53 protein-coding genes (1 of these 53 cut by a window edge) are annotated in these 57157 nt (G+C 59.7%); 26 read left to right on the top strand and 27 right to left on the bottom strand.

The features are described 5' to 3' along the window. Positions 1–584: the 3' portion of a D-amino-acid transaminase gene (locus tag ACR0K4_RS16430; protein WP_480854834.1), read on the top strand. It extends 277 nt beyond the left edge of the window; 584 of the gene's 861 nt are visible here — the last part of the coding sequence; its start codon lies off the left edge, out of view; it ends in the stop codon at positions 582–584. Positions 585–625: 41 nt separating this feature from the next. On the opposite strand, the gene ACR0K4_RS16425 is transcribed toward ACR0K4_RS16430, so the two are convergent. From ACR0K4_RS16425 to ACR0K4_RS16415, 3 genes are all read right to left on the bottom strand, one after another. After that, positions 626–940 (bottom strand): DUF1244 domain-containing protein, encoded by a 315-nt coding sequence (locus tag ACR0K4_RS16425; RefSeq protein WP_480521101.1) that lies wholly within the window; start codon positions 938–940, stop codon positions 626–628. Positions 941–1017: 77 nt separating this feature from the next. Continuing rightward, the gene (locus ACR0K4_RS16420; RefSeq protein WP_480854833.1) at positions 1018–1257 is read right to left on the bottom strand and encodes a DUF6868 family protein; all 240 of its coding nucleotides are present in this window, start codon (positions 1255–1257) and stop codon (positions 1018–1020) included. Between the two features lie 59 nt (positions 1258–1316). Beyond that, positions 1317–2054, bottom strand: coding sequence for an N-formylglutamate amidohydrolase (locus ACR0K4_RS16415; RefSeq protein WP_480854831.1), 738 nt, complete (start codon positions 2052–2054; stop codon positions 1317–1319). Between the two features lie 143 nt (positions 2055–2197). Between ACR0K4_RS16415 and pyk the strand changes: the two genes are divergently transcribed. The 5 genes from pyk to rplT all read left to right on the top strand — a co-directional run bounded on the left by pyk (position 2198) and on the right by rplT (position 6640). Then, positions 2198–3643 carry a pyruvate kinase gene (gene pyk / locus ACR0K4_RS16410; protein ID WP_480854830.1) on the top strand — a complete coding sequence of 482 codons (1446 nt, stop codon included), beginning with the start codon at positions 2198–2200 and terminating at the stop codon, positions 3641–3643. Between the two features lie 231 nt (positions 3644–3874). After that, positions 3875–4312 carry a universal stress protein gene (locus tag ACR0K4_RS16405; RefSeq protein ID WP_480521093.1) on the top strand — a complete coding sequence of 146 codons (438 nt, stop codon included), beginning with the start codon at positions 3875–3877 and terminating at the stop codon, positions 4310–4312. A gap of 14 nt (positions 4313–4326) precedes the next feature. Further along, positions 4327–5877, top strand: a complete 1551-nt coding sequence (locus tag ACR0K4_RS16400) for an alanine/glycine:cation symporter family protein (protein ID WP_480854829.1) — start codon at positions 4327–4329, stop codon at positions 5875–5877. A 182-nt stretch (positions 5878–6059) separates the two neighbouring features. Beyond that, positions 6060–6260 carry a 50S ribosomal protein L35 gene (gene rpmI / locus ACR0K4_RS16395; protein ID WP_010443552.1) on the top strand — a complete coding sequence of 67 codons (201 nt, stop codon included), beginning with the start codon at positions 6060–6062 and terminating at the stop codon, positions 6258–6260. Positions 6261–6274: 14 nt separating this feature from the next. Beyond that, positions 6275–6640, top strand: coding sequence for a 50S ribosomal protein L20 (gene rplT / locus ACR0K4_RS16390; RefSeq protein WP_170658380.1), 366 nt, complete (start codon positions 6275–6277; stop codon positions 6638–6640). Positions 6641–6732: 92 nt separating this feature from the next. On the opposite strand, the gene ACR0K4_RS16385 is transcribed toward rplT, so the two are convergent. From ACR0K4_RS16385 to ACR0K4_RS16365, 5 genes are all read right to left on the bottom strand, one after another. After that, positions 6733–7395, bottom strand: coding sequence for a DUF1194 domain-containing protein (locus ACR0K4_RS16385; RefSeq protein ID WP_480854828.1), 663 nt, complete (start codon positions 7393–7395; stop codon positions 6733–6735). 163 nt (positions 7396–7558) lie between these two features. Next, positions 7559–8020 (bottom strand): hypothetical protein, encoded by a 462-nt coding sequence (locus ACR0K4_RS16380; RefSeq protein WP_480854827.1) that lies wholly within the window; start codon positions 8018–8020, stop codon positions 7559–7561. An 81-nt stretch (positions 8021–8101) separates the two neighbouring features. Further along, positions 8102–8491, bottom strand: a complete 390-nt coding sequence (locus ACR0K4_RS16375; RefSeq protein ID WP_480854826.1) for a carboxymuconolactone decarboxylase family protein — start codon at positions 8489–8491, stop codon at positions 8102–8104. Next, positions 8488–9588: an aromatic ring-hydroxylating oxygenase subunit alpha gene (locus ACR0K4_RS16370; RefSeq protein WP_480854825.1), complete on the bottom strand. Its 1101-nt coding sequence runs from the start codon at positions 9586–9588 to the stop codon at positions 8488–8490. Before ACR0K4_RS16370 ends, ACR0K4_RS16375 begins: the two co-directional genes overlap by 4 nt. Continuing rightward, positions 9585–10472 (bottom strand): MurR/RpiR family transcriptional regulator, encoded by an 888-nt coding sequence (locus ACR0K4_RS16365; RefSeq protein ID WP_480854823.1) that lies wholly within the window; start codon positions 10470–10472, stop codon positions 9585–9587. Before ACR0K4_RS16365 ends, ACR0K4_RS16370 begins: the two co-directional genes overlap by 4 nt. A gap of 65 nt (positions 10473–10537) precedes the next feature. On the opposite strand from ACR0K4_RS16365, the gene ACR0K4_RS16360 reads away from it, so the two are divergent. From ACR0K4_RS16360 to ACR0K4_RS16340, 5 genes are all read left to right on the top strand, one after another. Then, a complete protein-coding gene (locus ACR0K4_RS16360) occupies positions 10538–12991 on the top strand; it encodes an FAD-dependent oxidoreductase (RefSeq protein ID WP_480854822.1) in 2454 nt (817 codons plus the stop codon). After that, the gene (locus tag ACR0K4_RS16355; protein ID WP_480854821.1) at positions 12988–14070 is read left to right on the top strand and encodes an alcohol dehydrogenase family protein; all 1083 of its coding nucleotides are present in this window, start codon (positions 12988–12990) and stop codon (positions 14068–14070) included. The genes ACR0K4_RS16360 and ACR0K4_RS16355 overlap by 4 nt, the downstream gene beginning before the upstream one ends. Next, complete coding sequence (locus ACR0K4_RS16350; RefSeq protein ID WP_480854820.1) at positions 14067–15170, top strand: mandelate racemase/muconate lactonizing enzyme family protein; 1104 nt, start codon at positions 14067–14069, stop codon at positions 15168–15170. Before ACR0K4_RS16355 ends, ACR0K4_RS16350 begins: the two co-directional genes overlap by 4 nt. A gap of 3 nt (positions 15171–15173) precedes the next feature. Then, a complete protein-coding gene (locus ACR0K4_RS16345; RefSeq protein ID WP_480854819.1) occupies positions 15174–16451 on the top strand; it encodes an aspartate aminotransferase family protein in 1278 nt (425 codons plus the stop codon). A 73-nt stretch (positions 16452–16524) separates the two neighbouring features. Further along, on the top strand, positions 16525–17643 hold the full coding sequence (locus ACR0K4_RS16340) for an aminotransferase (protein WP_480854818.1): 1119 nt from the start codon (positions 16525–16527) through the stop codon (positions 17641–17643). A 3-nt stretch (positions 17644–17646) separates the two neighbouring features. Here ACR0K4_RS16340 and ACR0K4_RS16335 read toward each other — a convergent pair whose 3' ends face one another. From ACR0K4_RS16335 to ACR0K4_RS16315, 5 genes are all read right to left on the bottom strand, one after another. After that, positions 17647–18729 carry an ABC transporter ATP-binding protein gene (locus tag ACR0K4_RS16335; protein ID WP_480854817.1) on the bottom strand — a complete coding sequence of 361 codons (1083 nt, stop codon included), beginning with the start codon at positions 18727–18729 and terminating at the stop codon, positions 17647–17649. A 3-nt stretch (positions 18730–18732) separates the two neighbouring features. Beyond that, positions 18733–20382, bottom strand: a complete 1650-nt coding sequence (locus ACR0K4_RS16330) for an alpha-glucosidase (protein WP_480854816.1) — start codon at positions 20380–20382, stop codon at positions 18733–18735. Positions 20383–20391: 9 nt separating this feature from the next. Next, positions 20392–21540: a carbohydrate ABC transporter permease gene (locus ACR0K4_RS16325; protein ID WP_480521065.1), complete on the bottom strand. Its 1149-nt coding sequence runs from the start codon at positions 21538–21540 to the stop codon at positions 20392–20394. Between the two features lie 4 nt (positions 21541–21544). Next, positions 21545–22552, bottom strand: a complete 1008-nt coding sequence (locus tag ACR0K4_RS16320; protein ID WP_170658398.1) for a carbohydrate ABC transporter permease — start codon at positions 22550–22552, stop codon at positions 21545–21547. Between the two features lie 66 nt (positions 22553–22618). Beyond that, positions 22619–23887: an ABC transporter substrate-binding protein gene (locus ACR0K4_RS16315; RefSeq protein WP_480854814.1), complete on the bottom strand. Its 1269-nt coding sequence runs from the start codon at positions 23885–23887 to the stop codon at positions 22619–22621. A gap of 214 nt (positions 23888–24101) precedes the next feature. Here ACR0K4_RS16315 and ACR0K4_RS16310 point away from each other — a divergent pair, with 214 nt between their 5' ends. Together ACR0K4_RS16310 and ACR0K4_RS16305 are read left to right on the top strand one after the other, a co-directional pair. Next, positions 24102–25133 carry a LacI family DNA-binding transcriptional regulator gene (locus tag ACR0K4_RS16310; protein WP_480854812.1) on the top strand — a complete coding sequence of 344 codons (1032 nt, stop codon included), beginning with the start codon at positions 24102–24104 and terminating at the stop codon, positions 25131–25133. Between the two features lies 1 nt (position 25134). Next, positions 25135–26442 (top strand): GH1 family beta-glucosidase, encoded by a 1308-nt coding sequence (locus ACR0K4_RS16305; RefSeq protein ID WP_480854937.1) that lies wholly within the window; start codon positions 25135–25137, stop codon positions 26440–26442. A 2-nt stretch (positions 26443–26444) separates the two neighbouring features. Here ACR0K4_RS16305 and ureG read toward each other — a convergent pair whose 3' ends face one another. The 9 genes from ureG to ACR0K4_RS16260 form a co-directional block, all read right to left on the bottom strand. Next, a complete protein-coding gene (ureG, locus tag ACR0K4_RS16300; RefSeq protein ID WP_480854811.1) occupies positions 26445–27092 on the bottom strand; it encodes an urease accessory protein UreG in 648 nt (215 codons plus the stop codon). Continuing rightward, a complete protein-coding gene (locus ACR0K4_RS16295) occupies positions 27089–27742 on the bottom strand; it encodes an urease accessory protein UreF (protein ID WP_480854810.1) in 654 nt (217 codons plus the stop codon). The genes ureG and ACR0K4_RS16295 overlap by 4 nt, the downstream gene beginning before the upstream one ends. Next, positions 27726–28178 carry an urease accessory protein UreE gene (locus ACR0K4_RS16290; protein WP_480854808.1) on the bottom strand — a complete coding sequence of 151 codons (453 nt, stop codon included), beginning with the start codon at positions 28176–28178 and terminating at the stop codon, positions 27726–27728. The genes ACR0K4_RS16295 and ACR0K4_RS16290 overlap by 17 nt, the downstream gene beginning before the upstream one ends. Positions 28179–28206: 28 nt before the next feature. After that, a complete protein-coding gene (locus tag ACR0K4_RS16285; protein WP_480854807.1) occupies positions 28207–28431 on the bottom strand; it encodes a hypothetical protein in 225 nt (74 codons plus the stop codon). Between the two features lie 122 nt (positions 28432–28553). After that, entirely contained in the window at positions 28554–30314 is a 1761-nt protein-coding gene (gene ureC, locus ACR0K4_RS16280; RefSeq protein WP_480854806.1) for an urease subunit alpha, read from the bottom strand. Further along, on the bottom strand, positions 30314–30619 hold the full coding sequence (locus ACR0K4_RS16275; RefSeq protein ID WP_480521048.1) for an urease subunit beta: 306 nt from the start codon (positions 30617–30619) through the stop codon (positions 30314–30316). Before ACR0K4_RS16275 ends, ureC begins: the two co-directional genes overlap by 1 nt. After that, entirely contained in the window at positions 30616–30777 is a 162-nt protein-coding gene (locus tag ACR0K4_RS16270) for a hypothetical protein (RefSeq protein WP_480521046.1), read from the bottom strand. Before ACR0K4_RS16270 ends, ACR0K4_RS16275 begins: the two co-directional genes overlap by 4 nt. Positions 30778–30792: 15 nt before the next feature. Then, the gene (locus tag ACR0K4_RS16265; protein ID WP_480521044.1) at positions 30793–31095 is read right to left on the bottom strand and encodes an urease subunit gamma; all 303 of its coding nucleotides are present in this window, start codon (positions 31093–31095) and stop codon (positions 30793–30795) included. A gap of 1 nt (position 31096) precedes the next feature. Next, positions 31097–31975, bottom strand: coding sequence for an urease accessory protein UreD (locus tag ACR0K4_RS16260; protein WP_480854805.1), 879 nt, complete (start codon positions 31973–31975; stop codon positions 31097–31099). Positions 31976–32312: 337 nt separating this feature from the next. Between ACR0K4_RS16260 and urtA the strand changes: the two genes are divergently transcribed. Genes urtA through urtE form a run of 5 tightly spaced genes read left to right on the top strand, consistent with a single transcriptional unit; the run spans position 32313 to position 38275 of the window. Further along, positions 32313–33593: an urea ABC transporter substrate-binding protein gene (gene urtA / locus ACR0K4_RS16255; protein ID WP_480854804.1), complete on the top strand. Its 1281-nt coding sequence runs from the start codon at positions 32313–32315 to the stop codon at positions 33591–33593. A gap of 60 nt (positions 33594–33653) precedes the next feature. Next, positions 33654–35606 (top strand): urea ABC transporter permease subunit UrtB, encoded by a 1953-nt coding sequence (gene urtB / locus ACR0K4_RS16250; RefSeq protein ID WP_480854803.1) that lies wholly within the window; start codon positions 33654–33656, stop codon positions 35604–35606. Between the two features lie 3 nt (positions 35607–35609). Continuing rightward, on the top strand, positions 35610–36839 hold the full coding sequence (gene urtC, locus ACR0K4_RS16245; protein WP_480854802.1) for an urea ABC transporter permease subunit UrtC: 1230 nt from the start codon (positions 35610–35612) through the stop codon (positions 36837–36839). Beyond that, a complete protein-coding gene (gene urtD / locus ACR0K4_RS16240; RefSeq protein ID WP_480854801.1) occupies positions 36836–37576 on the top strand; it encodes an urea ABC transporter ATP-binding protein UrtD in 741 nt (246 codons plus the stop codon). Before urtC ends, urtD begins: the two co-directional genes overlap by 4 nt. Positions 37577–37579: 3 nt before the next feature. Next, a complete protein-coding gene (urtE, locus tag ACR0K4_RS16235) occupies positions 37580–38275 on the top strand; it encodes an urea ABC transporter ATP-binding subunit UrtE (protein WP_480521034.1) in 696 nt (231 codons plus the stop codon). A gap of 56 nt (positions 38276–38331) precedes the next feature. Here the strand turns inward: urtE and ACR0K4_RS16230 are convergent, their stop codons facing one another. The 5 genes from ACR0K4_RS16230 to ACR0K4_RS16210 all read right to left on the bottom strand — a co-directional run bounded on the left by ACR0K4_RS16230 (position 38332) and on the right by ACR0K4_RS16210 (position 47909). Next, positions 38332–39702: an HlyD family type I secretion periplasmic adaptor subunit gene (locus ACR0K4_RS16230; RefSeq protein ID WP_480521032.1), complete on the bottom strand. Its 1371-nt coding sequence runs from the start codon at positions 39700–39702 to the stop codon at positions 38332–38334. Next, positions 39699–41444, bottom strand: a complete 1746-nt coding sequence (locus tag ACR0K4_RS16225; protein ID WP_480854800.1) for a type I secretion system permease/ATPase — start codon at positions 41442–41444, stop codon at positions 39699–39701. The genes ACR0K4_RS16230 and ACR0K4_RS16225 overlap by 4 nt, the downstream gene beginning before the upstream one ends. Positions 41445–41507: 63 nt before the next feature. Then, positions 41508–45836 carry a CHRD domain-containing protein gene (locus ACR0K4_RS16220; RefSeq protein WP_480854799.1) on the bottom strand — a complete coding sequence of 1443 codons (4329 nt, stop codon included), beginning with the start codon at positions 45834–45836 and terminating at the stop codon, positions 41508–41510. Between the two features lie 312 nt (positions 45837–46148). Then, a complete protein-coding gene (locus ACR0K4_RS16215; RefSeq protein WP_480521026.1) occupies positions 46149–47123 on the bottom strand; it encodes a LysR family transcriptional regulator in 975 nt (324 codons plus the stop codon). A 240-nt stretch (positions 47124–47363) separates the two neighbouring features. Next, positions 47364–47909: a ZrgA family zinc uptake protein gene (locus ACR0K4_RS16210; RefSeq protein ID WP_480854798.1), complete on the bottom strand. Its 546-nt coding sequence runs from the start codon at positions 47907–47909 to the stop codon at positions 47364–47366. A gap of 233 nt (positions 47910–48142) precedes the next feature. Between ACR0K4_RS16210 and ACR0K4_RS16205 the strand changes: the two genes are divergently transcribed. The 8 genes from ACR0K4_RS16205 to ACR0K4_RS16170 all read left to right on the top strand — a co-directional run bounded on the left by ACR0K4_RS16205 (position 48143) and on the right by ACR0K4_RS16170 (position 57088). Beyond that, positions 48143–49411, top strand: a complete 1269-nt coding sequence (locus tag ACR0K4_RS16205) for an imelysin family protein (RefSeq protein WP_480854797.1) — start codon at positions 48143–48145, stop codon at positions 49409–49411. A gap of 131 nt (positions 49412–49542) precedes the next feature. Then, positions 49543–49836 (top strand): (2Fe-2S)-binding protein, encoded by a 294-nt coding sequence (locus tag ACR0K4_RS16200; protein ID WP_480854936.1) that lies wholly within the window; start codon positions 49543–49545, stop codon positions 49834–49836. Continuing rightward, entirely contained in the window at positions 49784–50269 is a 486-nt protein-coding gene (bfr, locus tag ACR0K4_RS16195; RefSeq protein ID WP_480521020.1) for a bacterioferritin, read from the top strand. Before ACR0K4_RS16200 ends, bfr begins: the two co-directional genes overlap by 53 nt. Further along, positions 50229–51776, top strand: a complete 1548-nt coding sequence (locus ACR0K4_RS16190; RefSeq protein WP_480854796.1) for a di-heme oxidoreductase family protein — start codon at positions 50229–50231, stop codon at positions 51774–51776. Before bfr ends, ACR0K4_RS16190 begins: the two co-directional genes overlap by 41 nt. Next, entirely contained in the window at positions 51776–52783 is a 1008-nt protein-coding gene (locus ACR0K4_RS16185) for an imelysin family protein (protein WP_480521016.1), read from the top strand. Before ACR0K4_RS16190 ends, ACR0K4_RS16185 begins: the two co-directional genes overlap by 1 nt. Positions 52784–52786: 3 nt before the next feature. Then, positions 52787–53872, top strand: a complete 1086-nt coding sequence (locus ACR0K4_RS16180) for a DUF1513 domain-containing protein (protein WP_480854935.1) — start codon at positions 52787–52789, stop codon at positions 53870–53872. Positions 53873–53972: 100 nt separating this feature from the next. After that, positions 53973–55862 carry a biosynthetic arginine decarboxylase gene (gene speA / locus ACR0K4_RS16175; protein WP_480854795.1) on the top strand — a complete coding sequence of 630 codons (1890 nt, stop codon included), beginning with the start codon at positions 53973–53975 and terminating at the stop codon, positions 55860–55862. A 14-nt stretch (positions 55863–55876) separates the two neighbouring features. Continuing rightward, the gene (locus ACR0K4_RS16170; protein WP_480854794.1) at positions 55877–57088 is read left to right on the top strand and encodes a saccharopine dehydrogenase family protein; all 1212 of its coding nucleotides are present in this window, start codon (positions 55877–55879) and stop codon (positions 57086–57088) included. Positions 57089–57157: the final 69 nt, after the last annotated feature.

Genomic DNA, 57157 nt, shown 5'->3' with positions numbered 1-57157 from the left:
TCTCGCGCGGTAGTGATGGAGATCGGGATTTTGTGTTCCCATCCGCTGACACCAAACCAACGCTTGTTCTGTTTACCCAGAACAAGCCGGGGCTGGCGGACAGTCCCGCCGCGAAGACCGGGGCAAAGATCATCTCCATCGATGATATCCGCTGGGGACGCAGGGACATCAAGACGGTTCAGCTGCTCTATCCGTCAATGGGCAAGATGATGGCCAAGACCGCAGGGTGCGATGACGCCTGGATGGTGGAAGACGGCTATGTGACCGAGGGCACGAGCAACAACGCCTATTTTGTCAAAGGCGGAAAAATCGTCACACGTCCGCTGTCCAACGACATCCTGCACGGGATCACCCGCAAGGCGGTGTTGCGCATGGCTGCCGAGGCGCAGATGGTTGTCGAGGAGCGTCTTTTCACCATCGCAGAAGCACAGGCGGCGGATGAAGCATTTACCACTTCGGCCAGCGCGTTTGTGATGCCGGTGGTCGAGATCGACGGCGTTGCACTGGGTGATGGCACTCCGGGGCCTATCGCAACGCGGTTGCGCGAAATTTATATCGACGAAAGCCGCAAGGCCGCAGTTTAAGGCAAAAGGCCCGTCAAACTGGCGGGCCTTTCCTTTTCGGGTCAGCCCTTTTTGCCAACATTTTCTTCAAAAGCGACCTCGAACGCGGCTTGCTTTTCCGGGCTGGCCTCGGTCTGGTAGTTCGCTTTCCATTCCTCCATGGTCATGCCGTAGAAGATCTGACGCGCCTCGTCCTTGCCCATTTCGATACCCTTTTCGTTGGCCGCTTCCTGATACCAACGAGACAGGCAGTTCCGGCAGAACCCGGCCAGGTTCATCATGTCGATGTTCTGAACGTCAGTGCGGTCCTGCATCAGGTGCTGCTGCAGGCGGCGGAATGCGGCGGCTTGAAGTTCGATTTCGGTTTGAGTGTCCATGGTCAGGCTCCGAATGACAGAATTGCGTGCTGTATCTGACCTAGCGGTCCGATGGCGATGTTTCAACAAACGGCGCGTCAAGTCAGCTTCAAGGCCAGCCACGGGATGATGCAAAAGATCAGCGTCAGTATCTTGTAATTGGCCAGATACCGGAAATATGCCCGCTTCACATCCGAATGCGCCATCTGGAACATCGTGCTGTGGATACCTGCGATCCGGTCCTGCAACACGAAAACCATCGCTGTGGTGAACAGCAAGACGGCGATGTTCAACACAGCCATCCAGCCAAAGACGTCCGTCAGAAATTCCTGAGTCATCATCGCCTCCTTTCCCCGAATATATGGGGATCAGGGCCAGTGCTCACAATAATGTGTGCTCAAAGGTCGCTGGCGTCCAGCGCATCATGCAAAACGGTGGCCAGACGCTCGGCCCAAGCCCGTTGACCCGCGTGATCCCCGATCAGGTCATTGCGCAGCTCGATCAGTGCATTGGGACGGCCAAAGGTGGTGCAGTGTTTATCAATCGCATCTCCGGGCAGCACGCCTGTATAAGGCTCGTTCACCCCGACGCACAGGTCGCCTTCTGCCTCAAGCCGGTCAATCAGCGGCCGCGAGAACCTTTCGTCTGGCGTGTGCAGCACCCCTATATGCCAGGGGCGCGGATCACGTCCGCGCAGCTGGCGCGTAAAGGAATGCATCGATACGATGACCGCGTGCGGCAGTGCCGCCAGGTCCGCCAGCGCCTTGTGATAGGGGCGATAGCACATGTTCAGACGTCGCTCGCGCTCCACCGTGTCGGCGTGGCGATTCCCGGGAATGATGGAGCCATCATAAAGCTTCATCAACAGGGTCGGATCATCCTCACCCCGGTTCGGATCAATCACAAGACGCGAGAAGTTGGCAGCAATGACTGGCGCGTTCAGAATCTCGCCCAGGTGCTTTGACACCTCGTAGGCGCCAACATCATAGGCAATGTGGCGCTCCATATCCTCACGGGGCAGGCCAAGATCGCCTCCGTTCACCTCGGGCGGTACCATGTTGGTTGCGTGGTCACATGTGATCAGCCAGCGCGATGGCCGATCCGCGCCGTGGATAAAAAACGGAGAATACGTCATAAGCCTGTCATCTTGTTCATCGCAGGTGTAGGGCAGTTGCTTCGGAAAGGGAATTGCGCAATAAGCAGCGTGACCGATGTTTGCGGTAACATCTTTATCGGATGACCGACAAAGCCAACGAAGACGTGAAGGGGGCAAGATCAATGCGACGCCTGAGAAATGTAAAAATCGTGGCGACGCTGGGACCGGCGTCAAATGACTATGACATGATCCGCGCGCTGCACGAGGCCGGAGCGGATGTGTTCCGCCTGAATATGAGCCACGGTAGCCATGATGAGATTCGCGAACGGCACCGGATCATTAGGCAGGTTGAGAAGGATCTGGAAAGCCCCATTGCCATTCTGGCCGACCTTCAGGGTCCGAAACTGCGTGTCGGCGTATTCGCCAACGAAGCCGAAGAGCTGGAAGAAGGCGCTGCGTTTCGGTTGGATCTTGATCCGGCGGCCGGTGACATCAACCGCGTCTGCCTGCCCCACCCCGAGATTTTTGCCGCGCTGGAACCGGGCGCGCGTCTTCTGGTCAATGACGGGAAAATTCGCCTGATCGTGCAGGATTGCGGTCAAGACTATGCCAACTGTTCGGTTGAGGTCGGGGGGACGATCTCGAACCGTAAGGGCGTCAACGTGCCCGACGTGGTGCTGCCGCTGGCGGCTTTGTCCGCCAAAGACCGGGACGATCTGGAATTTGTCTGCCAACTGGGTGTCGACTGGCTGGCGCTGAGTTTTGTGCAACGCGCCAAGGACGTATTCGAGGCCCGCGCGCTAGCGGATGGGCGCGCCTCGATCCTCTCCAAGATCGAAAAGCCTGCGGCCGTCGAAGCGTTTGACGATATCCTCGATGCATCCGATGGCATCATGGTTGCCCGGGGCGATCTGGGTGTTGAATTGCCGGTTTCTGCCGTACCGCCGATCCAGAAACGGCTGGTTCGCAAATGTCGGACCGCGGCAAAACCCGTGATCGTCGCCACCCAGATGCTGGAAAGCATGATCGAAAGCCCGATGCCGACCCGCGCCGAAGTCTCGGACGTGGCCACGGCGATCTACGAGGGTACGGATGCCATCATGCTTAGCGCGGAATCGGCTGCCGGGTCGTATCCGGTTGAGGCGGTGCAGACCATGAACAAGGTCGCTATCGAGGTCGAGGCCGATCCGACCTACACTCAGATCATTGCCGCCTCGCGCACCGCCAAGGGCACAACGATCGCCGACGGTATCGTCGCTGCGGCGCGTGAGATTGCGGAAAAGACCGATATCAAGGCAATATGCTGTTTTACCCAAAGCGGCACCACCGCACTCCTGACCGCGCGTGAACGTCCCGGCGTGCCGATCATCGCCATGACGCCCGCGACCGGAACCGCGCGCCGGCTGTGCCTCAGCTGGGGGTGCCACTGCGTGATGACCCCGGAACTCGAGCGATTCAAAGGCGCAGTCGTCAACGCAGCCCGCGCCGCGCGTGCCGGAGGGTTCGCATCGGAAAGCGATCAGATCGTCGTCACTGCCGGTGTTCCGTTCAACGTGCCCGGCACGACGAACATCTTGCGCATCGCGCCTTGTGATGAGCGTCTGATCTACAACACTGATCCTGGCTAAGTCTGTTCGGGCAACCTGCCCAATCAAGTTTTGCTCGAAAATTAGGCATAAAAACTACTATTAGAACAAATAGTTACGGCATTATTGGGTGAAAAACTCAGTTTCCCCTCTGTTTTTCCGTGTTTTTCCCCGATACTGATCGGCAGGGGCAGTCATCTATTTTAGTTCCAAGTTCCGGCTGCCCTGCCGGGGGCACGGGCCCCGGTACAATCACAATAACGGAGGAACGTCATGACAACGAAAATTGTCATTGGGCTGGACGGGACAGAAACCGGCGAGCGTGCGATCGCCTTTGCCAGGGATTTGGCCGAGAGGATCGGTACGTGCGAATTGTTGGTGGTTTACGTCATCGAATGGTCCCCTTTCACTTTCCAGACACCTGAGGAAAACGCACTGCGTCACAAACGGCGTGAGGAAGAGGTTGAACTGGCCACCACGCGCATCATCGCGCCTGCGGTCGAGGCGCTGAAAGCCGCCGGATTCCAGGCGCATGGCATCGTGCGTCATGGAGACGTGGCGGAAACGCTGAATAAGATCACCGTTGAAAATGGCGGATCGCAGATCGTTGTTGGTCGAGCCTCGGCGGACGGGTTCAAGAAACGCCTGTTCGGCAGTTCGACCCAGAATCTGGTCATGCACGCCGATGTGCCGGTCACTGTCGTGAACTGAGGGGAGGGACAAGAATGAGAATGCTCAAACAATTTGGCGCTACAGCCGCTGCGGCCTTTGCCGCGGGCCCTGCTCTTGCGCAAGAGGCTCCGGGTCTTGACGAAAAGATCAACCAGGCCTTCGCCGATTTCACCGGGCCTTTCGTCAGCTTTATCTTCGCGCCGTTTCCGGGAACCGGGTTCCCATGGATCGTGGGGTGGCTGGTGATCGCGGCCACCGTGTTTACGCTGTATTTTGCCTTCGTGCAGCTGCGGTTCTTCAGCCATGCGATAAGCCTTGTCAAAGGTGACTATTCCGACCCCAACGACGCGGGTGAGGTCAGCCACTTTCAAGCGCTGGCCACGGCGCTGTCGGGCACGGTTGGTCTTGGAAACATCGCCGGTGTCGCGGTGGCCGTCGGCATCGGAGGACCGGGCGCAACCTTCTGGATGATCGTCGCGGGCCTTCTGGGCATGGCGTCAAAATTCACCGAATGTACGCTGGGCGTGAAATACCGCAATGAATACGAAGACGGCACCGTTTCCGGTGGCCCGATGTATTATATGTCCAAAGGGTTCAACGAGCTGGGCCTGCCGGGCGGTAAGATTCTGGCTGTTCTGTTCTCGATCTTCTGTATCCTTGGCGCGCTGGGCGGGGGCAACATGTTCCAGGCCAATCAGGCGCATCAGCAGATCGCGGGCATCGTCGGAGATTATCCGGGCTGGATCACGGGTCTGGTCTTTGCGGGCATCGTCTTCGCAGTGATCGTGGGCGGCCTGAAATCCATCGCCAGCGTGACCGAGAAAGTCGTGCCGTTCATGGGTGTGATGTATGTGCTGGCCGCGTTGGTCATCATTATCATGCACGCAGACCAGATCGGCTGGGCCTTTGGCCAGATCTTCGCAGGTGCCTTCACCGGCCTCGGCGTTGCTGGTGGCATGGTCGGGGCGCTGATCCAGGGCTTCCGTCGTGCGGCGTTCTCGAACGAAGCGGGCGTGGGTTCGGCGGCGATTGCACACTCGGCCGTGCGGACCAAAGAGCCGATCACCGAAGGCTTTGTCTCGCTGCTTGAGCCGTTCATTGATACGGTCGTGATCTGTACCATGACCGCGCTGGTAATCATTATCACCCAGCAGCTGATCATCGACCCCGAGACCGGCAAGTACATGCTGAACGAAGCGGGTAATGCGATTGCAACCGTTGACGGCAATTCGGGCGTCAGCCTGACCTCGGCGGCCTTCGCAAGCGCCTTTAGCTGGTTCCCCTACGTTCTGGCCATCGCGGTGGTGCTGTTCGCCTTCTCGACCATGATCAGCTGGTCTTACTACGGCCTCAAGGCCTGGACCTACCTGTTCGGTGAAGGCCACACCAAGGAACTGGTGTTCAAGATCATCTTCTGCGTCTTCGTCGTCATCGGTGCGGCGGCCAATCTCGGCCCGGTCATCGACTTCTCGGATGCGGCGATCTTTGCCATGGCTGTTGTGAACGTCTTCGCGCTCTACTTCCTGATGAAAGTGGTGCGTCAGGAGCTGGCATCCTACGCCGAGCGTCTGAAGAGCGGCGAGATCCGCAAATTCGAACACTAAACCAATTCACCGGGGCGGCCCGCAGCTGCCCCGGTGCCTGACCTGTGCGGATTCCGCAGATTCTGGTCGAAACCCCCTTGCCAGTATGATCGAACTTGCGTAAACGGCGCATCTGTTGCGTGACCGGCCGAGATGGCATGCCGAGTCGCGTCTGAAACCGAACCCGAGAACAGGAGACGGAAATGCCTAAGATGAAGACCAAGTCGAGCGCCAAGAAGCGCTTTAAGGTGACTGCGACCGGTAAGGTCCTTGCTGGCCAGGCCGGCAAACGGCACGGCATGATCAAGCGGACCAAAAAGTTCATCCGCGACGCCCGTGGCAACACCACCCTGTCCGCCCCCGACGCCAAGATCGTCAAGGGCTACATGCCCTACGACCGCTAAGAGGAGATACCGATATGTCCCGCGTTAAAGGTGGAACCGTAACTCACGCCCGTCACAAGAAGATCATCAAGGCCGCAAAAGGCTATTATGGTCGTCGCAAGAGCAACTTCAAAGTTGCCACCCAGGCCGTTGACAAGGCCAACCAGTACGCAACCCGTGACCGCAAGAACCGCAAGCGCAACTTCCGCGCGCTGTGGATCCAGCGCATCAACGCGGCTGTGCGTAGCCATGACGAGGCTCTGACCTATTCCCGCTTCATCAACGGCCTGAACCTGGCCGGTATCGAAGTGGACCGCAAAGTTCTGGCCGACCTGGCCGTGCACGAACCGGAAGCGTTCGGCGCGATCGTCGCCAAAGCTCAGGCCGCTCTGACAGCCTGATCCTCTGATACAGAGACAGTGAATGAAAAGGCCGTCCCTTGTGGGCGGCTTTTTTAGTCGGGTCAGCTTTACCTGCCCCTCAGAAATCACGATTATCGGCTGGCAACCGGGGCGGGGATTTCTCGGAGCAGTTTGCGCCGCAGGGCCGCTGCGTAATCCTCGTAGTCAGAGGCGATTTCCATGAAAGCCCCGCTGCCTGAAATGACATGGGTGGCATAGTACTCAAGCACTTCAGACTCGGCTCCGGCGATCACCAGCGCGTTGACGGTGACGCCCTGCATCGCTGGCATTTCCCGCGCAACATGCGGACGAAACCCATTGTCGTGTTTGCCATCCCCTGACACGTCGATCACACGGCGTCTGCAATTTGTACCGTAATCGATCATCAGGGCACCGAAGGCGACGGCGGGCCCTATCCCGGTCGCGCCCGTTGCGCTTCGGGGCGCGGCAAGAATGTCCGCGGCCATCGCTTGCAACCCGACCGACCCTTTGACCAACCGCCAAGCGGCGATTTGTGTTTGCTGTCGCGAGTCAGCCCATTCATACGCCATAAGCGCCACCCCGCCGGGCTGTGCTGAAATCGCAGTGACAACATCTGGATCGAGCAAGGCCGTGGCCAACCCTTCGCGTTGAAGCCGGAACTCGGCGTCATCGACGCTTCCGGAAACGTCCAATGCGAGGGCCAACGCCAGTTCACACGACCACGCCTTACCCATAGAAAGAAACAAGCTTGAGAAGATGATAAACGCAGCCATCCGCATGGCCAGAACTTGGCCCCACACAGGCGCGTATTGTCAACACAACTTTTGGTCGGTTCGCGCCCGTCTATTCAGCTTTTCCAGAACGTTTCGATCAATTTTGTACGCCAATTGCGAGCACATTCAGAATGCGGCAATCGAAGCGAACTTGCACGCCGGGCTACTTTCCATCGTCCTTCTTTACCAACTGCGCGGCAAAGGCCACGCCTGTGCCTGGCCCGGCATAGGTGACCATCAGGACGTCATCCAGATACACGCCGTTGAAGACGCCTGATGAGACGTCCTCACCCGAAGTCCCCGCCTCGGCCAGAACAAAGCGGGTGGGGTCGTCGAGTGCGAAGGTGCCCATGGTCTCTTCGACGATCCAGTCGGTGTCGCCGATCCGCCGCCAGCGGTTCGTGGCCGTGATCAGGTTGCCGTCGAGCTTCGTGATCTCAAGCTCCATCTCGGTTTTCAGCAGGCCCTTTTCATGGTTGGGGTTCGATTTGGCGAAGGCCACCAGATAGGTGCCATGCCAGGTGCCAGTGATCTGAGGGAAACCGCCGCCTTCGTCTGCGGATACGGCGGCGGGGATGGTCAGGCTCAGAATGATGGCCAGTGATCGGGCAATAGTACGGAACATTGTGAAATCTCCTGTGACACGAGGGGGTGATCTCACGCTAACGTTCCTGAGGGATTTCACAAGCGCGCGGCCCGACGGTGGTCAGGAACCGACTTGTTCTTCGATCACCCTACGCGCCACGCGGAAGCATTCCAGCGCCTGTGGAACGCCGCAATAGATGCCGATCACGTGGATGATGGCGCGGATTTCCTCGGTGGAGACGCCGTTGTTGATCGCACCTCGGCAGTGGATCTCCCATTCGTGCATCTTACCCAGCGCGCCGATCATCGACAGGTTCATCATCGACCGTGTCTTCGCGTCGATCACGTCATCTCCCCAGCCGAAGCCCCAGCACCACGCCGTCATCGCCTCTTGAAACGGGCGGGTGAAATCGTCGGCGGCGGCCAGGCTCTTTTCGACATATTCTGCGCCCAGCGTCGCCTTGCGCTGCTCCAGACCTTTCAGGAACAGGTCTTCGTCAAATGTGCTCATGATCCGGTCCTCTGAGGCTGTTCGTCGATGGCGTCGCGCATCCATTTCTGCAGATGCATGACGGGGTGTTCCGAGTTTACGCCGCCCTTGGGGTCAATCACCAGCGGGCCGGGGCGATAACCGCGCGAATGCAGGCCGCGCTGTACGGATTCGACCAGCCGGATATCTTCTTCCACCGTGGTCGCGCGATCCTGCGCCGCGAGTTGGCGTATCTTTGGATCGTCCACGCCACCCACCGAATACCAGCCGCGCCAGACCACCACGTGGTCGGCATCCACAGCACGCCAGTGATAGGTGTTCAGCACATTCCCCGGATAAACCTGAAACGAGAACATCGGCCAGAGGAACCAACTGGAATATTCGTCGAAATGCTTAAAGCCTGATTGTATGTCGTAAGTCATGTTCTCAAGGCTCTGACACTCGGTCGTGTGACGCAGGCACATGCCCTGAGGTTGGATGTCATAGGTCTCAGGCCGAACCACTCCGTTCGCAAAGGTCGGGTGGTTGAGCGAGCAGTGGTAGCATTCCGAATAATTCTCGACCGAGACCTTCCAGTTGCAAAGCTCCGGTATTTCGACCCATTCCAGCGGCTTCAGATCAGCCCAGTTGGGCACCCATTCCTCAAGCTCGGCGCGCGCGTTCGGGAACCAATCGTCCATCGGCGCGGCATCGGGGTCGAGATTGACGAAAACAAAACCCAGAAACTCTTCGCTGCGCACCTCGTTCAGGCAGACCGAGGATTTGTCGAACCCTTCAACCGCCTTCAGGTTCGGCCCGGCCCGTAGCTCTCCTGTCAACTCATAGGTCCAGGCGTGGTAGGGGCAGACGACGACGCGCGTCGTCCCGGTGCCTTCGACCAGTTGGTGCGCGCGGTGTTGGCAGACATTGTAGAACACACGGATCTTGTCATCGCGGCTTCGGATGGCGAACAGGTCTTGCCCGGCGACTTGAAACGCCACGTATGCGCCCGGCTCGGCCAGTTCCGAGGCGTGGCAACCGAATTGCCATGTACGGGCCAGCAACCCCTCGGTTTCCATGCGGAACACGGCGGGATCAGTGTAGTACCGGGCTGCGAGGGATTGGATGGGGGCTGTCACGTGTCCTCCGCGTGGTAAAGGCCAAGCTGATGGCGGCGTTTGTGAAAGGTCTCGACCCGTTCGACGATCTCATCGCTGGCAACGGCGATCACGAAGGACAGCAGCGTTTCCAGCAAGGCAACCGTGCTGACCGAAGACGGGAAGAATTGCGGCGTGTCTGCCGAGATGACAAAGCCATGATCCGCCGCACGTAGGATCGGGCTGGCCGGGCTGTCGGATAGGCCGACGATCTTCAAACCCTGCTCGCGCGCGACCTGCACCGCCTCGACCACTTCGTTGCGGTACGGCTTGCAGGTCATGGCAATCAGAACGTCGCGCTTGTCTGCCCAGGCCAGATCATCGATCGGGTTTGATCCGGGGCGCGGGATGGCGTGGAACTGCACCATTCCAGTTGATGCCAGATAGACAAAGTTCCGCGCGTTCGAGTTGTTCACGCCCACGCCCAGCACAAACACATTGCGCGAGTTCCAGATGTCTTCAGCCGCTGCTTTCAACTGTTCGGACGAGATATTGGCAAAGGTTTCCTCGACATTGCGCAGGGCGTCCTGAACCATATCAGCGTAAAGCCCGCCCATATTGCCAGACTTGCGAATGTCCTGCAGCCAACGGGCGCGGTCGGGAAAATCGGCCTGCCCGCGCCGGATCGCCTCGCGGAAGGGCACACGGAAATCCTCGTACCCTTCAAACCCCACCTGCCGCGCCATGCGGACGATGGTGTTGGGTTTCACATTTGCGGCCTCGGCGATTTCGCGCACCGTCGAAACCCCCACGTCGCGGGGGTTTTCCAGCACATAAGTGGCGGCTTTGCGCGCCTCGGGCGTCAGCTCGGACAGTTCATCCGCCAACCGTTCGAGAATCGTATTTGATACATTTGTCCCATTCATGATTGACGATGGTACTTTTGTTTGCTTACGCTGTCGAGACAAAATCGACTCAGAGGAGTGATCCGATGGCATCTGATTTCCCGGCCCACGCGCGCGTGGTTATTGTGGGTGGCGGAGTGATGGGCGTGGGCCTTGCCTACCACCTTGGGCACGAGGGCTGGGGCGCAGAGACCGTGCTGCTGGAAAAGGCCGAACTGACCAGCGGCAGCACCTGGCACGCGGCGGGGCAGATCACCCATTCGACCTCTAGCTTCGGCTTGGGCAAATGCGTCGATTACAATATCGGGCTCTATTCCGGTGCGTTGGAGGCCGAGACCGGGCAGGCGGTCACATGGCATGGCTGTGGTTCGTTCCGGCTCGCCTATTCCGAAGACGAGATGGACTGGCTGCGCCATACCCTGTCCGTGGGTCGTTCGCTGGGCTTCAACATAGATCTGGTCGGCCCGGACCGGGTGGCCGAGTTGCATCCGTTCTACAATCTGGATGGTGTGCTGGGCGCTTTGCACACCCCTGACGACGGCCATGTGGATCCGACCAATGTGACCATGGCGATGGCTGCGGGCGCGCGTCAGAAAGGCGTCCGGATCATTCGGCGTTGTCAGGCGACCAACATTACGCAGGCCGAGAATGGCGAATGGGTAGTCGAGACGCCAAAGGGTACGATCACCTGCGAGCATGTGGTCAACGCGGGCGGCACCTATGCGCGGCAGATGGGCGAATGGTCGGGCCTGCAACTGCCAATGACCTCGATGAAGCATCATTACTTCGTGACCGAACCCGTGCCGGAGTTCGAAACGCTGGAACAGGAACTGCCGGTGATCCGCGACGACAAGAAAGTGTCCGGCTATATCCGGATGGAGCAAAAGCGCGGCCTGATCGGGATTTACGAGAAGGAAAACCCCAATTCAGTCTGGCACGATCATTGCCCGTGGGACTATGAGAACTGGCTGTTCGATGCGGATTACGACCGGGTGATGCCATGGCTTGAGGAAAGCCTGAACCGGATGCCGATCTTTGCGGAGCTGGGCATTCAGCGCGAGGTACACGGCGCGATCAGCCATCCGCCGGATGGCAACCCGCTGATCGGACCTGCGCCGGGCGTACAGAACTACTGGTGCTGCTGCGGCACGCAGATCGGGATCGGCTGGGGGCCGGGCCTGACACGCGAGTTGGCGCGTTGGATGGTGCATGGGGCCGCCGATATTTCGATGCGCGAATATGACCCGCGCCGCTTCGGCCGCTACGCCACGAAAAACTGGCAAGTGATCAAGGCCGAGGAAGATTATTGCCTGCGCCACGAAATCCCCTTCCCGCATTTCAACCGGCTGGCGGGCCGTCCGATCAAACCGTCGCCGCTGCATGAGGTGCTGAAATCGAAGGGCGCTGTGCATGAAGAGGTCTATGGCTTTGAACGCCCGCGCTGGTTCGCCCGCGAAGGGGTGGCACAGCAGGATCACTATTCCTTCCGCCGAACGCCAGCCGACGACATGGTCGCGCAAGAGGTCAAAGCAGTACGCGAACGGGTCGGCGTCATGGACGTCACCGCCTTTACCAAGGTCGAAGTTTCAGGCCCCGATGCCTATGATCTTCTGGATCGTCTGACCGCGAACCGGATGCCGCAGAAGGATGGCTCGATCACCCTGACCCATATGCTGAACCGCCGGGGGCGGATCGAGTTGGAGACCACCATCGTCCGCATGACGCAGGATCGATATTATCTCGTCTGTGCGGCGTTCTTCGAACAACGCCTGCTAGATCATCTGGTGCAACAGCGTAACGAAGACGATGTCACGATCACCAAGCTTTCAGCCGATTGGTCGGCCTTGTCGCTGAACGGGCCGAGGTCGCGCGACGTGTTGGGCGCTTGCACCGATGCTGATCTTAGCAATGCCGGTTTTCGCTGGCTTTCAGCACAGCAGATCAAGATCGCGGGCCACGACGTTTGGGCCTTCCGCATGTCCTATGCCGGAGAGCTTGGCTGGGAACTGCACATGCCCAATGCCGCCTGTCTGGACGTCTACAATGCGCTCTGGGCGGCAGGAGTAACCCATGGGATCACCGACTACGGCAGCTTCGCGATGAATGTGATGCGGATGGAGAAAGGTTTCAAAGGGGCCGGAGAATTGACCAACGAGGTCACACTCGCCGAGGCCGACGTGCTGCGCTTTGCCCGCACAGACAAAGACTATCTGGGCAAGGACAAAACCCTGAACACCGACCTGCCGTGGATCTGCGCCTATCTCGAAATCGAACCGGGCGGAGAGATCGACGGACATGGCGGCGAAGCCGTGCTACTGGAGGGCCGTGTCGTGGGCTCGACCGCTTCCGTGGCCTATGGGCACACGGTCGGTAAAATCCTCGCCTTTGCTTACATCAAACCCGAAGCCGCCGCGGCAGGCACCGAACTGCAGGTCATCATCCATGGCACGCCGCGCGCCGCCCGGGTTTTGTCCGAGCCGGCCTATGACCCGCAAAGCCTGCTGCCTCGCACCGATGCTGCGCTGGAGGCTGCGCAATGACGCAGCCAGCCACCATGCAGGCTATGGTGACCATGGGCCACGGCGATCTGGATCAGATGGTCTGGCATGAAGACTGGCCCTGCCCCACCCCCGCCCCCGGCGAAGTACTGATCCGGGTCGGGGCCTGCGGGCTGAACAATACCGACGTGAACACGCGATCCGGCTGGTACTCGAAAACCGTCAGCGATGCCACGACCGGAGGCGCGTTCGAGAATGTCGGCAACGACGACCCGACATGGGGCGGCGCGCCTCTGGCCTTCCCGCGCATCCAGGGCGCAGATGTGTGCGGCCAGATCGTCGCGGTTGGCGAAGGCGTTGACCCGCGCCGGATCGGCGAGAGGGTGATCACCGATTGCTGGCTACGCGATCCGGCGGAACCCACAAACAAGGACAAGGCCGGGTATTTCGGATCAGAACGGGATGGTGGCTTTGCACAATTCACGACCATTCCCGCACGGAATGCCATTGCGATCCGGTCTCCGTTGTCCGATGCCGAACTGGCAACATTCTCCTGCTCATACTCCACCGCCGAAGGAATGCTGACCAGCGCAAATGTCTCGGAACGTGACACGGTTCTGGTGCCTGGCGCGTCGGGCGGCGTGGGCGGTGCATTGGTGCAGCTGGCCAAACGACGCGGCGCGCGGGTGATCGCCCTGGCCACCGAGGCCAAACACGCCGACGTCGCCAAACTTGGCCCCGACCGTATTTTGCCTCGCGCGCCCGAAGAGCTGCGCGCAGCACTTGGGGCGGAAAAGATCACCGTTGTTGCCGATGTCGTGGGTGGCCCGTACTGGCCGACGCTGATCGACATTCTGGAGCGCGGTGGGCGATACACCTGCTCGGGTGCGATCGCTGGGCCGATGGTCGCGCTCGACCTGCGTACCTTCTATCTACGCGACCTGACCTTTACCGGCTCGACCGTAATCGACCCAAAGGTCATGCAAAATCTAGTGCAATACATCGAAGCAGGTGAGGTGAAACCCGCCCTCGCCGCGACCTATCCTCTGCGGGACCTGCACGCTGCGCAAACGGCTTTCATTACCAAGCAACACACCGGCAATATCGTGGTCATACCATGAAGATCACAAAACTCTCTCTCTGGTCCATCGACCTGACCAGTCACGATACCTACTACATGGCTGATGGCAAAACCTGTGCCACGGTTGAAACCCATGTGCTGTGTCTGAAAACCGATACCGGCCTGCAAGGCTGGGGCGAGGTCTGCCCGATCCCGCATTACCTGCCTGCCTTTGCCAAAGGCGTGCCCAGCGCAGTGGCCGAGATGGCGCCCGAAATCCTCGGCATGTCTCCGTTTGGCGTCGATGCGCCAATGCGCAAACTGGATGGCTTTCTGCAAGGTCATGCCCACGCCAAGTCGATTGTCGATATCGCTTTGTGGGACCTGTTCGGAAAGGCGACAGCACAGCCGGTCTACGCCCTTTTGGGCGGGCGGACGCGCAAGGACATGCCGCTTTATCACTCCATCACCTGCGTCGCCCCGGATGAGATGATGCGGATCGCCCAGGCCGCCTATCAAACCGGTATCCGACAGTTTCAGGTCAAGCTGGGGGTCGAGGGCGACTGGCAGGCGGATGCTGAACGGCTGACCAAAGTGCGCGAGGCTGTGGGCAATGGCCCTCTGGTCTATGGCGACTGGAACTGCGGGGCCTCGCGCCTGCAGGCCACCCGCACCGGGCGCGCTGTGGCGCATCTGGACGTCATGCTGGAACAACCCTGCAAAACGCTGGAGGATTGCGCTGCCGTGCGGCAGGCCACCGGCCTGCCGATGAAAATCGACGAAAACGCGCATGATCTGGCTTCGTTGCTGCGCGCCTCGGAACTGGGCTGCATGGACGCGGTTGCACTGAAACTGTCAAAGTTCGGTGGCCTGTCGGCCATGCGCCGCGCCCGCGATCTGACCGTGCATCTGGGGGCCGAGATTTGTGCCGAATGCACCTGGGGTTCGGACATTGTGACCGCCGCGTCGTTGCATTTTGCCGCCTCCACGCCGCAAGGTTCGTTGATGAACACCTGCGATCTGTCCTCTTACGTGTCGCCGCGTCTGTGCCCGGATGCGCCAGTGCGTGAAGATGGACGGATTGCGCCGCCCGACGGACCGGGGCTGGGCGTGACGCCCGATCTGGGCCTCCTTGGAACCCCGATTTTGGAAATGGCCTGACAGATGCTGAAACTTCACACTCAATCCGAATGGATCGCCCGCGCCGAACAGGTCTTGCCCGCCGGAGGGTTTGGCAATTTCGACCCCGGCATCCTGATCGCGCGCGGCGAGGGCAGCCGCGTCTGGGACGAGGATGGCAAGGAATATGTCGATTACCTGATCGGCTCCGGCCCGATGCTGCTGGGCCATGGCCACCCCGAGGTGATGGAGGCCGTGCTGGAGCAACTGCCCAAGGGCATGACCTTTTTCGCCAACAACAGCAAAGGCGTGGAACTGGCCGAGGCCATCGTGAACGCCGTTCCGTGTTGTGAACAGGTGCGCTTTGTCGCCTCGGGCGGCGAGGCGGATATGTACGCGATCCGGCTGGCGCGCGCCTATACGGGCAAGGACAAGATCCTGAAATTCGAAGGCGGCTATCACGGCATGAGCGCCGAGGCGCAGATGAGCCTCGCCCCCGCGAAACGGGTGAACTTCCCCCAAGCGGTGCCCGACAGCGCCGGTATCCCGCAAGGCGTCGCCGACCAGATGTTGATTGCCCCGTTCAACGATCTGGAGGCTGTGGCGGCTTTGCTGGCGGAACATGACGACGTGGCCGCGATCATCGCGGAACCGTTGCAACGGATTATCCCACCCGAACCCGGCTATCTGCAGGGGCTGCGCGATCTGTGCGACAAACACAATGTGCTGTTGATCTTTGACGAGATCGTCACCGGCTTTCGCCTTGCCTATGGCGGTGCACAGGAACGCTATGGTGTGACGCCCGATATCTGCACCTTGGGCAAGATCATCGGCGGAGGGTTCCCTCTGGCGGCCCTTGGTGCCAGCGCCGAGATCATGCAGCATTTCGACAAGGACAAAGTCGGCGCAGACAAATGGCTGATGCAGTTGGGGACGCTGTCAGGCAATCCCGTTGCCGCAGCGGCAGGCCTGAAAACGATGGAGGTTCTGGCCCGTGACGGGGCCTATGATCGCCTGCGCCAGACAGGACGCGCCTTGCAAGACATGCAAAGCAAGGCACTGGATGCGGCAGGTATCCCCCATCGGATCTGCGGGGATGAAACCCTGTTCGATATCTTTTTCACGGAAACACCCTGCCGGGATTACCGCAGCGCCGCGCATGACGACCCGGGCCGGAACGCGCACTATAACGCGGTGTTGCGGGCGCATGGCGTGTTCAAGGCCCCGGGCAAGCTTTACCCGTCGATGGCCGTCACACAGGCCGATCTGCACCTGACACAAGAGGCAGTCACTGCCGCAGTTGCGGCTATTCAGTCTGGCTGAAGGTTGACGTTGCGCGCGGCGCGTGGGAACGATGTCACCACAGCGTCAGCCCATCAGCACATAGGATCAAGCAATGAAGATCGAGCCGTTCGGTGTCGAAATCTGGATGAACGAATGGGAAACCAAATGCGCGTTCAATCTGGCCGAAACCTGTGTCGAAAGCCTGACCATCGCCGAGCTTTTGCAGATCGCCGGGCGCAACTCGGACGATCTGTCAGACTTGCTGGGCATGAAGATGACCTATGGGGCCATCGAAGGCTCGGACCGGCTGCGCGACGCGATTTGTGGGCTTTATGAATCCCAGAAACGCGGCAACATCATTGTCACCCACGGCACGATCGGCGCCAATATGCTGGTTCACAAAACGCTCGTGGAACGGGGCGATCACGTCGTGGCTGTGGTGCCGACCTATCAGCAACATTACTCGATCCCCGCCAGCATCTGGGCCGAGGTGTCGCAGGTGCATCTTCGGGCCGAAAATGGCTATCTGCCCGATCTGGACGAGCTGCGTGCCGCCGCAAAACCCGGCACCAAACTGATCGCCATCAACAACCCGAACAATCCGACGGGCGCGCTGATGGATCGTGACTATCTTCTGCAGATTGTCGACATTGCCCGCGACATCGACGCATGGTTACTGTGCGACGAGGTGTATCGCGGAACAGCGCAAGATGGCACGGGCATGACCTCGTCTGTGGCTGATCTTTACGAAAAGGGCATCTCGACCGCCGGTATGTCCAAGGCCTTTTCACTGGCCGGGTTGCGTCTGGGATGGATTGCGGGATCAACCGACCTGATCGAGGCGGTGTCGATCCACCGGGATTATGACACGATATCGGTCGGCATGATCGACGATCACTTTGCGGCCATCGCGCTGGAAAACCACGAAAAGGTTCTGGCCCGCAGCCACGCGATCACGCGCGGCAATCTGGCCATGCTCAGCGACTGGGTGGACAGCGAATCGCTTATCTCATGGGTCAAACCCAAGGCGGGCACGACCGCCCTGCTGCACTATGACCTGCCCCTTTCCTCACATGAGCTTTGCGTGCGCCTGCTGCAAGACACCGGCGTGATGTTCACGCCCGGATCAGCGCTGGGGCTGGAAGGATGCGTGCGCATCGGTTATGCGAACACGCCTGCGATCCTGCGTGACGGGCTGGCGAGAGTGTCCGATTTCCTCGCCCGCCAATAGGCGTCACTTTCGCATCGACTTCCCATCGTGAAACAGATGCACCTTGTCGGGCGACGCGGTCACGGCCACCGTCTGCCCGCGCATGTTGCGTTGAACGCCGGGCAGTTTGGCGATGTTGGCATCCGCCCCTTCTGGTGCGGCGAAATACAGCAAGGTCACCTCGCCCAGCGCTTCGGTGAAATCGACAACGCCTGAAAAGATCGGCGTATCCTCGGTGACGACAAAATCTTCGGGGCGGACGCCGATATTGACCTTCTTGCCCTCATCCGATGCTTCGGTTGCAATTGCCGACACGGCAACGCCGCCATCGTCCAACGTCACCGTTGTTGTCTCACCCGTGCCGGTGATCGTACCCGGCAGAAGGTTCATCGCGGGTGAGCCGATGAACTGCGCGACAAATTCATTGTCCGGCGTTTCGTACAGCTCAAGCGGTGTGCCGACCTGCGCAATCCCCTTGTTGGCCAGAACCACGATGCGGCTGGCCAGCGTCATCGCCTCGACCTGATCGTGGGTTACATAGATCATCGTGCTGTCGGGCATCGCCTCTTTCAGGCGCGCAATCTCAATCCGGGTCGCCACACGCAGTGCAGCGTCGAGATTCGAGAGTGGTTCGTCGAACAGATAGACCTTGGGGTCCCGCACAATGGCCCGCCCGATGGCGACCCGCTGACGCTGCCCACCTGAAAGCGCCTTGGGCAGGCGGTCCAGAAACGGTTCAAGCTGCAGGATACGGGCGGCGCGTTCGACGGCGGCATCGACCTCGGCTACGGGCATTTTGGCGATCTTCAGTGCAAAGGCCATGTTCTCGCGCACGGTCATGTGCGGATACAGAGCATAGCTTTGGAACACCATCGCGATGCCGCGTTGTGCCGGGGGCACCTCGTTCATCACCTGCCCTTCGATCTCAAGCGTCCCGCCCGAGATTTTCTCCAGCCCTGCAATCATCCGCAGCAGGGTGGATTTGCCGCAGCCCGAAGGGCCCACAAAAACGATCAGCTCGCCCGTTTCGATGTCCAGATTGATGTTTCGCAAAACATCGACCGTGCCATAGGTCTTGGCCACATCCGTGAGATTGAGTTCCGACATGGCTTATCCCTTCCCTCTGATCATCAAACAGAATTGAGCAGCGTCCAGAGATACACTCCCTGTCCCCGCGACGCTGCCCAACCCCTCCCCGATTGCGCGCCAGTTGCCCTCGGGCAATCTGGCCTCAGCCGTCTCCGACCCTAGGTTGAATGCACAGAACACCTGCTCGGTGGCATCCTCACGCAGGAATGTCAAAACCGAGCCGTTCTGGGTCATGTCTTTTTGCGAACCAGACATCAGCGCGGAATGCACGTGGCGCAGCGCAATTGCCGCGCGATAATGGTGCAGCATGGAATTGGGGTCCTGCTCTAATCGGTCCACAGCGCGTTCAGCCTGAGGCGAACTGACTGGCAACCAGGGCCGCCCGGTGCTGAAGCCCGATTGTTCATCCTGGGCTGCCCAAACCATCGGCGTGCGGCATCCGTCGCGGCCTTTGAATTCCGGCCAGAATTCGATGCCATACGGGTCCTGCAGATCTTCGAACGCCACATCGGCTTCGGGCAGGCCCAGTTCCTCGCCCTGATAGAGGCAGGCAGACCCGCGCAGGCACATCATCAGCACCGCATGCTGCCGGATGGCCGCATCGTCCAGACCCCAGCGCGAGGCATGGCGCTGCACATCATGGTTCGAAAACGCCCAGCAAGGCCAAGCGTCGCCTGCCTTGGCCTCAAGCTGGTCAAACACTTGTTTGGCGTACGACGCCGTGAGGCGGCGTTTCTCAAGGAATTCAAATGCATAACACATATGCATCCGCTTATCGCCGGTGGTGTATTCGCCCATGATCTCCAACCCGCGCTGCGCGTCTCCGACCTCACCAAGACAAGCGCGGCCTTCGTATTCGTCAGTCAAAGCACGCAGACGTTCCAGGAAGGCGACATTCTCTGGCTGGCTTTTTGAATAAAGGTGATCCTGATGGTTATAGGGATTCACCATCGGCGCGATTGAGGCGTTGCGCTGATCCATCGGCAGGCCGGGATTGTCGCGCAGCTGTGCATCGTGGAAATAGAAGTTGATGGTGTCCAGACGGAACCCATCAACACCCAGATCCAGCCAGAACCGGGCCACATCCAGCAGCGCATCCTGCACTTCGGTACAGTGAAAATTCAGATCGGGCTGCGAGGTCAGGAAGTTGTGCAGATAGTACTGCAAACGACGTGAATCCCATTGCCAAGCCGAACCTCCAAAGATCGACAGCCAGTTGTTCGGCGGTGTCCCGTCGGGTTTGGGATCGGCCCAGACATACCAGTCCGACTTCGGATTGTCCCGGCTGGCGCGGCTTTCGATGAACCACGGGTGCTGATCCGAGGTATGGGACAGCACGAGGTCAATCATCACCTTCAGCCCAAGCCCATGCGCTTGATCCAGCAGGTCCTTGAAGTCCGACATCGTGCCGAACATTGGATCGACATCGCGGTAATCGCTGACGTCATAGCCGAAATCCTTCATCGGAGATTTGAAGAACGGTGAAATCCAAATCGCATCCACGCCCAGCGAGGCGATATAGCCCAGCCTTTGAGTGATCCCCTTCAGGTCGCCGATCCCATCGCCATTGCTGTCCTGAAAGCTGCGCGGATAGATCTGATAGATCACCCCTCCGCGCCGCCAGTCGGACTTTGCTTCTGTTGCTTTGAATGCTGTGGTTTGCACGTTCATCAGACGCCTCTATTTGACGGACCCGGCCAGCAGCCCGCGGACCAGGTATTTTTGCATTGCGAAGAAGACGATCAGCGGCACGGCTATCGAGACGAAGGCCGCTGTCGCCAGAATTTCCCAGTTGCCGCCACGCGTTCCCAAAAGCTCGACAATCCTGTTGGTCATGACCGTGGTCTGACCGGACGCATCAATCAGGAACACCTTGGCGACCAGCAGATCGTTCCAAGTCCACAGGAACTGGAAGATCGCGAACGAGGCCAAAGCCGGAAAGCTGAGCGGCAGGATCAGTTTGGTGAAGATCTGGAACTCGGTCGCGCCATCGACCCGCGCGTTCTCGATCAGGTCACGGGGCAGCCCGGCCATGTAATTGCGCAGCAGATAGATCGCCAGCGGCATCCCAAAGCCGGTATGGGCCATCCAGACGCCCAGATACCCTTTGCCGATCCCGATATTCAGATGGAATTTCAGCAACGGTATCAGCGCCAGTTGCAACGGCACCACCAGCAATCCGACCACGGCAGCGATCAGCAGGGCCCGCCCGGGGAAGTCCATCCACGCCAGCGCATAGGCCGCAAAGGCTGCCACCAGAATGGGGATGATCGTCGCCGGGATGGTCACCGTCAGCGTGTTGAAGAACGCCCGCCCCATACTGTCGGTGCTGTCCTCGGCCAGCAGGACCTTGTGATAGTTCGCCAGCGTGAACTCGGGCGGCAGTTCCGCTGTCACAAAGACACGCGCGCCTCGGCTGCCGGTGAACTCCTCGGTGTTCTCCATCCGGTAGTTGCCCTGCGCGTCCAATGTGATCGTGCCACCGCGACGCAATTCAGCCGTATCGCCCGGAACGTACTCATCCACAGCGCGGGAACTGACACCCCATTTCGAGATCGTGGCCTGCGTGCCTGCGTCGAACAGGTTGCCTTGGATCACATACATCCCGTTTTCCTGCACCTGCGTTTCAGGTGCGGCGGCGCGCAGGGTCAGGTTCTGCTCGGACGGGAAAAGCGATCGCCACCAGCCGCTGGTCGCGATCTGATCCGCCGTGCGGAAGGATGAGATCAGCAGCCCCAGCGTTGGAACCACCCAAAGCACCACCAGAAACAGGACCGAGGCATGGACAACCCAGCGCAGTGCCGGTTTGGTTCCTGCAATATCGCTCATGGCCTCACTCCATCTCTTTGCGCGCGTTGCGCACGTTCCAAATCAGGATCGGTGTGACCAGAAGCATGATCACCATGGCCGAGGCAGACCCAACGCCCCAGTCATTGGCGCGGAACAATTTGTCATACATGTAGTTGGCCAGAACCTGCGTCTCCCACTGGCCGTTGGTCATGGCAAAGACGATGTCGAAAACCTTGAGCACGGTGATGGTGATCGTGGTCCAGACAACTAGGATCGTCGTCTTGATCTGCGGCACCTTGATGCGGAAGAAAATCTGGAACGGATTGGCACCGTCCAGAATGGCGGCTTCTATGGTTTCCTCGGGTATACCGCGCAGGGCGGCGGAGAGGATCACCATGGCAAAGCCGGTCTGAATCCAGATCAGTACGACCATCAAGAAGAAACTGTTCCAGAACGGGATGGTCAGCCATGTCTGCGGCTCGGTCCCGCCAAAGAAGATGTACAGCGCGTTCAACATGCCGATCTGATCCTGCTCGGCCGGGCGGGTGTCATAGACCAGTTTCCAGATCACCGAGGCCCCAACGAACGAGATCGCCATCGGCATGAAAATCAGAGACTTGGCGACATTGCCCCAGCGAATACGATCCGTCAGTTGTGCCACCAGCAAGCCGAACGCGGTCGACATGGCGGGCACGATGATCAGCCAGAACATGTTGTTGCGCATGGCTTCCCAGAACTTGGGCTCTTTCGCCATCTGAATGTAATTGTCCAGCCCGACCCATTCATACCCGCCACCGGGGATACGATCGGTCAGCGACAGGCGCAGGGTCTCCACCACCGGATACGCCAGATACAGGCCCAAAGCGGCAATCGCCGGGAACAGGAACAGCCAGGGCCGGATGATGTTGGCGCGGTTGATATTGCGCCCTGCATTCGGGCCCCGCGCCGGAAACAGAACTTTGTCAAGGAACTGGTTCGAAAGGTAGAAATAGCCCACGCAACCTGACACGCCGATGGCGATGGTCAGCAGGCCCTGAAATGCCGGATGCATGCCGCGTCTCCCTTGCGACGGTGGGGTGGGGCAACCCGGCGTTGCGGGTTGCCCGGTGCGGAACGCTTAGTCGAGCGCGTCCCAGGAGGATTGGATTTCGTTGGCAACTTCTTCAGCCGATGTTCCGCCGGTATAGTCGACCATACCGGTCCAGAAGGTTCCGGCACCCACGCCGCCCGGCATCAGGTCGGACCCGTCAAACCGGAACGTGGTGGCCCCCAGAAGAATGTCGTTCATCTTCTTCAGCGTCGGGTCCGAGAACAGCGAGGTATCGACGCCCTTATGCGGTGTCAGGAACCCGGTTAGCTGCATCCAGGTTTCATGCGCTTCGGGTGTTTGCAGATACTCGATCAACGCATGCGCACCGGGGCTGTCATTGGTGATTGCCCAAAGGGTGCCCGCGCCCAGAACCGGGCTGCCCAGGTCCTTGCTCTCATAGGCCGGGAAGTAGAAGAAATCCGCGTCTTCCCCCACAATCGTCCCTTCCGGGAAGAAGGCCGGAATGAACGAAGCCTGACGGTGCAGATAACATTGCGGAGGTGAGCTGAACATGCCTTTCGGGCTGTCGCGGAAATCGGTCGTGGCAACGGCGCCCGCGCCGCCGGCGACATAATCGTCATTTCGGGCAAAAGCACCGAATTCTTCGATGGCCTCAATCACCTTGGGGTCGTTGAACTTCATCTCATTGGCGACCCAGGCGTCGTAATCCTCGGGCGATTGGGTGCGCAGCATCATATCCTCGACCCAGTCGGTCGCGGGCCAACCGGTCGCGCCGCCTGATCCCAGACCGATGCACCACGGCGTTTCGCCATCCGCAACGATTTGATCGGTCAGCGCCTTCAGCTCTTCCATGGTGGTTGGAATTTCGTATCCGGCGTCCTCGAAATTCTCGGGCACGTACCAGACCAGAGATTTCACATCGACCTTATAGAAAAACCCATACAGGTGATCCGCGCCATCAGGCCCTGCGTAGGTGCCCAGATCAACCCAGGACTGACCGGCGGCATAGTTGTCGCGAATCCAGTCCGCAGTCCCGTCCCCCAGCGGGGTCAGAAAACCGGACCGGGCCATGTCTGCGGCCAGACCGGGCTGCGGGAAGACGGCGACATTGGGGGCCGACCCCGCCTCGGCATCAATCCGGATCTGCTGTTCGAAACTGTCCGACCCGACATAGGTGTACTCATGCCCGGTTGCGGCGGCGAATCCGTCCAGCACCTTTTCGACATTTTCCTGATCCGGCCCCAGCCACGGACCGAACACGGTGACCTTGTCGGCCTGCGCCGCGCCCGCCATCAGGGCGAACGTGGCCGCACCTGCGTAAAGCGAGTGTTTCATGAAGTATCCTCCCAAAATTTCTCGCGCATGAGACTCAGTTTTCAAAGCGCTTTGAATGGGCAACTTTATCCGCTAACATTCAAGTTCTGTCAATAAAGAGTTTCCAGATGCCTGCATTGTTAATATAACAGCCCTTGGGAATGGATGGATTGACGGAGATGGGAAATGCCGTCACTACATACGATCAGAAAGATTTGAAGGCGCTTTGAAAGCCATGAACCTCAAGCAACTCTCGGAAATCCTTGGGCTCTCGCAGACCACGGTCAGCCGTGCGCTGAACGGCTACCCCGAGGTGAACGAGAATACGCGCCTGCGGGTTCAGGCCGCTGCGGCCAAGCACGGTTACAGTCCGAATATCCGCGCCAAAGGGTTGGCGACAGGGCGGTCGATGGTCATCGGGCATGTGATTCCCAGCTCATCCCAGCATGAAATGGTGAACCCGATCTTTGGGGATTTCGTTGCCGGTGCCGCGCAGAAATACGGCGAGAACAACTATGACATGATGTTCACCCATGCGGCGGACACATCCATTGAAGAGGCCTATCGCAGCCTGTTCAGCCGTGGCGCGGTGGACGGGATTGTCCTGCAGGGCCCCAAGGTGAATGAGCCGCGGATAACCGTCCTGTCCCGTATGGGTGTGCCCTTTATCGTCCATGGCCGCTCAACTGGGATCGCGGAGCCCTATGACTGGATCGACGTCAACAACCTGCGGTCCTTTGAGCGTGCCACACAGTTTCTGATCGACCTCGGCCACCGCCGCATTGCCCTGATCAACGGGCTGGAGGATATGGATTTCGCCCAGCGCCGCCGCAACGGCTATGTTGCAGCGCTGGAAAAGGCGGGGCTGGCCGTCGATCCCGCGTTGTTGCGCAGCGCCGAGATGACCGAGATTTATGGCCACCAGACAACCAGCGAGATGCTGGATCTGGATGACCCGCCCACGGCTATTCTGGCCTCATCCATCATAGCAGCCGTCGGGGTCCGGCGCGCCATCGACGAACGCGGGCTGCGGATGGGGCGCGATGTGTCCGTCATCGCCCATGATGATGAGCTGTCTTATATGCGCAACGGCATGGATGTGCCGATTTTCACCGCCACGCGGTCCTCGGTCAGACATGCCGGCGAACTGGCCGCCGAAATGCTGATCGAACGGATCAACAACCCCGATGATCCCCCCAAAACCCGGCTTCTCGAAGCTGAACTGGTGGTCGGAAGCTCTACCGGCCCTGCCCCGCAAAGGTCCTGACATGAAATACAATCGCAGTGATTTTCCGGACGGTTTTCTGTTCGGCGTAGCAACCTCGGCCTATCAGATCGAAGGGCACGCTCAGGGCGGCGCAGGCCGCACCCATTGGGACAGTTTCGCGGCGACCCCGGGCAATGTGGTCAACGCGGAAAACGGTGATCTGGCTTGCGATCACTACAACCGGTTCGAACAGGATTTCGACCTGATCCAAGAGGCCGGTCTGGATTGTTATCGCTTTTCCACAAGCTGGGCCCGGGTGCTGCCCGAAGGGAGCGGCGCGGTCAATCAGGAGGGTCTGGATTACTATGACCGCCTGACCGACGCGCTGCTGGAGCGCGGAATCAAGCCGTGCGCGACGCTTTATCACTGGGAACTTCCGTCGCCGCTGGCGGATTTGGGGGGCTGGCGCAACCGGGATATCGCCGGATGGTTCGCGGATTTCACTGAAGTGATCATGGGCCGCATCGGCGACCGCATGTACAGCGTCGCCCCGATCAATGAGCCGTGGTGTGTCAGTTGGCTGAGCCATTTTGACGGCCACCACGCCCCCGGCCTGCGCGACATCCGCGCCACCGCCCGGGCGATGCATCACGTTCTTCTGGCCCATGGCCGCGCGATTGAAACCATGCGCGGGCTGGGGATGGATAACCTCGGCGCGGTGTTCAATCTGGAATGGGCCGAACCCACCGATGACAGCGACGAAGCGCGTAGAACGGCGGCACTGTATGACGGTATCTACAACCGCTTTTTCCTGGGCGGCGTGTTCAACAAAGCCTATCCACAGAATGTGCTGGAGGGGTTAGAGCCGCATCTGCCCACCGGCTGGCAGGACGATTTCGACACCATCGGCACCCCGGTCGACTGGTGCGGTCTGAACTATTACACCCGCAAGCTGATCGCCCCTGCTGACACCCCGTGGCCCGGCTACAAAGAGGTCCCCGGCCCCTTGCCGAAAACTCAGATGGGGTGGGAGATTGAGCCCGCCGCCCTGTCGCGGTTCCTGATCCGCGCCAAACAGGAATACACCGGAAATCTGCCGATTTTCGTCACGGAGAACGGCATGGCCAGCCCCGAGCGGCAGCAGGATGATGACCGGATCGATTACCTCAACCAGCATCTGACCGAGGTTCAGCACGCGCTGGATCAGGGTGTGCCGGTGAAAGGTTATTTCATCTGGTCGCTGCTGGACAATTACGAATGGGCGCTGGGCTATGAGAAACGCTTTGGTCTGGTGGACGTGGATTTTGAGACGCTGGAGCGGACGCCCAAAGCCTCGTACCACGCGCTGAAAGCGGCGCTTGCCTCCTGATCTTACTCGCCCGCCAGCGCCGCCGGGTCGGCCGCCACCGGCAAGCCGCCGATCTGCGCCAGCAGGTCCACGATCTCGGATACCCCCTGCCGCTGACGTAGCGAGGTGAACACAAACGGGCGTCCGTTGCGCATACGGGACGCGTCACGCTCCATCACGTCCAGCGAGGCGCCTACATGTGGGGCCAGATCGGTTTTGTTGATGATCAGAACATCCGATTTGGTGATCGCCGGGCCACCCTTGCGTGGGATTTCCTCACCGGCCGCAACGTCGATCACATAGAGGGTCACATCCGCCAGTTCCGGGCTGAACGTGGCCGACAGGTTATCGCCGCCGCTTTCGATCAGCACCACATCCAAATCGGGATGGCGCGCCTGCATCTCGGCCACGGCGGCCAGATTGATCGAGGCATCCTCTCGGATGGCCGTATGCGGGCAGCCACCGGTTTCGACGCCGATAATCCGGTCCTGCGGCAGGATCTGCATCCGCATCAGCGCCTCGGCATCTTCGCGCGTGTAGATGTCATTGGTGATGACACCGATGGAAAGCTTGTCGCGCAGGGCTTCGGACAATGCGGCGGTCAGGGTGGTTTTGCCTGCGCCAACGGGGCCGCCTATGCCCACGCGCAGGGGGCCGTTCATGCTGCTCATGTTCGGAACATCCTTGAATATTGGGTTTCGTGTTTCATCGACGCGATGTCGGGCAGAAAAGCCATTGAGCTCAGATCATTCAAATCAGCGCCCAAAGCCTCGGATGCCACGCGTTGACACAAAGGGGTCATGTCGCGGATCAACCGCTGACCTTCGGTTTGGCCCAACGGTACAAGACGGGTCGCGCAGGCCACAAGGTTGGCCATGAATGCTTGCAAGAACATTTGCGTTGTCAGAGGTAAGGGCAGGTTGCGCCGCCCCGCTGCGTATCCGACGGCAACAGGATAGGTCAGGGCCGCCACATCGACCGCCCAAACCTCGGATGTCACGCCGCAAAACGCCTCACCCAGCAAGCGTGTTTCCATAAGCCGCTCGGACGAGGGGCAAAACGCGCGCGCCGTCTGGTCAATCGCAGACAATTCGTCTGGCGACGTCGCCCGATATGCGAATGCCAAAAGGATGCAGTCATTGCGGCCAGTGCCATGCGCGACCACATCAGCAATCCACTCCCCCGTCCCGGCCGCGTTCGTCACGCTTCCGGTTTCAATCGCCCATTCCAACCCATGCGAATAGGCGAATCCGCCCACCGGGTAGGCCGGTGAGAACCACTGCGTCAGGGTCAGGATATCGGCGTCAGTGGGCGTGGCCATGGGTCCTGCCGTGGCCATAGGCCCCGCCTTCGGGGGTAAAGGATTCATGCACCTCGCGCACGGTTGCACCAAGTTTCAGCAGCATGTCGCGGATGACGTGATCGACCTGGATCAACAGACGGTCAGCCTCAACCTGACAGGGGGTGTGCCGGTTGCCGATATGCCAGGCGATGCGAGTCAGATCGGGGGATGTGACCTCAAGCAGCGCCTCGGGTGCCGCCTGAATGCCGATCTCGCGCCCGTCTTCCAGAACCAGCACGCCGCCGTGATCCAGCGAGGTGGTCTGCGCTAAATCGACGAGAATTTGCTCACCGCCGTCACAGGTCAAAACCTTGCGGCGCAGAAAACGGTCTTCGTAGCTCAGCGACAGATGATCGGCAGGATCACCATGAGTATGGTCGCAATAGCGGCGGGCCGTAGAAAAAAGCGCGGTCATGGGGCAGTTGCCCCATCCGCAGTGGCAGTCAGAGCCAGACGGTATCCGCAAAGACCCGGTGAACGATACGTTCGCGTGTCAGGCCGCGCTTGGACAGTTCCTCGTCGCTGAGCGCTTGCAGGAATTCGACCTGCTGAACCCGCGATTGTGCCTCGGCCAAGCTGACCAGAAACGAAAAGACCGACGCGCCGATGGATGAGATCAGACCGGACAGCGAAAAGCCTGCCGATGCGTGATGCGCAGAATGTGCCATTTGGACCTCCGCAAAGGTTGGTCCTCCCCTGTGTGCTTATCTTTGTCATTTCATCCCTGCTGAGTAGTGGCTGTTTGGGCATGGCCGGATTGCGCGTGATGCAATGCACCCGGCCATTTGGGTCAGAACATAAAATATCGCTGGGCCATCGGCAGGACCTCAGCCGGTTGACAGGTCAGCAATTCGCCGTCGGCGCGGACCTCATAGGTTTCCGGGTCCACCTCAACCTCGGGTGTGGCATTGTTCAGCAACAAATCGCGTTTGCCGATGTTGCGGGTGTTCTGAACAGCGATGGTTTGCTTTGCCAGCCCAAGCGCGTCGCCAATCCCCTCGGCCTGCGCAGCCGCCGAGACAAAGGTAATCGCTGAATGCTCGACCGAGCGCCCATAGGCCCCGAACATCGGGCGGCTATAGACCGGCTGTGGCGTCGGGATCGATGCATTCGGATCGCCCATCTGCGCGCAGGCGATGGTGCCGCCCAGCAGGACCATTTCGGGCTTCACGCCGAAAAACGCCGGGTTCCACAGCACCAGATCGGCACGTTTACCTTCTTCGATACTGCCGATTTCATGGCTCAGACCATGCGCAATCGCCGGGTTGATCGTGTATTTGGCGATATAGCGACGAACGCGCAGATTATCGTTTTCGCCGATCTCCTCGGGTAGGCGACCGCGCTGCTTTTTCATCTTGTCCGCGGTTTGCCATGTGCGGATCAGAACCTCTCCGACACGGCCCATGGCCTGACTGTCTGACGCGATGATACTGAACGCGCCCATGTCGTGCAGAATGTCCTCGGCTGCGATCGTCTCGCGCCGAATGCGGCTTTCGGCAAAGGCCACATCCTCGGGAATGGATTTGTCGAGGTGATGGCACACCATCAGCATATCCAGATGCTCTTCGACCGTGTTCACGGTGAAGGGCCGCGTCGGGTTAGTGGATGAAGGCAGTACGTGGTTTTCGCCGCAGATCTTGATGATGTCTGGGGCATGGCCACCACCTGCGCCCTCGGTATGGAAGGCGTGGATCGTCCGGCCTTTCATGGCCGAGACGGTGTTTTCCACGAACCCGGATTCGTTCAGCGTATCGGTGTGGATCATCACCTGCACGTCCATCGCATCCGCGACTGAAAGGCAACAGTCGATGGCCGCAGGCGTGGTGCCCCAATCCTCATGCAGTTTCAGCGCACAGGCCCCGGCCTTGACCTGTTCCTCAAGTGCGGCAGGCAGCGAGGCGTTGCCTTTGCCTGCAAAGGCCAGGTTCATCGGAAAGGCGTCGGCGGCCTGCAGCATCCGCCCGATATGCCAGGGGCCGGGGGTGCAGGTGGTGGCCAGAGTGCCATGCGCAGGTCCAGTGCCGCCGCCCAACATGGTGGTCAGGCCGGAATGCAACGCATCCTCGATCTGTTGCGGGCAGATGAAGTGAATATGGCTGTCGAACCCACCTGCGGTCAGAATACGCCCCTCGCCCGCGATGGCCTCGGTGCCCGGGCCGATGATGATGTCGACGCCGGGCTGCGTATCGGGGTTGCCAGCCTTGCCGATCTTGGCGATGCGCCCGTCTTTCAGACCCACATCGGCCTTGTAGATCCCCGAGTGATCCACGATTAGCGCATTGGTAATGACCGTATCAACAGCCCCTTCGGCCCGCGTGACCTGCGATTGCCCCATCCCGTCGCGGATCACCTTGCCGCCGCCGAATTTGACCTCTTCGCCGTATAGCAAAGCATTATCGCCGGTTCCCCCGGTCGCGGCGGCGCCTGCGCGTTCTGCGGTCAGGTCGCGCTCCACTTCGATCACCAAATCCGTATCGGCCAGCCGCAGCTTGTCGCCGGTGGTGGGGCCGAACATCGCGGCATAGTCAGAGCGTTTGATTGTTGCTGGCATCAGAGCGCCCCCATCACCTTTTGATTGAACCCATAAACTCTGCGCGCACCGCCAATCGGGATCAGCGCAACCTCGCGCGATTGGCCCGGCTCGAACCGGACGGCAGTACCCGGAGCGATGTCCAGACGCAAACCATGCGCAGCAGTTCGGTCGAACTCCAACGCCGGGTTGGTTTCGGCGAAATGGTAGTGTGAGCCGACCTGAACAGGCCGGTCGCCTGTATTGGCAACCATCAGCGTGATCGCTTCGGCGTTTGCGTTCAGGGTGATTTCACCCTCAGCCGGGAAAAGCTCGCCGGGGATCATTTCGGCAACTTCACCAGTAGGGTGATTGCAACCACAGCGACCAAAGCCAGCCCCGCACCAAGGGTTGCATAGTCCGTGCCGTGGGCGTGGATATGGGTGTCGGTGTGCGCCATTGCAGGACCGGACAGGACAAGGGCGGGAAACAGCATACGGTTCATTGGAATACTCCTGAGTTATCGGATAGGGTTGTGGACGGTCACCAGCTTGGTGCCGTCGGGAAAGGTGGCCTCGACCTGAACCTCGTGGATCATCTCGGGCACGCCCTCCATGCAGTGTTCGCGGGTGATCACCTCGGCCCCGGCCTGCATCATGTCGGCGACCGACCGCCCGTCGCGCGCACCTTCGACCACGGCATCGGTAATCAGCGCGATGGCTTCGGGGTGGTTCAGCTTGACGCCTCGGGCCAGCCGCTTGCGGGCGACTTCGGCGGCCATGGCGACCAGCAGTTTGTCTTTTTCTCGGGGGGTCAGGTTCATGTCAGAGCATCCAGCATCGGGGAAGAGTGTCTTTGTTCAGCCGCCGCAGCACCGGCAACAGTGCGCGGCGCAGCATGTGGCTGTCCGGAGCCAACAGCCGCACGGCCAGCAGATCGGGCGCGATCAGGCTGGCGCCAGCGGTTTGTGGCAAAAGGTCAAGGGTTGGGGTCAGGTGCGCCTCGGCCCTGTCGCAGGCCAGAACAATCAACGCCATCGCCCCTGCGCCGTTGGCGATATTGGGGCGGGCGAGATGCGCCTGCAAGTCACCGGCAAAAGCCATCGCATCCAGAAAGATTGTCCGACCGTCGCGACGAACCTCGATCCGGTCGCGCAAATGAACATCGGTCAGGGTCTCGCCCATTGCAGGACGTCCAAAGACCAGCGGTTCGACCAGCAGGGCCGACGACCCGGTCTCTAAGTTAACAACCAGTCGTCGGTCCAGCGCGCTGCCGTCGAACAGGATGGTTTCCTGCGGCAGCCAGTTCAGCCGTCCGCCTGCTGCAACGGTTACCGCATTCCTGATCCGGCCAGTCTGCCCCGGCTGCGCCTTGTAGGCACGCTCGCAGGCCTGCGTTGTCACAGTCAGAGTGGTCTCGGCGGCCACAGCACCCGCAAACCGAAACTGGTCGCCGCCGGTGACGCCCCCGGCTGTGTTCAGCAGAACCGCGTCCAGATGCGGGATATTCGCGCGTGGAAACAGGCACTTGAACGACCCCGCCTGCCGCAACTGGTCGATCACACTGCGCCCGTGTACGGGTTTGGTGGTCAACGTCACCTCACCCACGGCACGCGGCGGGGTGTCCTGAGCATCAGGCGATATAGGAGAGAGATGAGTGATGACAGCGGCCTTCAGGGTTTGAACTTCTGGCGCTTTTTTCACCGTTTCGATGTCGAAACTCTATTCCCTTGTGCCGCTTTCAGGCCGGGCACCCCGGCAATAGCCTAATTTTTAATCCAACATCTGAGTTGTAGGTTAAAAATTAATCAGATGACGCGATTTCGACAAGCGGTCCGGCCCGGGGGTTTGCCAATTTCGCTGCATTGCAGAATTCGTATGAGGCCTGCCGGGCACTGGGGTACCGGGGGTGTGTGACGGCTGCGCGAATTGGACCTCGATCACAACCGCCACACGAAACGCAACAACAGTTGCGGGGATCAGGTAGAAGAAGACGGCGTCTTAACGCAAGTCTTCTGTGCCGCCCCGCCAGGAGGACTCTATGTCATTTCTCAAATCCACGCTCGCCGGATCGGCCGTCTTCGCCGCCATGACCACCGCTGCGCTGTCGGCAGAAGACACCATCAAGGTCGGCGTTCTGCACTCGCTGTCGGGCACCATGGCGATCTCGGAAACCACGCTGAAAGACACCATGCTGATGCTGATCGACCAGCAAAACGCCAAGGGCGGCCTGCTGGGCAAGCAGCTTGAGGCCGTTGTGGTCGATCCCGCATCCGACTGGCCGCTGTTTGCGGAAAAAGCGCGTGAGTTGCTGAGCGTGCATGAGGTGGATGTGATCTTTGGCAACTGGACATCTGTCAGCCGTAAATCGGTTCTGCCCGTGATCGAGGAACTGAACGGCCTGCTGTTCTATCCGGTTCAGTATGAGGGCGAAGAATCGTCCAAGAACGTCTTCTACACCGGTGCCGCCCCGAACCAGCAGGCGATCCCTGCGACCGACTATTTCCTGGAGGAACTGGGGGTCGAGAAATTCGCTCTGCTCGGCACGGACTATGTCTACCCCAGGACCACCAACAATATTCTCGAAAGCTACCTGAAGGGTAAAGGCATCGCGGATGACGATATCTTCGTCAACTACACCCCGTTTGGCCACTCTGACTGGTCCAAGATCGTGGCGGACGTTGTCGCGCTGGGTGCGGATGGCAAGAAGGTCGGCGTAATCTCGACCATCAACGGCGACGCCAATATCGGCTTCTACAAGGAACTGGCCGCTGCGGGCGTTTCGGCGGATGACATTCCTGTCGTGGCCTTCTCGGTCGGTGAGGAAGAACTTTCGGGTCTGGATACCACCAACCTCGTGGGCCATCTGGCCGCCTGGAACTACTTCCAGTCGGCGGATACCGATGCAAACGCTGAGTTCGTCGAAACATGGAAAGCCACCATGGGCGAAGACCGCGTGACCAACGACCCGATGGAGGCGCATTACATCGGCTTCAACATGTGGGTGAATGCCGCGACCGAGGCCGGATCGACCGAAGTCGACGACGTCCGCGCCGCCATGTACGGGCAGGAATTCCCGAACCTGACCGGCGGAACCGCTGTCATGCTGCCGAACCACCACCTTGCCAAGCCGGTTCTGATCGGTGAAATTCAGGAAGACGGTCAGTTTGATATCATCAGCGAAACCGACGTTGTGCCGGGTGACGCCTGGACCGACTTCCTGCCGGAATCGGCGGTTCTGGTATCGGATTGGAAAGAACTGGGTTGCGGTATGTACAACACCGAGACCGAGACCTGCGTTCAGACCCTGTCGAATTACTAAACGACACGCAAGGTGGGCGATCACGCCCGCCTTGCCCCAAGACATCTCGGGTTTCACCACATGTTACGACTATACCTTGCGGGCCTCGCAATCCTATGCGCCTGCCTGACCGCTAACGCGCAAGAGGCCGGTCTGCAACCGATCCTGCAAGAACATCAGGAGATCATCGCCAAAAGCTCGCGCAAGACGATCGGGCCTGCGATCGATGCGATTGCTAGCAGTGGTTTGCCGCAAGCGCAGGTGATGCTTGAGACGTGGGCCGCCAAAAACGTTTGGATGCGCAAGTCCGACGGCCTGTTCTTTGCCGGCAAAAAGGGTGAAGGGCGGTCGTATGAGCTGGCCGATTTCGACACCGGCGAAGTGGTTGGCACCTTTGAGAAATCCGACCTCAAACAACTGAAACCCAACAGCGGCATCCGCGCGATGATCGGGACAGCTCTGGTGCAGTTCCAACTGACTGACCCAGACCGCGCGCGGCGGCTGGCCGCTTTGCAATCCATCCAACGCGATCCCGAAGGCGCTTTGCTACAGCCGCTGCGCGCGTCGATTGACGATGAACCCGATGCCGACCTGAAGGCCCAGAAACAGCGGCTCGAACGGTTGCTGACGATTGGATATGACGAAGATAGCGCGGCGCGCGTGGCCGCGATTGAGGACATGTCCGGCGATCTGGGCGTCGACGTCCGTGGCGCGTTGAACCCTCTGATCGTCACGACACGACAGGCGGCAGCCGAACTTCCATCCGATGCGAATATCGCCGCCGTTTTAGAGCCGGGTTCCAGTGATTTGTCGCGCGATGAGGCCTATGACTTACTGGTCACCGGTGATCTGGCATCCCCGCGTGTGTCAACGGATGATATCCGGACCGCTCTAGCGGCCAATATCGACGGTGGCCGCGTTGGTGACATTCCGGTTGCCCAACTGAATACGGATGCCACGCGCGCCCGGGCTTATGCAGCTTTGGCTGAGGCCGGGGTCGTTCCAGCCTTGGTGACCGAGGCCGACATAGACGCGGCGCTGGCTGAACATGTGTTCTTTGATACCTACACGGAACCCTCGCCTCAAGTGACCGCGACCGCCGCGCAAGCGCTCGAACAGATCGAGCTGAAGGTCGGCCTGAACCAGACCCTTGACCTGACGCTGGACGCGATTTCTCTGGCCTCGATCTATTTCCTGGCCGCCATCGGTCTGGCCATCACCTTCGGCGTAATGGGCGTTATCAACATGGCCCATGGCGAGTTCATCATGATGGGCGCCTATACCGGCTACGTGGTGCAGCAGTTCATCCCCGACCATACGCTCTCGATCATCGTCGCCATCCCGATGGCCTTTGCCGTCACCTTCGCTATGGGCGTCGCGATGGAGCGGCTGGTGATCCGCTGGCTGTATTCGCGCCCGTTGGAGACGCTACTGGCGACCTTCGGCATTTCGATTGCGCTGCAACAGCTGGCCAAGAACATCTTCGGCACACAGGCCCGGCCTCTGACCGCGCCCGGCTGGCTGGACGGGGCGTGGGTGCTGAACGACGTGGTTTCGATCAGCTATATCCGTATCGCGATCTTCGTGCTGGCGATGATCTTTTTGGGGCTGTTCCTCTACATCATGAAGCGCACCCGGCTGGGGCTTGAGATGCGCGCGGTGACGCAAAACCCCCGCATGGCCGGGTCGATGGGCATCAATCCGGGGCGAGTGAATATGCTGACCTTCGGGCTCGGCTCCGGCATCGCCGGGATTGCAGGCGTCGCGATTGGCCTGTTTGCCAAAGTGACGTCTGATCTGGGCAGCGACTACATCGTGCAAAGCTTCATGACCGTGGTTGTCGGCGGGGTCGGCAATATCTGGGGCGCGTTGGCAGGGGCAGGCATGATTGGCTTCCTGCAAAAAGGGATCGAGTGGATGAACCCGTCAAACACCCTCGCGGCCCAAACCTACATGATCATCTTCATCATCATTTTCATCCAGTTCCGGCCAAGGGGCATCATCGCCATCAAAGGCCGCGCAGCGGGGGATTGAGCCATGGAACGCAGCTTTGTCGCCAAGAACCCCTCGGTACTGGTCTTTCTGGCCATCCTGTCGCTGTTCACTTTGGGCGTCACCGTCCTGTCCGAAGGGTTCGGGATTGGTGTGATCTCGACCAGTTTCGTCAAGACGCTGGGAAAGACCTTGTGCCTGTGCCTGATCGCTGTGGCTATGGATTTGGTCTGGGGCTTCAACGGCATCCTGTCGCTGGGCCATTTCGCCTTTTTCGGGCTGGGCGGCTATATGATCGGCATGTGGCTGATGTATGAACGCACCCGCCTGATCGTGGTCGAGTCGCTGTCCCAAGCCGATATCCCGCCAACGCCATCCGAGGTGGTAGACGCCATCGGCACGCAAATCTTCGGCGTCGTCGGATCGTCCGAATTTCCGCTGATCTGGGCCTTTTCGGACAGCCTGTTCCTGCAACTGGCACTGGTCGTACTGGTGCCGGGCCTTCTGGCGTTGATCTTTGGCTGGCTCGCCTTCCGCAGCCGGGTCACGGGCGTCTACTTGTCGATCCTGACCCAAGCCATGACATTAGCGCTAGCCTTGTACCTGTTCCAGAACGACAGCGGCCTACGCGGGAACAATGGCTTGTCGGGCTTGCAGAACCTACCGGGTGTCACCGCCTCGCAGGATGTGGTGTCGATCTGGTTCCTCTGGGCCTCGGCGCTGGCCCTGGGGCTGGGCTATATGCTGTCCGCGTGGATCGTGTCGGGCAAGTTCGGCTCGGTCATCCGCGGCATCCGGGATAACGAGGCGCGGGTGCGGTTCCTTGGCTACTCGGTCGAGGTCTATAAGCTCGCCGTCTTCACGCTCACCGCCTGCATCGCGGCCATCGCGGGCGCGCTTTATTATCCGCAGGCAGGAATCATCAACCCCGAGGAGATGGCCCCCATCGCCTCGATCTACCTCGCCGTCTGGGTCGCTATCGGCGGGCGTGGTCGCCTGTACGGCGCAGTCATCGGCGCGGCGTTTGTCAGCCTGCTCAGCACATGGTTCACCGGCGGGCAGGCCCCGGACATCCTGCTGGGCTTCTACACGATCAAGTGGGTCGACTGGTGGCAAGTGCTGCTGGGCGTGTCCTTTGTGCTCGTCACGCTGTTCGCCCCCAGGGGGATCGGAGGGCTGTTCGACCTCTGGACCAACCGCCGCACGCCACAGCGCCACGGCGCGGCCCTTGGGCCCGATGACGGCGCGTTGCGCGAAAAGGAGGCTACGGAATGAACACTCTGCTAGAAGTCAGCGGCGTTTCAGTCACCTTCGACGGGTTCCGCGCCATCAACAACCTGTCCTTCCAGATCGGTAGCGCGGAACTGCGTGCGGTGATCGGTCCGAACGGGGCGGGCAAGACCACCTTCATGGATATCGTCACCGGCAAGACACGCCCCGACGAGGGCCGTGTGATCTGGGGTGACAAATCTGTATCGCTGCTGCGTATGAGCGAGGCCAAGATCGCGCAGGCCGGGATTGGGCGGAAGTTCCAGAAACCCACGGTGTTCGAGGATCAGAGCGTGCAGGAAAACCTGCTGATGGCGCTGAAGAACAAGCGCGGCTGGCTGGGTGTGCTGTTCTATCGGCCTTCGGCGGGCGACCTTGAAAAGGTCGAACAACTGGCGGTCGAAATCGGCCTGAAGGACGAACTGACCCGCAAATCCGGTGAACTCAGCCATGGGCAAAAGCAATGGCTGGAGATCGGTATGTTGCTGGCGCAGGAGCCGCGTTTGTTGCTGGTTGATGAACCCGCCGCCGGAATGACCCCGCAGGAACGGGAACACACGACCGATCTGCTGGTACAGGCGGCCAAGACCCGCGCCGTCGTTGTGGTCGAGCATGATATGGAGTTCGTCCGGCGCCTGAACTGCAAGGTCACAGTCCTGCATGAAGGCTCGGTTCTGGCTGAGGGCTCGCTGGATCATGTCACATCAAATCAGGACGTCATCGACGTCTATCTGGGGCGTTAGGCAATGCTGAAACTGACCGATCTGACCCTGCATTACGGGCATTCGCAAATCCTCTATGGCATCTCGATGGAGGCTGCGCAGGGCGAGGTGACCTGTGTTATGGGCACCAATGGCGTGGGAAAAACCAGCCTGATCAAGGCGATCTCGGGCACACATCCCCGCTCGGGCGGCGAGGTGCAGTTGAACGATGAAGACCTTCCCCCGCTACCCGCGCACAAGATGGCTTGGAAAGGTGTCGCTTATGTCCCCCAAGGACGTGAGATTTTCCCTCTGCTGACCGTACGCGAAAACCTTGAGACCGGGTTTGCTTGCCTGCCCACTGACGAACACTTCATACCAGACGAGATTTTCGAGCTGTTCCCGGTTCTCAAACAGATGCAGAACCGACGGGGCGGAGACCTGTCGGGCGGTCAGCAACAGCAACTGGCCATCGCGCGGGCCTTGATCACCAAGCCCAGTTTGCTTCTGCTGGACGAACCAACCGAAGGTATCCAACCCAATATCATCCAACAGATTGGAGAGGTCATCCGCCATCTCAGAACCAAAGGCGAAATGGCCATTGTGCTGGTCGAACAGTATTTCGATTTTGCTTACGATCTGGCCGACCAATTCGTGGTGTTACGGCGCGGCGAAATCCTGATGCAGGGGCGCAAGGCTGACCTGTCACGCGATCAGGTGCTGCAAGGCGTCACGGTGTAACGCGAAAGGGCCGCCGGTTCGCAGTACCGACGGCCCTTCCTGCTCGACCGCTGCGTTCATTCGATGAACGTGCGCGCCAAACGGTCCCGCAACGGCTGCGCCAGATAGCTCAACGCGGTGCGTTCGCCGGTGTTGACGAACAGATCGGCGGGCATCCCGGGCACCAGTTCCAGCGCGGCGACCTGCTCGGGCTGCGCCTGATCCAGCTTGACCTGCGCCAGATAGTAAGGCTCACCGGTGCGGTCATCCTCAAGACTGTCGGCCGAGATATCGGTGATCTTGCCTGTGGCCTCGGGCACTTCGCCCTGATCGAAGGCGGACAGGCGCACGCGGGTCGACTGACCGACATAGAGTTTTTCGATATCGGCAGTGTTGACCCGTGCTTCGACCACCAGCGGCTGATCGGCCGGGACGATATCCAGAATGGCCTCGCCCGGGCGCACCACTCCGCCTGCGGTAAAGACGGTCATGCCAACCACGCGCCCGCTGACCGGGGCCGTCACTGCCACGCGCTTGCGACGCTCGGAGGCTCCGACATATTGCGGCTCGAGCGTGGCCAGCAGCGCCTCGACCTGCGCCAGCTCGCTGGAAACGGCCTCGGCGCGCTGCGTCTCCTGCCCGATGCTGGCCAGCTTCAGCTCGCTGATCTGGTTACGGGCCTGCGCTGCCTGCGTGGTCAGCGAAGCATCCACACCGATCAAACGCTCGATCTCGACGCGGCGACTGTTCACACGGTTCGCCGCAACCAATCCCTTGGCTTGCAGGGTCTCCAGGTTGCCAAGCTCTTCGCGCGTAATGTCCATCTGGCGCGCATTGGCCTGCCGCTGAGACGTCAGACCCTGAATCTGCTCTTCCAGATTGGCAATTTGCTGGTCCAGCAGGTTGCGCTCGGCCGCACGCGTGCGGATTTCGGCGTCAAACAACAGCTTCTGGGTTCGGAAAGCGTCATCCCAGTCGCGGCTGTCCATCTGAACCCGCAACATGTCGGCCACATCCGCGCGCTCAAAGCGGTCTTCGCCCCGGATTTGCGACACCAGCCGGGCCCGGCGCACTGTCAGTTCACCCAATTGGCTTTTGATCACGTCCAGATTGACGTCCAGATCGGTGCTGTCGAGTTCGACCAGCGTCTGCCCTGCTTCGACCAGATCGCCATCCGCGACCAGAATTGTGCTAACGATCCCGCCGTCCAGATGTTCAACCGTCTTGCGGTTGCCCTCCACCACAAACGAGGCTGGCGCAACCACCGCACCGTCCAGTTTGGAGGACGCCGCCCAGTAGACGGTGCCGCCCACGAAACTGGTCACGATCATCAGGCCCAGGAAGACAAAGCCCTTGATGCCTGATCCCGAAACCGTTGGTTCGACCCGGTTGAAATCTTCCAGACGCAGAACGCTTTGATCGGGTTTGTTGTAAACGGCCGGTGTCATTGGGCTGCTCCTTTCTGTGCTTGGGGCTGCGCATCATGTGTGGCGATCTGGGGCTTGTTCTGTGCAGGCAGGCCGGTTTGACGAGGGCGCAGAATGTCCTCTTTGTTTCCGAACCCGGTCTGCGTGCCCTTGTTGAGAGTGAGAACCTTGTTCACGGCCTCCAGCGTGCTGGGGCGATGGGTCATCACAAAGGTAATGGCCCCGCGCGCACTGGCCGCCCGGATGGCATTCCGCAACGCCAGTTCACCTTGAGAATCCAGATCCGAATTCGGCTCGTCCAGAACCAGAATGAACGGGTCGCGATACAACGCGCGGGCAAGCGCAATGCGCTGGCGTTGACCGCCCGACAGGTGAAAGCCGTTGCCAAGCTGTGTGTCATACCCGTCCGGCAAGTCGCTGATCAGGCCATGAACATCGGCGGTGACGGCGGCCTCAAAAACCTTGGCATCGTCGATCGAAGTGGCAAAACGTGCGATATTCTCGCGAATGGTGCCATCGAACAGCTGAACGTCCTGTGGCAGGTATCCAACCATCTGGCCCAGATCCTGAGGGTCCCACTTGGCCATCGGTGTGCCATCCAACCGGATCGCGCCGCGTTGCGGTGTCCAGATACCGGCCAGCATCTTGGCCAGCGTGGTCTTGCCTGATCCGCTGTGACCGATCACGGCAACCACATCTCCTGCCGTCAGGGCAAACTCGATCCCGCCGATGGTCGCGTTGCGCGCCAGCGGCGGCCCGGCCTGCGTGATCACCGTATTCATCGAAAACTGCGGATGCGGCAGCGCCAGACGCTTGGGTTGCGCAGGGAAGGCCTCGTCCAGCGCCCGCAGGTTCTTGTAAGACCCGCGCGCCGCCAGAAAACCGCGCCATTGGCCGATCAGCTGGTCAATCGGGGCCAGGGCACGGGCCAGCACGATCGTCGCGGCGATCATCACCCCGGCGGTGGCCTGTCCGGTGATGGCCAGCGCCGCCCCCAGACCCAGCATTCCCGATTGCAGCGCCATACGGATCGTCTTGGACATCACCGAAAAGCTCGCGATGCGGTCGGACACGCGGGTTTTCAGGTGATGGGCATCTTGTTGCAGAGCTGTCCAGCGCCGGGCGAGATCACCATTCATCCCCATTGCCTGGACAAGCTCTGCATTCTGCTCACTCGCGGTGAACAAAGCGTCGGACCTGCTGCGCGCGCGGGATGCATCCTGCATGACGCCGGCGGCACGCGAATTGTTGATCAGGGCCAGAATTGTAAGAATGAGCGCACCGGCAAGGCCAAGGGCGCCAAGAAAGGGGTGCAGCATGTAGAGCACCGCCAGATAAATCGGAATCCACGGCGCGTCGAAGAACGCAATCAACGTGGGACCCGAGATAAAGTCGCGCAAACCGGTGATGTCTGCGGCTGGATTGTCGCCCGCGGCGGATTTGCCATGCAGGCGGCGCTGGATCGAGGCTTTCAGCAACGGCGCGCCGATCTTAAGCTCAAACCGGGCACCAAGACGGTTCAGGATACGGACCCGCATCAGGTCCAGCAGACCCGAGACGATGAACACGCCACCCAGCAACAGCGTCAGGGCGATCAGGGTGTCCATGTTCTGGCTGGTCAGCACGCGGTCATAGACCTGCAACATATAAAGCGGACCGGCGAGCATGAGAAGGTTGAGAACAAGGCTGAAAAAGCCGATTGCGAAAAAGCCGCCTCGTAGCGAGGCCCAGGCTGTTTTGACGGATGATTTTTTCTGAAACATGACGGTGATCTCTTTTCAGGGTGAAAGGGTGGCGACCTGCGCCGCCACCCCGTTGGTCTTTGATCAGGCGATGAAGTCGTCGTCCTGGCTCAGGTCGCTTGCGTTCACGCCTTCCAGACGGACCGAGGACCCGATGCTGGCGAAGCTCACGACTGCGTCTGCGCCGTCCTGTGCGACATTGACGACACCGTCGAAGTCGGGGCCAAAGTCACCCAGTTCGATGCGGTCAGCACCTACTTCGAAGTCCTGAATGACGTCGTTGCCGAACTGACCTTCAAAGACGAAGGTGTCGTTGCCTGCGCCACCGATCAGGATGTCGTCGCCGCCGCCACCGTTCAGGACGTCATCGCCACCCTGACCGTTCAGCGTGTTGGCGTTTTCATCCCCGATCAGGATGTCACCGGCAGTCGCACTGCCCGACACGTTCTCGAACCCGGACAGGACGTTGTTGCCAGCGCCGCCCGTTGCCGCGAAGTCATCGCCGCTGGCGATCTGCTCGCCGGATGCGAAGGCTTCGAACTGCTCGGCCGAGACCTGATTGTTCAGATCGACCACAACACCGTTCGGGGCTGCCGAGAACAGAGCGGTATCTATCCCTTCACCACCGGCCAGGAAGTCGTTCCCTGCAAAGCCGTGGATGACATCGTTGCCCGCGCCGCCTTCGATGACGTTGACTTCGTTGTTGCCGAAGAGCCCGTCGTTGAAGTCCGACCCGACGATGTTCTCGACATCATCGATCTCGGCCAGGATCGCGTCTTCGGGAACCGGAGTTCCGAGAACGCCCGGAGGTGCTGTCAGCACGCCACCGCTCTGGCTGGGGGTACCCACGGCACCGGCAGAGTTCACATCGAGATCAACGATGACGCCGTTTAACGGACCGAAGATGTTCGGATCGCTGGCTTCGACATCCGAGAAGTCGACTGTGTCGATCCCTTCGCCGCCATCGATCGTATCCAGACCATCCGAGATCAGCGTGTCGTTGCCCGCACCACCGATCAGGACGTCAGCACCACCCTCACCGCGCAGCACATCGTCGCCATTCTGACCGTTCAGAACGTTGACACCCGAGTTGCCAGACAGAACGTCGTTACCGCCGTTCGGGCTGTTTAGGTTGTTCGAGCCGTTGATATTCTCGAAACCGAACACCTGATCCAGGGTCGCGCCTTCCGGTGCGTTGACCGAAGCAACACCGTTGCCCTCTTCATCCAGGTCCAGAACAACGCCCGGCCCTGCGGTGAACAGCGCTGTGTCCGTGCCTTCACCACCGATGATGACATCCGCACCACCGAACGAGTGGATCGCATCGTTCCCGGCACCGCCGTCGAGGATGTTGAACTCGTTGTTGCCCAGGATAAGGTCATCGCCGCTGGAGCCGATCACGTTTTCAAAGTCATCGACTTCGGCAACGATCACACCGTTCTGGATGATGGCTCCGTCCTGCGGACCCTCATCGCCGTTGCCAGCCGGGTTCGGAGACGGGGTACTGAGGTCCAGATCAATCGTGACACCGTTGAAAGCGGACAGATCAACGGTGTCGCTGTCATCGGAGCCCACAACCCGCTCGATCGAGCTGAGGATGTCGGTTTCGATCTGGTTGTCGATCACATCTTCGCCGATCACGCCCGAGCCGCCTGTGGCACTGGTGTCCAGGGTCGCACCAGCGTCCACCAGCGTGTCCTGAACCACCGGACCGTTCTGGCCAGCAGGTGCATTGTGCAGGTGGATGGCCGAGACAACACCCGGGATCGGGGTCAGCAGATCAGCTTCGTTCAGGCCGGTGACGCTCAGTTCGCTGGAATAGGTGACTTCACCGGTCTCCAGGTTCTGAACAACTGTTGCCGTCGCGAAACCGGTGGCTTCACTGTCGGACAGCGGTCCGGGTTCCTGTGCCGCATCCAGCGGACCGGCCAGAGTGATCGTGCGGATACCATCCTCGGTCACGTCGCTCTGAACCAGCAACTGTCCACGGATCTCACCAGCCGGGAAGTCAGCAGTATGGATGTTGAAGTACAGGTTCTCGGCAGCAGCCTGTTCGACGAACGCGGCACCGTCTGCGATGGCAGAACCGAACTGACCGGGGTTCGAGACAGACGCGTTGACAACGCTGACATTGAACCCGGTGTCACGCACTGCAGTACCGTTGCCATTGGCATCCAGATTGACAGTTACGGCGACATCCAGATCCGAGAAATCTGCGGTGTCAAAACCTTCACCACCTTCGATGAAGTCGTTTCCAAGGCCACCAACGATCACGTTGTCCCCGTCTCCGGCGATCAGAACGTCATCCCCGGCACCGCCGTCGATGACACCGTTGATCTGACCGAGGTCTACAACAATGTCATCTCCGGCACCCAGCAACACATTACCATTTACCACACCTTCGTCATCGTTAACGAATGTCACTGAGCCTGCCTCGGTCGCGTCGATGGCATTGACTTGACCCGAGATTTCACCCTCGTTGACGATTGCGCCCAAGATGTTCAGGCCACCATCAACGCGGATACCCGCTGCGGCGTCGCTGTCTTCCGACCCTGCGATTACACCGCTGTTCTGTACCAGACCGGCAAAGCTTGCGTCTTCCACATTGCTGAACAGACGCAGGCCGTCGCCCACCTGATTACCCTCTGTCGCGTCGCCGCGACCCTGGAAGGTCCCTTCATTGAAGATCGCGGCTGACACCACGTCTCCGTCCACATCTCCGGTTTGCAGCGATACGGCAGAGCCGTTGTTGCCAAAGCCTGCATCGACCAGACCGGTGTTGGTGAAGGTATAGTTGTCGGCGGTTCCGTCCGCGTAGACGGTGCCATTGCGCTGATCGCCAGTACCCAGGATGTCACCTTCGTTGCGTACATCCAGACCAAAGCCATCGATGTTCACCGCACGACTGTCCGAAGTCACGGTGCCGGTGTTTACAAACGAGCCACCCGAATGGTCTCCGGTGCCGAAGTAGACGCCGTTCTGGATACCTGCAATCAGGCCCGCGTTGGTCAAGGTCCCCTGGAAATTCACGCCATTGACGACACGCACACCAGCGACGGTGCCATTTGCACCTTCGGACAGAATTGTGCCCGTGTTGGTGATGGTGGCATCGGTTGTGCCTTCGTTGCCGACATTGCCAATCCGCACGCCGTCGCCAGCGAGGTTGCTAGCGGCACCTGCGTTGCCGCGGCCCAGAATGATGCCGTCATTTTCCAGCGAGAAGGTGTTCGCGCCGTCCTCGGCACTGCCGATCTCGGCACCAAAGCCCGAGCCCTGATTGCCTTCGCCCGCGTCGATCAGACCGTTGGCCAGGTTGCGCACCGAGAAGTCGTCGGCGGTGCCATCGGCATAGACTGTACCGTTGCGCTGATCATCGGTGCCCAGAATGGTGCCGCCATTGACCAGATCAACCCCGGTTCCGTCGATGTTCACAGCGCGGCTGCCCGACTGGATGGTTCCAAAGTTGAAAACGTCCAGATCGTGTTCGCCCTCACCGATATACAGACCGTTGCGAACGCCTTCGATCACACCGGTCGAGGTGTTCAGGATACGACCTTCGGAGTTTGCACCGTCCGCGATGCGGATACCGCCTGCAGTACCTTGATCGCTTTCGGACGAGATCAAGCCGCTGTTGGTCAGGTCAACCTCGTTGACGACGCCGTCGGCACCATCATCAAAGCGGACCCCATCACCAGCGCCGGGGGTGTTCGATGCTTCCTGACCACGACCCTGAATGGTCGCGCCAAAGCCATTGAACAATGTGTTCGATACGCGATCATTAACTTCATCACCAACCTGGAACGAGACGCCTGCGCCCGAATTGCCTTCGCCCGCGTCGATGGTGCCGCCCGAAAAGTTCGAGATGCTGACATCTTCTGCGGTCGAGTTGGTGTAGATCGTTCCGTTGCGCTGGTCGCCGGTGCCGATGATGTCGCCAAAGTTGCGAACGCTTACACCTTCGCCCTGAATGTCAACCGCACGGCTATCGGAAGAGATCACGCCGCCGCGGAAGTTGTCGAGAGTGCCTGAACTGCCCGCGCCCGCAAACTGGACGCCGTTGAACTCGCCTGCAATCTCACCAAAGTTGCGGATATCCGCGCTGCCGGTCACCTGAATCCCGGTTGCCAGTGCGTCCGGGCCCGAGTTCGCCTCGATGCTGCCCGTGCGGAAGTTAAAGACCTGTGCGTTTTCACCTTCAACTGAAACAGCCGCCACAGCGTTGTTGGTGGTGATCTGACCAAAGTTGAGAAGACGCGCAAAATCATTGTCCAGCACGAAAGCCGGTGTGTTGTCGACAACAGTGTTCTGAAAAAAACCGTTGCTGAGTGTCTGCCCGTCACGGACAGTCTCCTGGGCCAGTGACGAGGTCGTCAGCAATCTGGCGCGCAAGGATGCGAGGAAGTCGGAAAGCATTGGGATCTCCTAGGTTGCGTTTTGTCAGGCGGAGGTCCAACCGGAGAACCGGCTGTCCGCTGTCTCAACAAGTGCGGACCAGCCCATCTTTTTGAAATTCTTCCTTTGAATGGGGCATATAACCAAAGCGAATAATCACGTGGATCGCGAGGTTTGGAAAAAATTTATGATTAATATACAACAATTTACGTGAAAAATTCGAAAGCCGCGTTCTATTCTCTGACGCGGATTCACGTAAAAGTGGGTGAACGTGACCGTATTGCGCGCAAAAATGCCGAAGCAGAACACCGTGCCCAGCCAGCGATCTGTGTTTCAGTTGTCAGTGGAGACGGTCTTCTTGCCCAGATTCGCATTGCGCGACGCCATGGTGCCCCGGGGCGGGTCCAAACAGATTTGTTTGCCCATGGCTTCGATGACTTCAGGGTTAGGGTATTGTGGTCGCGTCAGCGCACCCAGTTCCCGCATGTTGCCCTTGTCATCAAAGGGCAAAAAGCTCAGGCCAAAGCCATCGCGCTTGAATTGTTCAGCAGCAATCGCGTTGACCATGGTGCAGGCGTCGCTTTGCGCAACATATCTGCAGACAGTTTCAAACCGCGCCGTCGAAACATCGATGCCGGTTTCCTCGGCCACCATGTCGGACGGCTCTGGCAGGTCGCGTTCCAGGTCGTACCCAAACGAGATGGGAAACCGGATCAATTGGTCGGCCGGCACTTCATGGGCCCAGATACTGGATTTTTTGCTAAGCGGATGACCTGTGCGTACCCCAAGATACAAAGGCTCGAGCCACAGCGACGTGAAATCCATCGGCCGTTTTGAACCGCGATAAATCTGATTGAAGCTTTTGCGAGCGATAAAGGCAATATCAACCGACCGGTCTTCGACCATCTTGGCCAGGGCCACGGGATACTCCTCGACGATGATGATCTTGCGGTCCGGCACGGCCATTGAAAAAAGGTCCCGAAAATACAGCGACAGATAGGCCGCCAGAGTCGGTGTCATCCCCAGGCGAATGGGCGGCAGTTCCGTCGTTTGATGTCGCCGGGCCAGATCGCTGATGTTGTCCACAAGCTCGACGATCTGCCCTGCACGAGCCACCATTTCTTGTCCGAAGGGCGTGAGCGTCACACCATCCCGGCTACGATCAAAGATCGGCACACCCAGTTCGGCCTCCAGCTTTTTGATCTGATTGGACAGGGCAGGCTGACTGACGGCAGCGGCCTGAGAGGCGCGGGTAAAATTTTGATGTTCGGCAACGGCCAAAACATATTGAAGATCACGTAAATTCATCTGTTTAACTTAACTCGTAGGCCGTGGCTGGTGAGATGTCCCGAAAACGGCCCTTCGGAATGGGATCGCTGAAATCCTGCCCCCCTGAACACGTCTTAGCAACACGCATCGCCCGATTTCCCGGATTCGTGAGCGATTGTGCACAGGATTCATTTGATCTGCCCCGGCCTCCTTTGTTGGCCCACTGCAGATAAATGAAGAACGACCAAATACGAGGGTCTTACAGACCTGATAAGGGATTTAAGGTGTTTGTGACAGCGTCAGCACCGGCGAGGTGCGCAGAACCTCGAACATGTCGCTTCCCCCGCCTGAAGAATAGTGCACGGTCAAAGCCTGCGTATTCTGAAAGTGCTCAAAATAGCGGAAACTCAGGCGATCCAGCGCCTCGATACTCTGACATTGGATCATATATTCCGCCTGAAAACGGGTGCCCGATCCGTTCGTCGCCTTGAAGACACCGGTGGATTGCCCAAAGGTGTCCCCGGTCAGCGCGACATTGGCGGACGCGGTCATACACCCGGCTTCGGACGGCGGCACGAATAAAGTCAACGGATCTGACAAGCGCGACATGGCTGTGGCGACCTGATCACGCTGTTCCCCGCTTTCCGCCTCACCGGCCGCGCCCATGATGTCAGCGCTGGGAACCTCGAGAACCAAAAGGAATTCTGACCCCGACACGGATATGGTCAGACGCGCCGCACCTGCCGCTTGGGCACTGTCGGCCTGAGCCGCTTGAACCAATAGCGCAGCAGGCAAGAGCAAAATGGCAATCGCCACGCGTTTCATAATACTCACCAAAAATCACACAAATCTGGTTGGGCATTTTAATAAAACTGTGACTTTTCGCAATAAACAAGGCACGGTCCCGAACCCCCCAATTATAGCGGGGTAACAGGGAGTAAAATTCCCGACTATAAAAGTCAGGTTGACATTACTGACTATTTCTATCAGTTATTCGCGCATCCACATCCCGACACATGTCGGAGACGAATCCTGATTTTACCTGTGAGATCAAACCTATGACCAGATTCCTTGCCGCAACCAGCTTGTTTGGATTGTGCATCGCACCCGCGGCCCTTGCCGAAACGGACACAAAAGGCGAAGTCCTGAACACTTACGCAAATATCGCCGAAGCCAAGTTTGAAGACAGCTTGATTGCCGCAAAAACCCTTGGTGCGGCGGTCGACGCCCTGATAGCGGACCCGTCTGACGCGACATTAAATGCCGCGCGTTCCGCATGGGTTGCGGCGCGGGTTCCGTATCAGCAGACCGAGGTGTATCGCTTTGGCAATGCCATCGTCGATGATTGGGAAGGGAAGGTAAACGCCTGGCCTCTGGACGAAGGGTTGATTGACTATGTCGACGCCTCCTATGGCGGTCCGACGGACGAAAACGAATTCGCCGCCCTGAACGTCATTGCAAACCCCAGCTTCCAGCTGTCAGGCCAGACAATCGAAGCCCGTGACATCACACCCGACCTGCTGGCCAATACGCTGCACGAAGCCGACGGCATCGAAGCCAACGTTGCCACCGGATATCATGCGATTGAATTTCTGCTGTGGGGTCAGGATCTGAACGGTCACGGCCCGGGCGCAGGCAATCGTCCGTGGACGGACTTCGCGCAGGACGCGGCTTGTACCGGCGGCAATTGCGACCGTCGCGCACAATATCTGAGTGCAGTCACTGACCTGCTGGTAAGCGATCTGGACTGGATGGCAGCCCAATGGCAGGACGGCGGTGCGGCCCGCTTGGAATTGCTGGAAAACGAAGACGCGGGCGTCAGCGCCATTCTGACGGGCATGGGCTCTCTGTCATATGGCGAGCAGGCTGGTGAGCGGATGCGACTGGGCCTGATGCTGAACGACCCCGAGGAAGAGCATGATTGCTTCTCGGACAATACCCATAACAGCCACTATTACGACGGTCTGGGCATTCAGAATGTCTATCTTGGAAGCTACACCCGAATCGATGGGACGCCAGTCGGCGGAGCCTCGCTGTCCGATCTGGTTGCCGCAACGGACCCGGCGCTGGACGCCGAGATGAAGGCCAAGCTCGCCACCACCATGCTGGCCTTGGGCCGGATCAAATCGACGGCTGAGGCCGGGTTTGCCTATGATCAGATGCTGGAACAAGGCAACGCAGGCGGAGAGGCGTTGATCATGGGTGGCGTGAATGGCCTGATCGACCAGACAAAGACCATCGAACGTGTCGTCACAACGCTGAACCTGGACCAGCTCGACTTTGAAGGGTCAGACAGTCTGGATAACCCGGACGCAGTTTTCCAGTGAGTCCAATTGTGCGAGGCGGCAGATCTTTGCCGCCTCTCGGGATTTTGAAGACGGACAGACAGTTTGCCGCAAGACAGTCGATATTATCCTGATTATTATTGTCGGATAAACAGCAGAAAAGCACCTACACCATGATTGTCTGTCATTGCACTCATATCTCGGACACGGATATCCGCACCGCGATTGACTGGATGCGAACGTCGGACCCCGACACGATCATCACACCGGGCAAGATATATCATGCCCTCGGAAAATCGGCGGACTGCGGCGGATGCATGCCTCTTTTCCTAGACACCATGCGCATGAGCGATAATCTGGAAGTCCCCATGCAGCTCCGTGCGTTGCGCACCGGAGTATCACAGGAGAATGCAGATGAAGGGCGATCCCAAAGTCATAGAATACCTCAACAAATCCCTGCGGCATGAGCTGACGGCAGTCAGCCAGTATTGGCTGCACTACCGCCTGCAGGAAGATTGGGGCTTGGGCCATATGGCTAAGAAAAGCCGCGAGGAAAGCATCGAAGAGATGGGGCATGCAGACAAGCTGATCGAGCGGATCATCTTTCTGGAAGGTCACCCCAACCTGCAAAAACTGGACCCTCTGCGGATCGGTCAAAACCCGAAGGAAACTCTGGAATGCGATCTGGCCGCCGAAAATGACGCACGCGCCCTTTATGTCGAGGCGCGGGAATACTGCCGCGAGGCGGGGGACTATGTGACCATGTCCCTGTTTGAAGAACTGATCAGCGACGAAGAGGGTCACATCGACTTTCTCGAAACGCAGCTTGATCTGTACGAGAGGATCGGCGAAGCCAACTATGCGCATCTCAACGCATCGAAAATGGACGAAGGCGAATAGCCTGCACCTGTTACCGGTGGTCGCTTTGGCGGCCACCCCATCCCTGGCCCAGGAGCTGCGGGATATTCACCTCAACACAACGCCCAGAACCGCCGAAGAACGCACCCGGATCGAGGCCGCGACCGCCGTCCCGACCGATTTCAGCGCGTCGCAGAAACACGAAGAACTCAGCGCCGGGGCCGCGACTGTACGGGCGCGTACGGATGCGGATGCGTTTTCCCAGCCCTCGGGCAATCTCAGCTTTGAGCAAGAGCTGGATTTCAAGGTCGGCAACGGGCTGTTCAAGAAGATATGGGTTTCGGCCCCGTCATCGACATTGGCGTCCGACGGCTTGGGCCCTTTGTTCAATGCGCGCTCTTGCCAGCGCTGCCACATAAAGGACGGGCGCGGTCATACGCCAAATGGGCCGGATGACAATGCCATCTCGATGTTTCTGCGTGTCTCGGTCCCGGGCGACCCGGATGACGCACCGGCCGCAATCGAAGGCTATCTGGCCACCCTGCCCGATCCGACCTATGGCGGGCAGTTGCAGGATTTCGGGCTGCCCGGCCATCCCGCCGAATACCGGCTGGACATTACGTATACGGAAATCCCGGTCGCCCTGTCCGATGGTGAGACGGCGTCGCTGCGACAACCCGATTATCAGGCCGCCGATCTGGGGTATGGGCCGTTGCATCCCGAGGCGATGCTAAGCCCTCGTGTTGCGCCGCAGATGATCGGCCTGGGCTTGCTCGAGACGATCCCGGCGCAGGACATTCTGGCCAATGCGGACCCAGGGGACAGCAATGGCGACGGTATCTCGGGCCGGGCCAATATCGTCTGGTCGACCGAGTTTGACGCCCCCATGTTGGGCCGGTTCGGACATAAGGCCGGAATGCCCACGGTCATGGAACAATCGGCTGCTGCCTTTGCCGGTGACATCGGAATATCAAGCCCGCTTTTCCCGCGCCCCTATGGAGATTGCACCCACGAACAGGCAAGTTGCGTGCAAGCCCCACATGGGGATACCGACATTCGCAGGCATGAAATCGATCAGACCGGCATGGACCTTGTCGCCTTTTACAGCCGCAATCTGGGTGTGCCTGCGCGGCGCGATGTCGATGACGCGCAGGTGCTGCGGGGCAAACAGGTGTTTCATGACGCCGGATGCGCGTCTTGCCACACACCAGCCCATGTCACCCATCGTATGGACGACCGTCCCGAGCATAGTTTTCAGTTGATCTGGCCCTATACCGATCTGTTGCTGCACGACATGGGCGACGGTCTGGCCGACCACCGCCCCGAGGCGCGTGCAACGGGTCATGAATGGCGCACCCCGCCTCTATGGGGTATCGGATTGACCGAGCGCGTGTCGGGTCACACACAATTCCTGCACGACGGTCGCGCGCGAAACCTGCTTGAGGCAATCCTGTGGCATGGCGGCGAGGCAGAATCAGCCCGCGATCAGGTTGTCTCAATGCCAAAGGCGGACCGCGACGCCCTGATCCGATTTCTGGAAAGCTTGTGATGCGCTGGAAGACCCTCTTGTCCGCTTTGGTATTCCCAGTGGTCTTGTGGGCGCAGGACCGTGGATCAATTCAGGCCGAGATTGCGCAAAGTCACATTCTGCCCCGGTTCGGCACATTGTCCGACGCGGCCACAAGCCTTGCAGCTCAAGCCCAAGCAGACTGCGCGCCGTCCGACAGCTTGCGCACCACCTATGGAGCCGCATTTGACGCGTGGATTTCTGCCAGCCATCTGCGCTTTGGCCCCACGGAAACCGATGACCGGGCCTTTGCTCTCGCTTTCTGGCCTGACACCAAAGGGTTCACCCCCAAAACCCTGTCGCGGTTGATCACCGATGCGGATCAAGTGGTTGCCGACCCGGACGCCTTTGCCCAGATTTCCATCGCCGGACGCGGGTTCTTTGCACTGGAGCGGATGCTGTATGATCCGGCCTTTCAGGATCAGGGTGGTGCGGCGTATCGGTGTGCTCTGATTCAAGCCATCACAACAGACATCGCCCGCAATGCGGACGCCATTTCATCCGATTGGGCCGGATACGCAGCGACCTTTACGCATCCAAGTGAAGACGGCCCTTACCGTTCAGAAGACGAGGCGTTGCAAGAACTGTTCAAGGCCCTGACAACGGGTCTGCAACTCACCGCAGATACCCGTTTGGGCCGTCCGCTTGGCACCTTCGACCGCCCCCGCCCCAACCGGGCCGAGGCGCGCCGATCCGGTAGATCTCTGCGCCATATCGAATTGTCGCTGATCGCGCTGCAGGATCTCGCGGCGCGTTTGTCCGGCGACTACCCCGACATTGCCGCCGAACTGGATGCAGCCTTTGCCAGGGCCATAAGCCGCGCCCGGGCACTTGACGATCCGGCGCTGGCGGGTGTTGCGTCCCCTCAGGGACGTTTTCGGATCGAAGCCCTGCAGCAATCGATCAACGACATCCGCACCATAACGACATCGGAACTGGGCCCGACGCTTGGCATAAGCGCTGGCTTCAATTCCCTGGACGGAGACTAAATGATGCCCACGCGCCGCCAATTTCTGGCCGGGCTGACGGCCACCAGCTTTGCACCTCAGACTGGCTGGGCTGCGACGGGCGCACCTGCTTATCTGGCCGCCGCCCAGTTTCCGGACGGAACCTACCGGCTGGCCGGGCTGAACGGGCAAGGCACTGTTCTGTTCTCGCGGCCTTTGCCCGATCGCGGCCACGCCGCCGCTGCGCATCCGCACAAACCCCACGCAGTCGCCTTTGCCCGTCGTCCCGGCACCTTCGCGATGGTGATCGATTGCGCCAGCGGACGAGAACTGGCACGGCTGCGCGCCCCGGAAGGACGGCACTTTTATGGGCATGGTTTGTATTCGCCCGACGGCCATCAGTTCCTGACAACCGAAAACGACTATGACGCAGCCACGGGCATCATCGGCATCTGGGACGCAACAAGCTATGCCCGGGTGGGCGAAATCCCGTCCGGTGGCATAGGCCCTCATGACATGCACCTGATGCCCGACGGCAATGCTATGGTCGTTGCCAATGGCGGCATCGAAACCCATCCCGATTCAGGCCGCACAAAGCTGAACCTACCTTGGATGCAGCCCAATCTGACATATCTTGACCTGTCAGGCACCATCCTGGATCAGGTTCATTTACCGGGCAGGCTGCACAAAAACTCGGTCCGCCATCTGGATGTGCGGGCGGATGGGCTGGTGGCTTTCGCCATGCAATGGCAGGGCGATATGTCTGAGGCCCCGCCTTTGCTGGGCCTGCACAGGATCGGGCAGGCTCCGACCCTGCTGTCTGCGTCAAGAGATCAGCAAGCAAAGCTGCAGGGCTATGCAGGCAGCGTCGCCTTTGCTTCGGATGGGACAACAGTCGCCATGACCTGCCCCCGCGGCAATGTTCTGCACCAGTTCAACATCACAAGTGGCGACCTGATCCACGCCTTCCCGTTGCACGACGTCTGCGGGTTAGGTGCTGGACCCAACGGCCTTGCCTTCACGACAGGCACCGGCGCGTTCGGATCGGTCAAGCATGGCAAAGCCCGGGTTGAAGGCACAATGGACTGTAAATGGGACAACCATCTGATCCCCATCCGCGCCCACGGATAAATTCGGCAATTCCCGCAACATAGATTACACTTGGACGAATCAAACTGCTGCCGTATTGGCGGGCGCGAAACCGGCACCCCTATTGCAAGGACCTGACTGATTGAAACACACGCCCGACGCACCGCATTCCATCTACGGGGTTGAGAAATGGGGCAAAGGCCTCATCGAGGTGACCGAGCAGGGCGAGATCGGTCTGCGCAATCCCATGCACCCCGAGGCCGCCGCGATCAGCCTGCCGGGCATCCTGTCCGATCTGGACGACCGGGGCATCAAAGCCCCGATGGTTCTGAGGGTTACGTCCTATCTGGAACATGAGATCGCGCATCTGAACGAAAGCTTCCGCGATGCCATCGCGCGGGTGAACTACAAAGGCTCTTACCGGGGTGTTTTCCCGATCAAGGTGAACCAGCAGGCGCAGGTCGTGGACCGGATCGTCGAGTTCGGTAAGAAATACAACTATGGGCTTGAGGCCGGATCGAAGCCCGAACTGGTCGTGGCGCTGGCCCATCGTCTGGCGTCTGAGGCACTGATCGTCTGCAATGGCGTCAAAGATGCCGAGTTCATCCAACTGGCCATCCTGTCCCGCAAGATCGGCTTCAATACGGTCATCGTTCTGGAAAGCCCGAAAGAGGCCGACACGGTGATCGAGGTCTACAAGGAGTTGGGCATCGAACCCCTGATCGGCGTGCGGGTGAAACTGACCAACCAGATCAGCGGCAAATGGGAAGAAAGCTCGGGCGACCGGTCGGCCTTTGGCATGAACACCGACCAACTTGTCGCCACGGTGGACAAGCTGAAAGCGGCGGGCCTGTTACATTGCCTGAAACTGCAGCACTCGCATTTGGGCAGCCAGGTGCAGGACGTCAACGATGTGCGCCGCGCTGTCGGCGAGGCGTGCCGCTACTACACCGAACTGACGCGTGAGGGCGTGCCGCTGACCCATCTGGACCTCGGCGGTGGCATGGGCGTGGACTATACGGGTGAGAAGAAGGCTGCCGAGAACTCGATCAACTACACGGTCGAGGAATACTGCGCCAACGTGGTCGAAACCGTCGCCTACGCGATGGACGAGGCCGAGATCGCCCACCCCACGCTGGTCACGGAAAGCGGTCGCGCCGTGGTGGCGACATCTTCGATGCTGGTCTTCAACGTGCTGGAAACCACGCTTTACGATGCGCCCACCGCGCCGGATGTGGAACCCGACGACAACCATCTGGTCTCGGACCTTGCTGCCGTACATGGATATCTCAGCAGCGACCGCCTGCAGGAATGCTGGAACGACGCAACTTTCTACCGCAACGAACTGCGCGCCCTGTTCCGTCGTGGATACGTGGACTTGCGCCAGATGGCCCGGGCCGAGCGTATCTATCTGTCGCTGATGGCCCGCCTCAAGGCTCTTGCAGCCAGCGACGACCTGGAAACGGATGTGGACGATCAGCTTGAGAAAGTGGCTGATATCTATCACTGCAACTTTTCGCTGTTCCAATCCCTGCCCGATGTCTGGGCCATCGACCAGCTGCACCCGATCGTGCCGCTGCAAGGGCTGAACGAAACGCCCGACCGCCGCGCTGTTCTGTCCGACATCACCTGCGACAGCGACGGCAAGATCGACCGGTTCATTCTGGCCGACGGGGTATCCCCCAGCCTGCCGGTCCATTCGCTGCCCGAAGACGATGAATACTTCATGGGCGTCTTCTTCGTCGGCGCCTATCAGGAAACACTGGGCGATCTGCACAACCTGTTCGGAGACACCAACGTTGTCACCATCGACCTGCGCGCCGATGGCGGCTTTGACCTGCTGCACGAACAAGAGGGCGACACGATCAGCCAGGTCCTGTCTTACGTTGAATTCGACCCCCAAGACTGCGTCGCCGCTTTCCGCAAAATGGTGGACGAGGCGATCTCGACCGGTACTCTGCAAGCCAAGGACCGCAAAACCCTGATGAGCGCCTATCGCGACTCGATCAACGGCTACACCTATTACGAATAAGAAGGAGACAGACCATGGGCAAAACACTGGTTGTCGGCGCAGGCGGCGTATCCCACGCAGCCGTGCACAAGATGGCGATGAATTCGGATATCTTCACCGAGATCACTCTGGCCAGCCGCACAAAATCGAAATGCGACGCCATCGCAGCAGCCGTCAAGGATCGCGTCGGTGTGGACATCAAGACCGCCGAACTGGATGCCTATAAGGTCGAAGATACGGTCAAGCTGATCAAGGAAACGGGCGCGGAGATTCTGGTGAACCTCGCCCTGCCCTATCAGGACTTGGTGCTGATGGATGCGTGCCTTGAGGCCGGTATCCACTACCTCGACACCGCGAACTACGAGCCCGAGGATGAGGCCAAATTCGAATACCACTGGCAATGGGCCTATCAGGAACGGTTCAAGGCGGCGGGCCTGACCGCCATCCTCGGCTCGGGCTTTGATCCGGGCGTGACCTCCGTCTTCGCCACATGGCTCAAGAAACACAAGCTGAACACCATCCGCCAGATCGACGTTCTGGACGCCAATGGTGGCAGCAACGATCAGGAATTCGCCACCAATTTCAACCCCGAGATCAACCTGCGCGAAGTGCTGGCCGAGGTGCGTCACTGGGAAAACGGCGCATGGCAGCATTCCCCGGCCATGACCCACAAGGTCGAATTCGACTTCCCCGCCATCGGGCCCAAGAATATGTACCTGATGTATCACGAGGAACTGGAGAGCCTCAGCACCCACTTCCCCGAGATCGAGCGCGCCCGCTTCTGGATGACCTTCGGCGACGCCTATATCACCCACGCCAAAGTGCTGGAGAACGTCGGCATGACCCGCATCGATCCGGTGATGCATGACGGCAAGGAAATCATCCCGATCCAGTTCCTGAAAACCCTGCTGCCCGATCCCGGTGATCTGGGTGCAGAAACCAAGGGCAAGGCCTGCATCGGCGATATCGCCACAGGTCAGGCCAAGGACGGCTCGGGTGAGAAAACCTACTACATCTACAACATCTGCGACCACGAAGAATGCTATGCCGAGGTCGGCTCCCAGGCCGTCAGCTACACCACCGGCGTCCCCGCCATGATCGGCGCGGCACAGGTTCTGAAAGGCAACTGGACGCAGCCCGGCGTGTGGAACATGGAACAGCTCGACCCGGATGATTTCATGGACATGCTGAACACCCAGGGCCTGCCATGGCAAGTCCACGAACTCGACGGTCCCGTCAGTTTCTGACCTTCGTCTTTTCCCAAATACTCCGGGGGGTCCGGGGGGCTGGCCCCCCGGCCTCTCGACAATCGGAGA

Source organism: Ruegeria sp. K11 (assembly GCF_056531905.1).
This window is presented reverse-complemented; position numbering and strand designations above follow the sequence as displayed.

Excerpts from the sequence above, each read along its gene's own strand:
- ACR0K4_RS16330 (WP_480854816.1), bottom strand. The coding sequence starts at position 20,382 with ATGAACGTGCAAACCACAGCATTCAAAGCAACAGAAGCAAAGTCCGAC.
- urtB (WP_480854803.1), top strand. The coding sequence starts at position 33,654 with ATGTTACGACTATACCTTGCGGGCCTCGCAATCCTATGCGCCTGCCTG.
- ACR0K4_RS16290 (WP_480854808.1), bottom strand. The coding sequence starts at position 28,178 with ATGACCGCGCTTTTTTCTACGGCCCGCCGCTATTGCGACCATACTCAT.
- ACR0K4_RS16285 (WP_480854807.1), bottom strand. The coding sequence starts at position 28,431 with ATGGCACATTCTGCGCATCACGCATCGGCAGGCTTTTCGCTGTCCGGT.
- ACR0K4_RS16405 (WP_480521093.1), top strand. The coding sequence starts at position 3,875 with ATGACAACGAAAATTGTCATTGGGCTGGACGGGACAGAAACCGGCGAG.
- urtA (WP_480854804.1), top strand. The coding sequence starts at position 32,313 with ATGTCATTTCTCAAATCCACGCTCGCCGGATCGGCCGTCTTCGCCGCC.
- ACR0K4_RS16365 (WP_480854823.1), bottom strand. The coding sequence starts at position 10,472 with ATGAATGGGACAAATGTATCAAATACGATTCTCGAACGGTTGGCGGAT.
- rplT (WP_170658380.1), top strand. The coding sequence starts at position 6,275 with ATGTCCCGCGTTAAAGGTGGAACCGTAACTCACGCCCGTCACAAGAAG.
- ureC (WP_480854806.1), bottom strand. The coding sequence starts at position 30,314 with ATGCCAGCAACAATCAAACGCTCTGACTATGCCGCGATGTTCGGCCCC.
- ACR0K4_RS16220 (WP_480854799.1), bottom strand. The coding sequence starts at position 45,836 with ATGCTTTCCGACTTCCTCGCATCCTTGCGCGCCAGATTGCTGACGACC.
- ACR0K4_RS16270 (WP_480521046.1), bottom strand. The coding sequence starts at position 30,777 with ATGAACCGTATGCTGTTTCCCGCCCTTGTCCTGTCCGGTCCTGCAATG.
- ACR0K4_RS16185 (WP_480521016.1), top strand. The coding sequence starts at position 51,776 with ATGCGCTGGAAGACCCTCTTGTCCGCTTTGGTATTCCCAGTGGTCTTG.
- pyk (WP_480854830.1), top strand. The coding sequence starts at position 2,198 with ATGCGACGCCTGAGAAATGTAAAAATCGTGGCGACGCTGGGACCGGCG.
- ACR0K4_RS16425 (WP_480521101.1), bottom strand. The coding sequence starts at position 940 with ATGGACACTCAAACCGAAATCGAACTTCAAGCCGCCGCATTCCGCCGC.
- ACR0K4_RS16190 (WP_480854796.1), top strand. The coding sequence starts at position 50,229 with ATGCGCATCTCAACGCATCGAAAATGGACGAAGGCGAATAGCCTGCAC.
- ACR0K4_RS16275 (WP_480521048.1), bottom strand. The coding sequence starts at position 30,619 with ATGATCCCCGGCGAGCTTTTCCCGGCTGAGGGTGAAATCACCCTGAAC.
- ACR0K4_RS16385 (WP_480854828.1), bottom strand. The coding sequence starts at position 7,395 with ATGGCTGCGTTTATCATCTTCTCAAGCTTGTTTCTTTCTATGGGTAAG.
- ACR0K4_RS16400 (WP_480854829.1), top strand. The coding sequence starts at position 4,327 with ATGAGAATGCTCAAACAATTTGGCGCTACAGCCGCTGCGGCCTTTGCC.
- ACR0K4_RS16325 (WP_480521065.1), bottom strand. The coding sequence starts at position 21,540 with ATGAGCGATATTGCAGGAACCAAACCGGCACTGCGCTGGGTTGTCCAT.
- urtE (WP_480521034.1), top strand. The coding sequence starts at position 37,580 with ATGCTGAAACTGACCGATCTGACCCTGCATTACGGGCATTCGCAAATC.
- ACR0K4_RS16225 (WP_480854800.1), bottom strand. The coding sequence starts at position 41,444 with ATGTTTCAGAAAAAATCATCCGTCAAAACAGCCTGGGCCTCGCTACGA.
- ACR0K4_RS16305 (WP_480854937.1), top strand. The coding sequence starts at position 25,135 with ATGAAATACAATCGCAGTGATTTTCCGGACGGTTTTCTGTTCGGCGTA.
- ACR0K4_RS16215 (WP_480521026.1), bottom strand. The coding sequence starts at position 47,123 with ATGAATTTACGTGATCTTCAATATGTTTTGGCCGTTGCCGAACATCAA.
- ACR0K4_RS16350 (WP_480854820.1), top strand. The coding sequence starts at position 14,067 with ATGAAGATCACAAAACTCTCTCTCTGGTCCATCGACCTGACCAGTCAC.
- ACR0K4_RS16345 (WP_480854819.1), top strand. The coding sequence starts at position 15,174 with ATGCTGAAACTTCACACTCAATCCGAATGGATCGCCCGCGCCGAACAG.
- ACR0K4_RS16420 (WP_480854833.1), bottom strand. The coding sequence starts at position 1,257 with ATGACTCAGGAATTTCTGACGGACGTCTTTGGCTGGATGGCTGTGTTG.
- ACR0K4_RS16170 (WP_480854794.1), top strand. The coding sequence starts at position 55,877 with ATGGGCAAAACACTGGTTGTCGGCGCAGGCGGCGTATCCCACGCAGCC.
- ACR0K4_RS16205 (WP_480854797.1), top strand. The coding sequence starts at position 48,143 with ATGACCAGATTCCTTGCCGCAACCAGCTTGTTTGGATTGTGCATCGCA.
- ACR0K4_RS16380 (WP_480854827.1), bottom strand. The coding sequence starts at position 8,020 with ATGTTCCGTACTATTGCCCGATCACTGGCCATCATTCTGAGCCTGACC.
- ACR0K4_RS16360 (WP_480854822.1), top strand. The coding sequence starts at position 10,538 with ATGGCATCTGATTTCCCGGCCCACGCGCGCGTGGTTATTGTGGGTGGC.
- ACR0K4_RS16265 (WP_480521044.1), bottom strand. The coding sequence starts at position 31,095 with ATGAACCTGACCCCCCGAGAAAAAGACAAACTGCTGGTCGCCATGGCC.
- ACR0K4_RS16415 (WP_480854831.1), bottom strand. The coding sequence starts at position 2,054 with ATGACGTATTCTCCGTTTTTTATCCACGGCGCGGATCGGCCATCGCGC.
- ACR0K4_RS16295 (WP_480854810.1), bottom strand. The coding sequence starts at position 27,742 with ATGGCCACGCCCACTGACGCCGATATCCTGACCCTGACGCAGTGGTTC.
- urtC (WP_480854802.1), top strand. The coding sequence starts at position 35,610 with ATGGAACGCAGCTTTGTCGCCAAGAACCCCTCGGTACTGGTCTTTCTG.
- ACR0K4_RS16335 (WP_480854817.1), bottom strand. The coding sequence starts at position 18,729 with ATGTCGGAACTCAATCTCACGGATGTGGCCAAGACCTATGGCACGGTC.
- ACR0K4_RS16310 (WP_480854812.1), top strand. The coding sequence starts at position 24,102 with ATGAACCTCAAGCAACTCTCGGAAATCCTTGGGCTCTCGCAGACCACG.
- bfr (WP_480521020.1), top strand. The coding sequence starts at position 49,784 with ATGAAGGGCGATCCCAAAGTCATAGAATACCTCAACAAATCCCTGCGG.
- ureG (WP_480854811.1), bottom strand. The coding sequence starts at position 27,092 with ATGAGCAGCATGAACGGCCCCCTGCGCGTGGGCATAGGCGGCCCCGTT.
- ACR0K4_RS16375 (WP_480854826.1), bottom strand. The coding sequence starts at position 8,491 with ATGAGCACATTTGACGAAGACCTGTTCCTGAAAGGTCTGGAGCAGCGC.
- ACR0K4_RS16180 (WP_480854935.1), top strand. The coding sequence starts at position 52,787 with ATGCCCACGCGCCGCCAATTTCTGGCCGGGCTGACGGCCACCAGCTTT.
- rpmI (WP_010443552.1), top strand. The coding sequence starts at position 6,060 with ATGCCTAAGATGAAGACCAAGTCGAGCGCCAAGAAGCGCTTTAAGGTG.
- ACR0K4_RS16315 (WP_480854814.1), bottom strand. The coding sequence starts at position 23,887 with ATGAAACACTCGCTTTACGCAGGTGCGGCCACGTTCGCCCTGATGGCG.
- ACR0K4_RS16340 (WP_480854818.1), top strand. The coding sequence starts at position 16,525 with ATGAAGATCGAGCCGTTCGGTGTCGAAATCTGGATGAACGAATGGGAA.
- ACR0K4_RS16210 (WP_480854798.1), bottom strand. The coding sequence starts at position 47,909 with ATGAAACGCGTGGCGATTGCCATTTTGCTCTTGCCTGCTGCGCTATTG.
- urtD (WP_480854801.1), top strand. The coding sequence starts at position 36,836 with ATGAACACTCTGCTAGAAGTCAGCGGCGTTTCAGTCACCTTCGACGGG.
- ACR0K4_RS16200 (WP_480854936.1), top strand. The coding sequence starts at position 49,543 with ATGATTGTCTGTCATTGCACTCATATCTCGGACACGGATATCCGCACC.
- ACR0K4_RS16320 (WP_170658398.1), bottom strand. The coding sequence starts at position 22,552 with ATGCATCCGGCATTTCAGGGCCTGCTGACCATCGCCATCGGCGTGTCA.
- ACR0K4_RS16230 (WP_480521032.1), bottom strand. The coding sequence starts at position 39,702 with ATGACACCGGCCGTTTACAACAAACCCGATCAAAGCGTTCTGCGTCTG.
- ACR0K4_RS16355 (WP_480854821.1), top strand. The coding sequence starts at position 12,988 with ATGACGCAGCCAGCCACCATGCAGGCTATGGTGACCATGGGCCACGGC.